Origin of the sequence: Solidesulfovibrio fructosivorans JJ], from assembly GCF_000179555.1 — a bacterium.
GTDB classification, from domain to species: domain Bacteria; phylum Desulfobacterota; class Desulfovibrionia; order Desulfovibrionales; family Desulfovibrionaceae; genus Solidesulfovibrio; species Solidesulfovibrio fructosivorans.
Window position 1 is genome coordinate 112,272 of the sequence record NZ_AECZ01000004.1, and the last position, 56,812, is coordinate 169,083.

49 protein-coding genes, 1 tRNA gene and 1 pseudogene (2 of these 51 only partly in view) are annotated in these 56,812 nt (G+C 64.7%); 33 read left to right on the forward strand and 18 right to left on the reverse strand.

Features of this window, described 5'->3' with window-relative positions; genetic code table 11:
- The 10 genes from DESFRDRAFT_RS04250 to DESFRDRAFT_RS04295 form a co-directional block, all read right to left on the reverse strand.
- A protein-coding gene (locus DESFRDRAFT_RS04250; protein WP_005991475.1) for an urease subunit beta crosses the window boundary here: on the reverse strand, positions 1-270 show its 5' portion. Its footprint begins 54 nt before the window's first position; 270 of the gene's 324 nt are visible here — the first part of the coding sequence; its start codon is at positions 268-270; its stop codon lies beyond the left edge, outside the window.
- 23 nt (positions 271-293) lie between these two features.
- On the reverse strand, positions 294-596 hold the full coding sequence (locus DESFRDRAFT_RS04255; protein WP_005991476.1) for an urease subunit gamma: 303 nt from the start codon (positions 594-596) through the stop codon (positions 294-296).
- A gap of 18 nt (positions 597-614) precedes the next feature.
- Complete coding sequence (locus tag DESFRDRAFT_RS04260; RefSeq protein ID WP_005991477.1) at positions 615-1,466, reverse strand: urease accessory protein UreD; 852 nt, start codon at positions 1,464-1,466, stop codon at positions 615-617.
- A 7-nt stretch (positions 1,467-1,473) separates the two neighbouring features.
- Positions 1,474-2,169 (reverse strand): urea ABC transporter ATP-binding subunit UrtE, encoded by a 696-nt coding sequence (gene urtE / locus DESFRDRAFT_RS04265; protein WP_005991479.1) that lies wholly within the window; start codon positions 2,167-2,169, stop codon positions 1,474-1,476.
- 1 nt (position 2,170) lies between these two features.
- Positions 2,171-2,962: an urea ABC transporter ATP-binding protein UrtD gene (gene urtD, locus DESFRDRAFT_RS04270; RefSeq protein WP_005991482.1), complete on the reverse strand. Its 792-nt coding sequence runs from the start codon at positions 2,960-2,962 to the stop codon at positions 2,171-2,173.
- The gene (urtC, locus tag DESFRDRAFT_RS04275; protein ID WP_005991483.1) at positions 2,959-4,095 is read right to left on the reverse strand and encodes an urea ABC transporter permease subunit UrtC; all 1,137 of its coding nucleotides are present in this window, start codon (positions 4,093-4,095) and stop codon (positions 2,959-2,961) included. The genes urtD and urtC overlap by 4 nt, the downstream gene beginning before the upstream one ends.
- A 16-nt stretch (positions 4,096-4,111) precedes the next feature.
- Positions 4,112-5,728 carry an urea ABC transporter permease subunit UrtB gene (gene urtB / locus DESFRDRAFT_RS04280; RefSeq protein WP_005991485.1) on the reverse strand — a complete coding sequence of 539 codons (1,617 nt, stop codon included), beginning with the start codon at positions 5,726-5,728 and terminating at the stop codon, positions 4,112-4,114.
- A 61-nt stretch (positions 5,729-5,789) separates the two neighbouring features.
- The gene (gene urtA, locus DESFRDRAFT_RS04285; RefSeq protein ID WP_005991486.1) at positions 5,790-7,091 is read right to left on the reverse strand and encodes an urea ABC transporter substrate-binding protein; all 1,302 of its coding nucleotides are present in this window, start codon (positions 7,089-7,091) and stop codon (positions 5,790-5,792) included.
- 184 nt (positions 7,092-7,275) lie between these two features.
- The gene (locus DESFRDRAFT_RS04290) at positions 7,276-7,977 is read right to left on the reverse strand and encodes a FadR/GntR family transcriptional regulator (RefSeq protein ID WP_005991488.1); all 702 of its coding nucleotides are present in this window, start codon (positions 7,975-7,977) and stop codon (positions 7,276-7,278) included.
- Positions 7,978-8,782: 805 nt separating this feature from the next.
- Entirely contained in the window at positions 8,783-10,522 is a 1,740-nt protein-coding gene (locus DESFRDRAFT_RS04295; RefSeq protein WP_005991489.1) for a peptidoglycan-binding protein, read from the reverse strand.
- A 307-nt stretch (positions 10,523-10,829) separates the two neighbouring features.
- Between DESFRDRAFT_RS04295 and clcA the strand changes: the two genes are divergently transcribed.
- From clcA to DESFRDRAFT_RS04330, 7 genes are all read left to right on the forward strand, one after another.
- Complete coding sequence (gene clcA / locus DESFRDRAFT_RS04300; protein ID WP_005991491.1) at positions 10,830-12,185, forward strand: H(+)/Cl(-) exchange transporter ClcA; 1,356 nt, start codon at positions 10,830-10,832, stop codon at positions 12,183-12,185.
- Positions 12,186-12,448: 263 nt separating this feature from the next.
- A complete protein-coding gene (locus DESFRDRAFT_RS23080) occupies positions 12,449-12,577 on the forward strand; it encodes a hypothetical protein (RefSeq protein WP_272913118.1) in 129 nt (42 codons plus the stop codon).
- Between the two features lie 171 nt (positions 12,578-12,748).
- Positions 12,749-14,599: a sensor histidine kinase gene (locus DESFRDRAFT_RS04310; protein ID WP_233489553.1), complete on the forward strand. Its 1,851-nt coding sequence runs from the start codon at positions 12,749-12,751 to the stop codon at positions 14,597-14,599.
- Positions 14,600-14,618: 19 nt separating this feature from the next.
- Entirely contained in the window at positions 14,619-15,269 is a 651-nt protein-coding gene (locus DESFRDRAFT_RS04315; RefSeq protein ID WP_005991498.1) for a response regulator, read from the forward strand.
- Positions 15,270-15,604: 335 nt separating this feature from the next.
- Positions 15,605-16,333, forward strand: a complete 729-nt coding sequence (gene dsrO, locus DESFRDRAFT_RS04320) for a sulfate reduction electron transfer complex DsrMKJOP subunit DsrO (protein WP_005991499.1) — start codon at positions 15,605-15,607, stop codon at positions 16,331-16,333.
- Entirely contained in the window at positions 16,326-17,306 is a 981-nt protein-coding gene (locus tag DESFRDRAFT_RS04325) for a polysulfide reductase NrfD family protein (RefSeq protein WP_005991501.1), read from the forward strand. Before dsrO ends, DESFRDRAFT_RS04325 begins: the two co-directional genes overlap by 8 nt.
- Positions 17,307-17,320: 14 nt before the next feature.
- Entirely contained in the window at positions 17,321-20,500 is a 3,180-nt protein-coding gene (locus DESFRDRAFT_RS04330; protein ID WP_005991503.1) for a molybdopterin dinucleotide binding domain-containing protein, read from the forward strand.
- Between the two features lie 70 nt (positions 20,501-20,570).
- Here DESFRDRAFT_RS04330 and DESFRDRAFT_RS04335 read toward each other — a convergent pair whose 3' ends face one another.
- The 4 genes from DESFRDRAFT_RS04335 to DESFRDRAFT_RS04350 form a co-directional block, all read right to left on the reverse strand.
- The gene (locus DESFRDRAFT_RS04335; RefSeq protein WP_005991505.1) at positions 20,571-21,143 is read right to left on the reverse strand and encodes a hypothetical protein; all 573 of its coding nucleotides are present in this window, start codon (positions 21,141-21,143) and stop codon (positions 20,571-20,573) included.
- 239 nt (positions 21,144-21,382) lie between these two features.
- On the reverse strand, positions 21,383-22,891 hold the full coding sequence (locus tag DESFRDRAFT_RS04340; RefSeq protein WP_005991508.1) for a catalase: 1,509 nt from the start codon (positions 22,889-22,891) through the stop codon (positions 21,383-21,385).
- 170 nt (positions 22,892-23,061) lie between these two features.
- Entirely contained in the window at positions 23,062-23,508 is a 447-nt protein-coding gene (locus DESFRDRAFT_RS04345; protein ID WP_005991510.1) for a Fur family transcriptional regulator, read from the reverse strand.
- Positions 23,509-23,517: 9 nt separating this feature from the next.
- Complete coding sequence (locus DESFRDRAFT_RS04350; protein ID WP_005991511.1) at positions 23,518-24,192, reverse strand: DUF47 domain-containing protein; 675 nt, start codon at positions 24,190-24,192, stop codon at positions 23,518-23,520.
- A gap of 234 nt (positions 24,193-24,426) precedes the next feature.
- Between DESFRDRAFT_RS04350 and trmD the strand changes: the two genes are divergently transcribed.
- From trmD to DESFRDRAFT_RS04370, 4 genes are all read left to right on the forward strand, one after another.
- Positions 24,427-25,704: a tRNA (guanosine(37)-N1)-methyltransferase TrmD gene (trmD, locus tag DESFRDRAFT_RS04355; RefSeq protein WP_005991513.1), complete on the forward strand. Its 1,278-nt coding sequence runs from the start codon at positions 24,427-24,429 to the stop codon at positions 25,702-25,704.
- 76 nt (positions 25,705-25,780) lie between these two features.
- Positions 25,781-26,134, forward strand: coding sequence for a 50S ribosomal protein L19 (rplS, locus tag DESFRDRAFT_RS04360; protein WP_005991515.1), 354 nt, complete (start codon positions 25,781-25,783; stop codon positions 26,132-26,134).
- A 97-nt stretch (positions 26,135-26,231) separates the two neighbouring features.
- A complete protein-coding gene (locus DESFRDRAFT_RS04365) occupies positions 26,232-26,852 on the forward strand; it encodes a ribonuclease HII (protein WP_005991517.1) in 621 nt (206 codons plus the stop codon).
- 257 nt (positions 26,853-27,109) lie between these two features.
- Entirely contained in the window at positions 27,110-27,523 is a 414-nt protein-coding gene (locus DESFRDRAFT_RS04370; RefSeq protein ID WP_005991519.1) for a YraN family protein, read from the forward strand.
- Positions 27,524-27,590: 67 nt separating this feature from the next.
- Here the strand turns inward: DESFRDRAFT_RS04370 and DESFRDRAFT_RS04375 are convergent, their stop codons facing one another.
- Positions 27,591-28,025, reverse strand: a complete 435-nt coding sequence (locus tag DESFRDRAFT_RS04375; protein WP_005991521.1) for a hypothetical protein — start codon at positions 28,023-28,025, stop codon at positions 27,591-27,593.
- A 147-nt stretch (positions 28,026-28,172) separates the two neighbouring features.
- Here DESFRDRAFT_RS04375 and DESFRDRAFT_RS04380 point away from each other — a divergent pair.
- The 21 genes and pseudogenes from DESFRDRAFT_RS04380 to DESFRDRAFT_RS20625 all read left to right on the forward strand — a co-directional run bounded on the left by DESFRDRAFT_RS04380 (position 28,173) and on the right by DESFRDRAFT_RS20625 (position 53,257).
- Positions 28,173-28,248: transfer RNA gene (locus tag DESFRDRAFT_RS04380), tRNA-Phe, on the forward strand.
- 208 nt (positions 28,249-28,456) lie between these two features.
- Positions 28,457-28,771 carry a hypothetical protein gene (locus DESFRDRAFT_RS04385; protein ID WP_005991523.1) on the forward strand — a complete coding sequence of 105 codons (315 nt, stop codon included), beginning with the start codon at positions 28,457-28,459 and terminating at the stop codon, positions 28,769-28,771.
- 70 nt (positions 28,772-28,841) lie between these two features.
- Positions 28,842-29,172, forward strand: a pseudogene (locus tag DESFRDRAFT_RS22845) (integrase core domain-containing protein); the annotation flags it as partial.
- A 177-nt stretch (positions 29,173-29,349) separates the two neighbouring features.
- Positions 29,350-30,330 (forward strand): AraC family transcriptional regulator, encoded by a 981-nt coding sequence (locus tag DESFRDRAFT_RS04390; RefSeq protein WP_005991525.1) that lies wholly within the window; start codon positions 29,350-29,352, stop codon positions 30,328-30,330.
- A 245-nt stretch (positions 30,331-30,575) separates the two neighbouring features.
- Positions 30,576-32,297 carry an ABC transporter ATP-binding protein gene (locus tag DESFRDRAFT_RS04395; RefSeq protein WP_005991527.1) on the forward strand — a complete coding sequence of 574 codons (1,722 nt, stop codon included), beginning with the start codon at positions 30,576-30,578 and terminating at the stop codon, positions 32,295-32,297.
- A complete protein-coding gene (locus tag DESFRDRAFT_RS04400) occupies positions 32,294-34,060 on the forward strand; it encodes an ABC transporter ATP-binding protein (protein WP_005991528.1) in 1,767 nt (588 codons plus the stop codon). Before DESFRDRAFT_RS04395 ends, DESFRDRAFT_RS04400 begins: the two co-directional genes overlap by 4 nt.
- 73 nt (positions 34,061-34,133) lie before the next feature.
- Positions 34,134-34,718 carry a TetR/AcrR family transcriptional regulator gene (locus tag DESFRDRAFT_RS04405; RefSeq protein ID WP_043793801.1) on the forward strand — a complete coding sequence of 195 codons (585 nt, stop codon included), beginning with the start codon at positions 34,134-34,136 and terminating at the stop codon, positions 34,716-34,718.
- A gap of 179 nt (positions 34,719-34,897) precedes the next feature.
- A complete protein-coding gene (locus tag DESFRDRAFT_RS04410; protein ID WP_005991533.1) occupies positions 34,898-36,988 on the forward strand; it encodes a TonB-dependent receptor in 2,091 nt (696 codons plus the stop codon).
- Between the two features lie 2 nt (positions 36,989-36,990).
- Positions 36,991-38,052 (forward strand): methyltransferase family protein, encoded by a 1,062-nt coding sequence (locus tag DESFRDRAFT_RS04415; RefSeq protein ID WP_005991536.1) that lies wholly within the window; start codon positions 36,991-36,993, stop codon positions 38,050-38,052.
- Entirely contained in the window at positions 38,049-39,023 is a 975-nt protein-coding gene (locus tag DESFRDRAFT_RS04420) for an ABC transporter substrate-binding protein (protein WP_005991538.1), read from the forward strand. The genes DESFRDRAFT_RS04415 and DESFRDRAFT_RS04420 overlap by 4 nt, the downstream gene beginning before the upstream one ends.
- Positions 39,020-39,769 (forward strand): ABC transporter permease, encoded by a 750-nt coding sequence (locus tag DESFRDRAFT_RS04425; protein WP_005991540.1) that lies wholly within the window; start codon positions 39,020-39,022, stop codon positions 39,767-39,769. Before DESFRDRAFT_RS04420 ends, DESFRDRAFT_RS04425 begins: the two co-directional genes overlap by 4 nt.
- Positions 39,766-40,428 (forward strand): ABC transporter ATP-binding protein, encoded by a 663-nt coding sequence (locus DESFRDRAFT_RS04430; RefSeq protein ID WP_005991542.1) that lies wholly within the window; start codon positions 39,766-39,768, stop codon positions 40,426-40,428. The genes DESFRDRAFT_RS04425 and DESFRDRAFT_RS04430 overlap by 4 nt, the downstream gene beginning before the upstream one ends.
- Positions 40,425-41,069, forward strand: a complete 645-nt coding sequence (locus DESFRDRAFT_RS04435) for a DUF6064 family protein (protein WP_005991544.1) — start codon at positions 40,425-40,427, stop codon at positions 41,067-41,069. The genes DESFRDRAFT_RS04430 and DESFRDRAFT_RS04435 overlap by 4 nt, the downstream gene beginning before the upstream one ends.
- A 103-nt stretch (positions 41,070-41,172) precedes the next feature.
- The gene (locus DESFRDRAFT_RS04440; RefSeq protein ID WP_144004931.1) at positions 41,173-42,069 is read left to right on the forward strand and encodes a hypothetical protein; all 897 of its coding nucleotides are present in this window, start codon (positions 41,173-41,175) and stop codon (positions 42,067-42,069) included.
- A gap of 25 nt (positions 42,070-42,094) precedes the next feature.
- Entirely contained in the window at positions 42,095-43,399 is a 1,305-nt protein-coding gene (locus DESFRDRAFT_RS04445) for an FAD-dependent oxidoreductase (protein ID WP_005991548.1), read from the forward strand.
- Positions 43,396-44,511, forward strand: a complete 1,116-nt coding sequence (locus DESFRDRAFT_RS04450; protein WP_233489554.1) for a hypothetical protein — start codon at positions 43,396-43,398, stop codon at positions 44,509-44,511. The genes DESFRDRAFT_RS04445 and DESFRDRAFT_RS04450 overlap by 4 nt, the downstream gene beginning before the upstream one ends.
- 161 nt (positions 44,512-44,672) lie before the next feature.
- Positions 44,673-45,380, forward strand: a complete 708-nt coding sequence (locus tag DESFRDRAFT_RS04455) for a MotA/TolQ/ExbB proton channel family protein (protein WP_005991551.1) — start codon at positions 44,673-44,675, stop codon at positions 45,378-45,380.
- The gene (locus DESFRDRAFT_RS04460; protein ID WP_005991553.1) at positions 45,377-45,793 is read left to right on the forward strand and encodes an ExbD/TolR family protein; all 417 of its coding nucleotides are present in this window, start codon (positions 45,377-45,379) and stop codon (positions 45,791-45,793) included. The genes DESFRDRAFT_RS04455 and DESFRDRAFT_RS04460 overlap by 4 nt, the downstream gene beginning before the upstream one ends.
- 410 nt (positions 45,794-46,203) lie before the next feature.
- Entirely contained in the window at positions 46,204-46,542 is a 339-nt protein-coding gene (locus DESFRDRAFT_RS21990; RefSeq protein WP_005991554.1) for an energy transducer TonB, read from the forward strand.
- Positions 46,543-47,293: 751 nt separating this feature from the next.
- On the forward strand, positions 47,294-48,325 hold the full coding sequence (locus DESFRDRAFT_RS04470) for a response regulator (RefSeq protein WP_005991558.1): 1,032 nt from the start codon (positions 47,294-47,296) through the stop codon (positions 48,323-48,325).
- Positions 48,326-48,394: 69 nt separating this feature from the next.
- The gene (locus tag DESFRDRAFT_RS20625; RefSeq protein WP_005991560.1) at positions 48,395-53,257 is read left to right on the forward strand and encodes a PAS domain S-box protein; all 4,863 of its coding nucleotides are present in this window, start codon (positions 48,395-48,397) and stop codon (positions 53,255-53,257) included.
- A 5-nt stretch (positions 53,258-53,262) separates the two neighbouring features.
- On the opposite strand, the gene DESFRDRAFT_RS04480 is transcribed toward DESFRDRAFT_RS20625, so the two are convergent.
- Entirely contained in the window at positions 53,263-54,252 is a 990-nt protein-coding gene (locus DESFRDRAFT_RS04480; protein WP_005991562.1) for an AAA family ATPase, read from the reverse strand.
- A 21-nt stretch (positions 54,253-54,273) separates the two neighbouring features.
- Positions 54,274-55,587 (reverse strand): PilZ domain-containing protein, encoded by a 1,314-nt coding sequence (locus DESFRDRAFT_RS04485; RefSeq protein ID WP_233489555.1) that lies wholly within the window; start codon positions 55,585-55,587, stop codon positions 54,274-54,276.
- Between DESFRDRAFT_RS04485 and DESFRDRAFT_RS22850 the strand changes: the two genes are divergently transcribed.
- Positions 55,567-56,127, forward strand: a complete 561-nt coding sequence (locus DESFRDRAFT_RS22850) for a hypothetical protein (RefSeq protein WP_233489556.1) — start codon at positions 55,567-55,569, stop codon at positions 56,125-56,127. The genes DESFRDRAFT_RS04485 and DESFRDRAFT_RS22850 overlap by 21 nt on opposite strands.
- Positions 56,128-56,176: 49 nt before the next feature.
- Here the strand turns inward: DESFRDRAFT_RS22850 and DESFRDRAFT_RS04490 are convergent, their stop codons facing one another.
- Positions 56,177-56,812, reverse strand: the 3' portion of a protein-coding gene (locus DESFRDRAFT_RS04490; RefSeq protein WP_005991565.1) for a hypothetical protein. It continues 99 nt past the right edge of the window; the window shows 636 of its 735 coding nt (coding positions 100-735); the start codon falls outside the window, past its right edge — the gene reads right to left on this strand; its stop codon occupies positions 56,177-56,179.

Genomic DNA, 56,812 nt, shown 5'->3' on the forward strand with positions numbered 1-56,812 from the left:
GACAAGACGGTCGCCGGCATAGGGCACCAGGGTCACGGTACGGCGCTGGCCGGGCTCGAAGCGCACGGCCGTGCCGGCGGCGATGTCCAGCCGACGGCCCAGGGCGGCCTCGCGGTCGAAGCGCAGTGCCTCGTTGACCTCGTAAAAATGAAAATGGGACCCGACCTGGACCGGCCGGTCGCCGGCATTTGCCACTTCCACGCGCACGGTCTCCCGCCCGACGTTGAGGGCGATGGTTCCCGCGGCCACGATCATTTCTCCGGGTATCAAGGTGAGCCTCCAGACATTCCTGCTTACAGAATGGGATTATGGACGGTGACCAGTTTGGTGCCGTCGGGAAAAGTCGCCTCCACCTGGATTTCGTGGAGCATTTCCGGGACGCCTTCCATGACGTCGTCGCGGCCGAGAATGGTGCGGCCGTATTCCATGAGCGCGGCGACGGACTGCCCGTCGCGGGCTCCTTCCAGGATGGCGGCGGTGATAAGGGCCACGGCCTCCGGGTGGTTGAGCTGAAGCCCCCTGGCCCGGCGGCGTTCGGCCACGAGGGCGGCCGTGAAAACGAGCAGTTTGTCTTTTTCGCGTGGCGTCAGGTGCATGATCCCCCTCGCCTGTGGTTAGGTGTTCCAGATGCGCGGCGGGCACGGAGTCAAACCGGCCACACGCGTACGCCAAAGCGCCCAGGCCGCGCCGAACTGACGTTTGGCCTCCCAGGCGTCCCGTCCGATGTAGCGCCCAACGAGCAGGCCGTCGCAAACGCCGAAGGCGGCCGGACCGGGGCCGACCGCATCGGCAAGCCAGGCCGCGTCTCCCTCGGGCAGCCCCGCGCCCGTCGGCGCGGTGGCCCAGAAAAGTCCGCACACCCTGTCGCCGCCAAGCCCCCAGGCGGCGTCGAGCATGTCCGCGCCGCCGTGGAAATGGCAGCGGTCGGCCAAAAGCGGCCGCCCCTCCCGGACAAGGTGCAGGCCCTGGCCGAAAAAACCCGACGCAAAGCCTTCCCCCGCCGCCGCCAGTCCCAGGCAGCAAATCTCCCAGCCGGCAAAGGACGCATCGCCGGCAAGCTCGACCAGGGTCTCCTGCCTGGCGCGGGCGGCGTCGTGCACGATGGTTTCCTGGGGCAGCCATTCGAGCGAAGCGCTGCCGGCCACGGCAAAGCGCTGGTCGATTAAGGACTCTGTCCCGGCCGAGCGGTAGATCTTGGTCGCGGCGGGCGTGGTGACCAGGGCCCGGGCCCCCGCCTCCACAGCCACCTCGAGGCGCAACCGGTCGCCGCCGACCACCCCGCCCGGCGGGTGCAGCACGTAGACATGGCAAACCTCGGGGCCTTCCGGGTAAAAGGGGCGCTGCACGCAAAGCGGCCCTTCGTGCCGCCGCCCGGCCAGGACCGTGCGGCCGTCCCGGGCGGCGAAACGCAGGTCGAGCCGGGCCCGCCAGCACGCGTCGCGCGTCTCGCCAGCATCAGCGCCCATACAATGCCTACACCTTGAGATGCTTGTTGATCAGTTCGTCGTCCAGTTCGGCCATGGCTCCCGAGGCCACGATGCGGCCCTTGTCCATGAGCTGGAAGGTCTTGCCGAGTCGTCGGGCGATGGGGAGTTTCTGCTCCACCCACAGCACGGTCAAGCCCATTTCCCGGTTGAGCCTGGAGATGACGTCGCAGATATGGCTGATGATGTTTGGCTGGATGCCTTCGGTGGGCTCGTCCAGGATCATGAGCTTGGGATCGCAGGCCAGGGCCCGGCCGATAGCCAGCTGCTGCTGCTGGCCGCCGGACAGGTCGCCGCCCTGGCGGCCGAGCATGTCCTTTAGGACCGGGAAGAGTTCGAAAATGAAGGACGGCACGGCGCGCAGGCCGTCGCGGCGGCCGACCAGCCCCACCCGCAGGTTCTCCTCCACGGTCATGCGCGGGAAGATGTCCCGGCCCTGGGGCACGTAGCCGATGCCGTTTCGGGCCCGCATGGGCGCCGCAAGCCGGGTGAGGTCCAGGCCGTCGAACAGGATTTTCCCGGAACGCAGGGGCAAAAGCCCCATCAGCGCCTTGAGCAGCGTGGTCTTGCCCACGCCGTTTCGGCCCATGAGGCACACGCAGTCGCCGGGCTCCAGGGTCAGGTCGACATCCCAGAGGATCTGGCTGCCGCCGTAGGCCTGGGACAATTTCTCGATACGCAACACGTCAGGCCCCCAGGTAGACTTCGACCACGCGCGGGTCGTGTTGGACGAAATCCATGTTGCCCTCGGCCAGCACCCGGCCCTCGTGGAGCACGGTGACGCGCTGGGCGATGGCCCGCACGAATTCCATATCGTGTTCGATGACCACCACCGTGTGCCGGCCGGCCAGGGATTTGAGCAACGCCACGGACACGTCCAGCTCGTGCGGCGTCATGCCGGCGGCCGGCTCGTCCAGAAGCAGCACCCGGGGGGCCTGCATGAGCAGCATCCCGATTTCCAACCACTGCTTCTGACCGTGGGACAGGAGCCCAGCCGGACGACGGCGCTCGGCGGCAAGGCCGATGGTCTCCAGGGTCTCGTCGGTGGCCTCGCGCAGCGCCTTGGTCTTTTTGGCGAAAAGCGTGGGGCGCACCCCCTTGTCGCAGGCGAAGGCCAGCTCCAGGTTTTCGTCGAGGGTGAGGTTTTCGAAGACCGTGGGCTTTTGAAACTTGCGCCCCACGCCCATGCGGGCGATTTCCCATTCACTTAGATCCGTGAGCACTAGATTCTGCCCCAGCACCACCCGGCCGGCCGTGGGCCTGGTCTTGCCGGTGATGATATCGAGCAGGGTGGTCTTGCCGGCCCCGTTGGGACCGATGATGCAGTGCAGGCACCCCTCGTCCACGCACAGCGACAGGTCGGTCAGGGCGTTAAAGCCGTCGAAGCTGACGCTGACGTTTTCCACGTACAAAATGACGCCCGAATCCGAAACCACCGCCTCGGGCTTGGCGTAACTGGCCGAGCTGACGCTTTTCATGCCCTGGCCTCCTCACCGGAAGCGGCGTCGCCGCCCCCGTCATCGACGGGCTTTTTACGCCCGGCCGTCAAAAGCCCCAGCAGGCCGCGCGGCAAAAAGAGCGTGGCCAAAATGAAGATGGCGCTCAGCACGAACAGCCACAAATCCGGGGCCACGGCCGTGAAAATGCTCTTGGCCCCGTTGACGGCGAACGCGCCAAGAAGCGGTCCGGCAAGGGTTCCCCGGCCGCCGAGGGCCACCCATATGGCGATTTCGATGGAGTTGGCCGGGGCCATCTCGCTGGGGTTGATGATGCCGACCTGGGGCACGTAGAGCGCCCCGGCCACGGCGCACATGAAGGCCGAGAGCGTCCAGACGAAGAGCTTGTAGCGCAGGGGATCGTAGCCGAGAAACATCACCCGGGACTCGGCGTCGCGCACGGCGGTCAGCACCCGGCCGAGCTTGGAGGCTGTCACCGCCCGGCACAGCAGGTAAAAAAGCAGCAACACCAGCCCCGAACAGAGGAAAAGCCCGGTCTTGGTGGCCGGCTCGGCCAGGGAAAAGCCGAGCAGCCGCTTGAAGTCGGTCAGGCCGTTGTTGCCGCCGAACCCGGTGTTGTTGCGGAAAAAAAGCAACATGGCCGCATAGGTGAGCGCCTGGGTGATGATCGAGAAGTACACGCCCTTGATGCGCGAACGAAAGGCGAAAAAGCCGAAGACAAACGCCAGAAGGGCCGGGACGATCAAAATGACCAGCAAGGCGAACCAGAAATGGTCAAAGCCGAGCCAGAACCAGGGCAACTCCTTCCAGTCCAAAAAGACCATGAAGTCCGGAAGCTTCGAGCGGTAGACACCCTCCCCGGCCATGGCCCGCATAAGATACATGCCCATGGCGTAGCCGCCGAGGGCGAAAAAGAGGGCATGGCCGAGGCTCAGGATGCCGGTATAGCCCCAGACGAGATCGAGGGCCAAAGCCAGGATGGCGAAACACAGGAATTTTCCCAGAAGCTGGACCATATAGTTGGGCAGGTGCAGCGCCGCGCCTTCCGGCACGGCGAGATTGAGCACCGGCGCGACCACGAAGACCAGCGCCGCCAGGACGAAAGTGACGGTCCAGGCCGTACGGGACTGCAGATTCCACAATTGGCGAAACATGAAAGGCTCCTTGGGCTCAGTCCGAAGCGCGGCCCTTGAAGGCGAAAAGCCCCTGGGGACGTTTCTGGATGAAGACGATGACAAGCGCCAGGACGATGATCTTACCGAGCACCGCGCCCATGAAGGGTTCAAGCGCCTTGTTGATGACGCCAAGGCCCAAGGCCCCGACCACGGTGCCGATGAGCTTGCCCACGCCGCCAAGGACCACCACCATGAAGGAATCCACGATGTAGCCCTGGCCGAGCTCGGGTCCGACGTTGCCGACCTGGGTAAGCGCCAGCCCGCCCAGCCCGGCGATGCCGGAGCCCAGGGCGAAGGTCCACATGTCGATCTTCCAGGTGTAGATGCCCATGGCCTTGGCCGTGTCGCGATCCTGGGTCACGGCCCGCACCTGCAGGCCGAGCGTCGTGCGGTTGAGCAAAAACCAGCACAAAAAGACCACAAAGGCCGTAAAAACGATGATGGCCAGCCGATTGTAGGTCAGGGTCAGGCCGGAAACGACCTCCAGGCCGCCGGAAAGCCAGGAGGGATTTTGCACCTCCACGTTTTGCGCTCCGAAAAGGAGGCGCACGGTCTGGATCAGGCCCAGGCTGATGCCCCAGGTGGCGAGCAGGGTTTCCAGTGGGCGCTTGTAGAGAAACCGGATGATGCAGCGTTCCAGGGCCATGCCCACCAAAAACGGCACGGCAAAGGAAAAGGGAATGGCCGCCAGCAGGTAATAATCCACTGCGCCCGGAAAATAGGCCCGAAAGGACTGCTGCACCATATAGGTGGCGTAGGCCCCGAGCATGAGCATCTCGCCGTGGGCCATGTTGATCACGCCCATCAGCCCGAAGGTGATGGCGAGTCCCAGGGACGTCAGCAGCAAGACGCTGCCGAGGCTCACCCCGAAAAAGAGGTCCCCGAGCCGGCTGACCACGACGGCCTTGCGCTGCAGAGAGCTCAGGGCGTCCTTGGCGGCTTGGCGCACCCGCGGGTCGGCCGCGCCCGGATCGTCCTTGGCGGCCAACAGCTGGCGCAGGTTGGAAATAAGCGAGGTGTCGCCGGAATCGCTGATGATGCCGATCGCCCGCAGCTTGCGGGCCGGATCGGGACTACCCAGGTTGATTTGCGCCACGATCGTGCGCAACGCCGCCTTGACCTGGGAATCCTTTTCCTTGGCCAGGGCCGCCTCGACGGAGACCAACTGCGATTCGGACGGCGACGACTGCAACTCCTGGGCGGCGGCCAGCCGGACCGCCGGATCATGGTCGGCCAGATTGATCTGGGCGACGGCCTTCTTGACGGCGAGGCGCACGCGGTTGTTGACGAGCGGCGGCTCCACCTGGTCCACGCCAGGCACGGCCAGCCCGGAAGCCAGGTCCACGGCCTGCCCGCCCTCTTCCCCGGGCAGCATGACGCAACGGCCCTCGGCGTCGGTCCCGACGCGGTAGTCGAGCAGCGCGCGCAGCACGGCCGCGTCCCGGGGCGCGCCCGATGCGCCGAGCCTATCCACGGCCGCGACAAGCTCGGTGCGGCTGCCGGCGCACAGCCCGGACAATCCCGGAGCTTTGGCCCCCTGCCCCCGCGCGGCCGGGGCGACCGCGGCCAAAAGGACAACAACCACGGTCAATTGCGAGAAAAAGCGCAACATAAGCTCATTCCGGGAGCGGCGCCCGCGTATGGACGCCGCTCCGCTTCCGGTTCATTCACGTTTAGTACTTGGGCTTTTCACAGTTGCCGCACACCCACGGATAGGTCCAATCCGCCGTCTTCTTGGCGCTGTCCGGAATGAAGCGGCTCCAGGGTTCGGCCCGGATGGGGCCCTTGGTCTTCCAGACCACCTCGAACTGGCCGTCGGGACGGATCTCGCCGATGACCACGGGCTTGTGCAGGTGATGGTTCTTCGCGTCCATGACCACGGTGTAGCCGTCGGGGGCCTTGAACTGCTGGTTCATCAGGGCCTGGCGCACGGCGTTCACGTCGGTGGTGCCGGCCTGCTTGACGGCCTGGGCCCACATGTTGATGCCGATGTAGGTGGCTTCCATGGGGTCGTTGGTCACGCGCTTGTCGCCGCCGGGCAGGTTGTTCTTCTTCACGTATTCCCGCCACTTCTTGATGAAGGCCTCGTTTTGCGGGTTCTTCATGGACATGAAGTAGTTCCAGGCGGCCAGGTGGCCGACGAGGGGCTTGGTGTCGATGCCGCGCAGCTCTTCCTCACCCACGGAGAAGGCGACGACCGGGATGTCCTCGGCCTTGACGCCCTGGTTGGCCAGTTCCTTGTAGAACGGCACGTTGGAATCGCCGTTGATGGTCGAAATGACGCAGGTTTTCTTGCCGGCCGCGGCGAACTTCTTGATGTTGGAAACGATGGTCTGGTAGTCGCTGTGGCCAAACGGCGTGTAGACTTCCATGATGTCGGCGTCGGCCACGCCCTTGGAATGGAGGAAGGCCCGCAGGATCTTGTTGGTGGTGCGGGGGTAGACGTAGTCCGTGCCGAGCAGGACGAAACGCTTGGCCTCGCCGCCGTCCTTGCTCATGAGGTATTCCACGGCGGGAATGGCCTGCTGGTTGGGGGCCGCGCCGGTGTAGAAGACGTTGTAGGAGCACTCCTCGCCTTCATACTGCACGGGGTAGAACAGCAGCCCGTTGAGCTCCTCGAAAACGGGCAGCACCGACTTGCGCGACACCGAGGTCCAGCAGCCGAACACCACGGCCACCTTGTCCTTGGTCAAAAGCTCCCGGGCCTTTTCCGCGAAAAGCGGCCAGTTGGAAGCGGGATCGACCACCACGGGCTCGATCTTCTTGCCGAGCAGCCCGCCCTTGGCGTTGAGTTCGTCGATGGTCATCAGGGCGACGTCCTTAAGCGACGTCTCGCTGATGGCCATGGTGCCGGACAGCGAATGGAGGATGCCCACCTTGATGGTGTCTTCCGCCAGTGCCGGACGCGAGGCCAGCACACCGGCCAAAACGGCCAGGCAAGACAACAAAGCCAAAATTCGGCGCCTCACACCCATACAATCTCTCCTTCTCGTTACGTGTTGCGGCGTTCCCCGGCAGGGGCAGCCTGAAACCACGGCTCCGGGCGTTTCGGACGACACTGCCGCCCGGTCGCGCCCGAGGCCATTCCCTCTCTCTCGATGCTCTCTCTGTCTTGATGCTCTCTCTGTCTTGATGCTCTCTCTGTCTCCGGCGCGCCTCCTACGCCAGATGCAGGGCGATATTGGCCCGGGCCGCCGCCGCCGCGATGTGCCGCCGCATGGCCCGGCGGGCCGCGCCCGGCGCATGGAGCGCCAGGGCCTCGACCAGGGCTTCATGCTCGGCCACCGCCTCCTCGACCGGGGAGACGCCCGGCTGCTGGTTTTCGATCAGCTGGGAAAGGGACGGGGCCAGGGACTTGGTGAAAAACGGATTGTTGGCGGCTTCGACGATCTGATGATGCAGCGTGCAATTGAGGCGGGAGAGCAAGGCCCCATCCCGCCTCTCGAGGGCCTCGCGCATGCGCGAGGCGAGATACTTGAGGTCCTCGAGCTGGGCGGCGGTGGCGTTTTGCGCCGCCAGCCCGGCCACGGCGGGCTCCACCACGTAGCGGAACTGGTACATCTGGACGAGCCGGGAGGGGCGCTGCAGCGCGTCGGCCCGCGCGATCCGGCAATCCTCCCCCAAGGATTGGTCCGTCGCCTCGCCGGCCAGGTAAATGCCCCGGCCGGGGCGGATGCGTACGCGGCCCAGGGTTTCCAGCGCGACCAGGGCCTCACGCACGGTCGGCCGGCTCACCCCCAGGCGGATGGCGAGCTGGCGCTGGGAGGGCAGTTTCTGGCCGGGCGCCCAGTTCCCGCTTCCGATCAGGGCCACGAGCGCGTCCATGGCGCTCTGATCGGGGGCCTGCGGGCTGCCGGCCATGCCGTCCTCTTGGATATTGGAGCCTGCCATATGTTGTCTCAAAATTGTCGTATCTAAAAAACAACCTGTATTTCGCTAGAATGCGACGTCAAAATTTAACGAAAACGTATTTTTGTCAATACCGGTCTTGCCGGTCTGACCAGATTCGGCGTTTTCCGGTTCCCGCGCCACGAACCGCCCCGGCGAGCGCCTTTCCCGGTTGTCACCGGAGCGAACCATGCGCTGACGTGGCTTTCCGCCAACCGGAAGCGACGACCGGCCGAAGCGAATCAAACCATATACCATACGATTTCCAAAGGATTGTAAGAATCAAACGACTACGACGCCGATAGGGCTACTGCCAAGGGCGGGAAAATTCTCGAGGCAAAAACGGCGGGGATCAAGGGAAAGGACGCGGCCCGCTGCCCGGCAGCCGCTTCGGGGAAGAACTTCAGATGGTCCGCTGGACTTCGAAACAAAGGCGGAGTCTGTACACAAAATTGTGCTTGCGATACTCCTGGCACAGCTCTTTATTGCTTTCCATTCCAAGCAAAGAGCGCTTCCAATGCGTTACATCCACAAAGAAAGACACTTCGTATTTTGCATATGACAAAATAGTCGTTTCCCTCCCATGTCCATCGCCGGACGCGCCGGCTCCCCCGCGCCACCGCGCGAGAACGAAAAGCCGGGAGGCGGACGAAAAAGAGACCCATTAGGGGCGATGCCGCCGCAGGACGGCGAAAAACGCCGGGAGCGGCCATGACGACATGGCCGAGGCGTTCCCCGAACGCCTCCGGTCGGGAAACGCCCGGCGCGCATCCGGCGGTTACACCGTGAACCCGTCCAGGAGGCCCGAAGCCTTGAGCCCGGCCACGGCCTTGGCGATGGTTACTATCCGGGTCCTGTACCGCGACAGCCCGATCCGCCGCAGCGCCTCCTTGGGATTGGCCGAGGCGAGCGCGGCGCGCATTTCCGCATACGTGCCCCGCCCCTGATGCAGGATATCCATGATCCACAGCGCCGTTTCCCAATCCGAACCGACCAGGCCGGGCACCTTCGTCTTGGCCTGTTCCAGATTCTCCTTCGCCTGCGCAAGGAAGACCGCGATCTGCAACTGCTTCGCCCGGGGATCGAGCCGCAGCCAGTTCATGAGCCGAGCCGCCACGAGAAGTTCCACCTCGTCGACCGCCGTCGGGGAAGTGTTGCAATAGGCCATCAGCTTCGCGAGTTGCGGTTCCTTGACCCCATTGGGACGGGTGACCATCACCACCTCCTCGAGATCGACCGGTCCCGTGTCCGATTGCAGATGGATCGTGATCTTGCCGTCGCTGTTGGGACGCAGCGCAAGTTCGGGGAAATGCCGGTCCGCCAGCGGCAAAGCGAGGAGCTGGCGAAAGTAGGCCACGAAATTCCGCCCTGGCGTATGCGCGGCGAGCTGCGGCGCGCCAAACGTAAAGGCGGCGCGATCGTAGGTGTTCAAGGTCGCGAAGCGGGCCTCACCCTCCGCCAACAGGGTGGGCTCGATGAAATGCGCCCATGGCCCGAAGTCGGAAACAAAATCCCGGCCACGATAGACACCGAAGCGCAGGCTGTCCTTGATGGCGGCGTTCCCCTGAAACAGGCCGGTCCGGTGCATGTCGTCGGTATAGGTCGTTATGGAACCGATGATGAACTTCTCGCCCGACGCCGTTGTCGCGGAGAAGGTCTTGCCCGACTGCGTGATGCCGGCGATCGCGTCGAACCCGTCCGGGGATGGCGGAAACGTCAGCGGACAAGGTCCCTTGGGTTTGACGACCTCGTTGAAGAGCCGCACGTCCTCGACGCCTTCCGCGAGAGGGAACGGCAGCCCGAGCGCCCGGGCGGTCGCCGGTCCGACGACGCCGTCGACCTCGATCCCCCGCATGAGCTGAAACGACAGCACCGCCGCATGGGTCATCGGCCCGAAGGCGCCATCGATCGGCCCTGGATCGAGTCCCTGGCCGAGCAGAGCCTTTTGCAGCGCGACAACGGCCGCGCCCTTTATGGGCGACGTTTTGAACCAGAGAAAAATATCCGGAAGGGACGTCGCCCTCGGCCGTGAACCGGACGTCAGCCCGGCAAGGCGCTCCGTCCCGTAATCGACCCCGGGCAGGAGGCAGCCAATGGTCCAGGGCCGCGACGCCGCGCCCGTGAAGATATTGATGCCAAACGCCGCGCCGCGCGCTTCCAGCGTTCGCTCGCCATCGCCCACGGCAAACGCGACATGGCCGGGCCTGCCCGTCGCGGGGGCCCGGATCAACGCCGCGCCGGGAATATGCAGGGCTTCCTGCCAGGAAACGACATGTCCTGATTTCTTCGCCTCCGCGTGCCAATACCCGGAATAGGGCTCGGCCTTGGCCGGCCGTGTCGCGCCCCCCGCTCCGAAAATCAACCCGTAGGCCTGATAGGCGCACCAGGACGCAAACTCGGCGCAATCCCAAGGGCCTTTCCATCCTGGATTATCGAGTGGAACCACAGCGCCGAAAACGTATTGTTGCCCAACCCGCGTCAAACCGATGTCGATGACATCCTGTCCCATCCGCGACATGTCTTCCTCCTTGCGGGAGACATTGACCTGCGAAAAGGAGACATCGAAAAATCATATTGAGGTCACCCCCGCCTTTGTTCGAGTTTACCACTCGATCCCATATCGCATAACAGATATCCCAGGTCGAGTTTTTATTCTTCCATGCCCGCTCCCTTCGGCCCGAAGCACCCCATAAAATTGCTCTCCCGGTTGACGGAAACCCGCTTTTTACGACAGGCTTTCCATAGGAAACCGTTTTGCGGCCGGCCCCGCCGGCCGGTCACGGCGCGCTGGCGGCGCGCCAAAGCCAAAGGAGGCAGCCGACCCCATGCAGGAAACCGGGCCCCATAGCCGCTGGATGCCGCGCTCCCTGCGGCAGTTCGAGGTCATGAACCGCAAGCTGGCCCCCATCTTTGTGGTGGCGGCGCTCACCGGCGCGGCCACGGGATGCATCGCGGCGGCACTTTTGCAAAGCGTCTCCCTCGTCGACGCCGGCCGGGCGGCGCTTGCCGGCGCGGCCGAAACGGCCTTTGGCGGCGGGGCCGCCGTCTCCATGCTCCTCTCGGCGGCCATGACGGTCGGCGCGGTGGCCCTGGTCCGCTTTTTCGCCCCCGAAGCGGCCGGCAGCGGCATCCAGGAGATCGAAGGCGTCCTTGAAGGCATGCGGGCGTTGCGTCCCGACCGGGTGCTACCGGTGAAGCTTGCCGGCGGCATCCTTTCCCTCGGCAGCGGCCTTTCCCTGGGCCGCGAGGGGCCGACCATCCATATGGGCGGGGCGCTCGGCCGGCTGCTCGGCCGGCTGTGCCGCCAGAGCGACCCGCAAGTGCTGCATTCGCTGGTGGCCGCGGGCGCGGCCGCCGGGCTGGCCGCCGCCTTCAACGCCCCCCTGGCCGGCATTCTTTTCGTGATGGAGGAGATGCGCCGCGAGTTCCACTTCAATTTCGTTTCGTTTCACTGCGTGGTCATCGCCGCCGTGGTCGCGGACGTGATGTTGCGGCTGCTCCTCGACGCCGGCCCGGCCATCGCCATGACGGTCTTCCCCGTGCCCCATGTCCAAAGCCTGTGGCTCTTTTTCCTGTTCGGCCTGCTGCTCGGCGGCGTGGGCGTGATGTTCAACCGCCTGCTTCTGGCCTCGCTCAGGCGGGTGGACCGGGCGGCCGCGCGCTGGCCCTGGCTCTTCGCCCTGGCCGTCGGCGCGGCCTTCGGGCTGATTGCCTGGGTCTATCCCGATCTGGCCGGCGGCGGCTACCACGTGCTCCACCACGCCCTGACCGGACAGGTGGCGGTGCCCTTGCTCGTGCTGCTTTTCGTCTGCCGTTTCGCCGGGACCCTTTTTTGCTACGCGACCAGCGCGCCGGGCGGCATTTTCGCGCCCATGCTGGCGCTTGGCACACTGCTTGGCATGGCCTTCGGCCAGCTCGCCGTGGGGCTCGGGCTGACCACCTTTCCCGGCATGTTCGCCGTGGCCGGCATGGGGGCGCTTTTCGCGGCCACGGTGCGCGCGCCCCTGACCGGCATGGTGCTCATCATGGAAATGACCCGCAATTACGCCCTGACCCTGCCCCTGCTCGTGACCTGCATCGCCTCGGTGGTCACGGCCGAAACCCTGGGCGGCCGGCCGATCTACTCGCTGCTCCTGGACCGCACCCTGCGCCGGGAACAGGACCCGGCGGCGTCCCGATAACGCCCGCCCCCCTCCCTGGCGTTCACGCTCAACCAAGGACACGCGACCATGAAACGCCTTTTCGTGATGATCACCACCAAAAACCCCGACAAGGCCACCCGGGCCGCCCAATTCGCCAAGCTGGCCGGCGAGTCCTTGGCCGGCATGATGCTGGTGGACGACGGCGTGTACCTCGCCATTCCCGAAACCCTGGACCGGACCAAGGCCGTGACCGGCGACGACTTCGTCGGGCACTTGGCCGCGTTGCCAAGGTCCCCCTGCTCGTGTGCAAACCCTGCTGCGCGGCCCGGGGCATCGCCGCCGAGGACCTACACCCGGCCTTCAGGGTCGGCACCGGCGTGGACGCCATGGCCGTCATCCTCGAGGACGACGTCACCACGCTGACCTTCTAGGCGCGGGCCACGCCCGCCCAGGCTCCGGGGCCGCGCTCCGGGCGGACGGAAGCGGTGCGGACGGCGACGCGAAAAAAAGCCCGCGCTGCCCACACACGCGACGAAGCTGCGCGGCCCCCCCCCCTGCGCCCGCCCTCCTTCCGGCTGGGCAAGCCAGGCCCGGCGCCTTGCTTGCCCGCCGCAGTGCTGGTAGCTACCGGCATGGCCACTCCTCCCTCCGATGCCGAAGTCCCCTGCGCCGCGGCGCTGCCGCCGGGACGCCTGGGCCGCCGGCTGTTTCTTTATTTTGCGGCCACGCTCCTGGCCCTGGCCGTGGGGGTGGCCATGGCCACCATCGTTCCCCTGCTCGGCCGCCTCACCCGATCCGAACAGGCCGGGCTGGCCCATGTGGCCGAAACCAAGGCCCTGGCCATCGGCGAATGGTATCGCCGGGCCGAGGACCTGGCGCGGCAGATCACCAGCCGCACCCAGATCCGCGACGTCCTGGAGGACGTCTACGCCGGGCGCGTCTCCCGGGAACATTTCGCGGCCTACGCCGGGCCGCGGCTCGCCGACGCCATGAAGCGCTCGGCCGACGTAGTCGGCATCACCCGCCTGTCCAGGGACGGCGAGCCTGTCGTCTCCTGCGGCGAGGCGATCCCGGAAAACGCCTGGCGCATTCCGCCGGAAGGCTCCGGCAAGGTGCTGGTCTCCGCGCCCGTCATGCTTTCGGGAAAGCTCTGCATCGTTGTCGGCGCGCCCGTCACCGGCCGCGACGGCAGCCGCGTGGCCACCGACCTCGTGGCCGTGGACACGGCCCAGCTCGCCGGAAAGATCCTGCAGCCGCCGGGCGAAGACCCGGCCGCCCGGCTCGCCCTGGCCCTGCGGGAAAAGGACGCGGTCCGCACCTTCCTTGTCGAACCGAAGCCCCTGCCCCAAGCCCTGGCCCCGGCCATGGACAAGGGACTGGGGCAGGCGCTTGCCGGCCGCGCCGGCATCCTGGCCGCGACCGACACCGTCATCGCCTACACGCCGGTGGCCGACACCGGCTGGGGACTGGCCCTTTCCGCCGACAGCCGCCTGCTCTACGCCCCGGTCCGGACCGAACTGGCCGCCATGCTCGCCTCCACGGCCGGCGTCTACGCGCTGTGCCTGCTCGGCTTCGGCGTCCTGCTGCGGCCGCTGACCGGACGCATCCTGCTCGAGGCCAGGGAGCTTTCCGCCATGGTCGCGGACCGGACCCGCCGGCTGACCGGGGAACTTGCGGCCCGCAAAGAGGCGGAAAAGGCCTTGCAGGAGGCCCGCGACGGCCTGGAGCGCCGCGTGGCCGAACGCACCCGCCGGCTGGCCGAGGCCAATGCGGAACTGCTTGCCCTGCACGAGCGCCTGGAAGGCGAGGTCGAGGAGCGAAAGGCCCTGTCCAGGGAACTCATCAACCTGCTCGAAGGGGTGCGCCTGGACATCTCGCGCGACCTGCACGACCACACCGGGCAGCTCCTCACCACCCTGCGCCTGACCCTCAACGCCGCCGCGCGCGACCTGCCCGGGGACGCCGAGGCCTGTCGCGACCAGCTCGTCGCGGCCGGGCAAAAGGTGGACCAGGTGCAGACCGAGATCAAAGCCCTGGCCCGGGGGCTGCGGCCCGATACCCTGGACTATTTCGGCCTTGTCCCCTCACTCGCCGCCCTCATCGACGAACAGCAGGCCGCAAGTGAGCTGGCCTTCCATTTTTTCCACAACGAGATCCCGGCCGATTTCGACCGGGACAAGGCCCTGGCCCTCTACCGCATCGCCCAGGAAGCCCTGTCCAACACCATCCGCCACGCGAAAGCCGCCAACGTGCACCTAAGCCTCGTGCGGCGCGAGGACCGCATCACCCTGTCCGTGGAGGACGACGGCGCGGGCTTCGATCCGGCGGCGCGGCCTGCCACGAGCCTGGGGCTTACGCTCATGCGCGAGCGCATGGTCCAGCTCGGCGGCACGCTGCTGGTGGAATCGGCCCCGGGCGAGGGCACGCACATCGTCGCGGAAGTCGCGCTCTGACAACCGCCGGGGAAACGCCATGCACAGCCATCGACTCCTGCTCGTGGACGACCATCAGGTGGTCATCGAAGGCATCAAGGGACTTTTCGCCGACCACGCCGACATCGTGATCGCCGGCGAAGCCACTTCCGGCGAACAGGCCGTGGAGCTGGCAAGCAAACTCCACCCGGACGTGGTCATCATGGACATCTCCATGCCGGGCCTAAACGGCGTGGAAGCCACCATCGCCATCCGGCAGGCCGAACCCACGGCGGACATCATCATCTACACCATGCACTCCGACCAGCGCTTCATTCTGGAGCTCTTTAAGGCCGGCATCTCCGGCCACGTGCTCAAGGCCGACGACCCGGCGCTGCTGGTGCGGGCCGTGGAAACGGTCTGCGCCGGAGGCACCTTCTTCACCACGGTCACGCCCCAGCAGCTCTCCCGCCAGTTCCAGGGCGAGACGGCCGGGGACGACGAGGCGCGCCTCGCCCTTCTCAGCCGCCGCGAAATGGAGGTCTTCCGCCTGCTCGCCGACGGCCTGGCCCTCAAGCGCATCGCCGCCACGCTGTGCATCAGCCCCAAGACCGTGGAGACCCACAAGTACAACATCATGGAAAAGCTTGCCGCCGAGACCCCGGCCGACCTGACCAAGATCGCCCTGCGCCATGGGCTGATAAAGCCCTAGGGACTATTTTGATGAGGGAGCAAGACGCCGGGGGGAAACTTTTCTGAAGAAAAGTTTCCCCCCGGGCCCCCCATCAAAAGACTTTCAAAGGGCACCAACGGGAAAGGGGATAGCAGGCGCCGGAGCCTCGTTGAGCGGCTCCCTATCGCGTGGATCTTAGGTTCCGCGCGTAAGGATTTTCCCGAGCCAGTCGCCGTCGTTGCGTGGGCGGCCGGCATCTTTCGAGCGTGATCCCCCGCCATGAGGGACAATCACGGAAATAGGGAAATCAGGAACGTCCCGATGGACCCGACCGCGTCCGGGCGGCATCCTTTGGCCAGAGCAAGGGAGATGCCATGGACAGGAGATCGTTTCTCAAACTGCTGGGGCTTGGCGGCGCGAGCGTCGGGATCGTGGCCCCGGGCGAAGCCTTCGCCGCCGGGAGCGGCAAGGGACCGCGCTACGCCATGGTCGTGGATCTGCGGCGTTGCGTGGGCTGCCAGTCGTGCACCGTGAGCTGCGGCCTGGAAAACCGCACCCCGGTCGGGGATTTCCGCACCACCGTGGGCGAGTACGTGCTGCGCGACGCCGAGACGAAGCGGTCGTTCGTCGCCTCGCTGCCGCGCCTGTGCAACCACTGCGAAAAGCCGGCCTGCATCCCGGTCTGCCCGGTGAAGGCCACCTACCAGCGTCCGGACGGCATCGTGGTCATCGACGGGACCAAGTGCCTGGGCTGCGGCTTTTGCGTCCAGGCCTGCCCCTACGGGGCGCGCTTTCTCAACCACGAGACCAAGACCGCCGACAAGTGCACCTTCTGCGCCCACCGCCTGGCCGCCGGGCTGCTGCCGGCCTGCGTGGAAAACTGCGTGGGCGGGGCGCGCCATTTCGGCGACGTCAACAATCCCGAAAGCCTCGTCGGCCGCCTGCTGCGCGAACACGACGGCGCGCTGGCCGTGCTCTATCCCGAGAAGAAAACCGAGCCTTCCGTCTATTACCTAGGCCTCGATCCCTTTTTCGTCAGCGCCGCCGATGTGGCCGCGCCCATGCCCTACCGCGATCTGCGCCAGGGAGGAAGCCATGCCTGATGTCATGGAACTTGTCGGCGTCGTGCCCGCTCCGGATTGGGGCGCCCTTGAACCGCTGGCCCTTGGCATGCTGACCGCCGGCGCGGCGGCCCTGATCCTGGCCGCCTTGACCCTGCTGTGGGGCCGGGGCGAACGGCTGGCCCGGCCGTTTTCCCTGGCGGCGCTCACCGCCGGCCTGTGCGGCCAGTCGGCCCTTTTCGTTTCGCTGGAACAACCGCTTCGGGCCTACGAATTCTTCCTCCACCCGTCCACGACCTCCTGGACCGCCGCCGGGGCCTACATCGTCCCGGTATTCCTGCTCACCGCGTTGGGCCTCGTTTGGCGCACGCGCCGGCCGCGCCCGGCCAACCGGACCCTGGCCGCCCTGGCGCTTTTGCCCGGCATCGCGGTCTTTACCTACGCCACCAACGAAATCATGGCCTGCGTCGGCCGGGCCTTGTGGACAAGCCCGGTGCTGCCGCCGCTTTTCGTCATCGCCGGGCTGGCCGGCGGCCTCGGCCTGACTGCCTGTCTGGCCGGCGGCAGGGACGCCGATCCCGGGGTCACCCGTGCCCTGGCCGGCTCTGCCGCCCTGGGAGCGGGCGCTTGCGCGGCCTTGGCCATTTTCCTGCCCGCGCCCGCCGGATTCGCCGGGGCCGTGAGCCTCTGGTGGCATGCCCCGGACCTGCTCTGTCTGCTGGCCCTGGTTGCGGCGGTCCTCGGCTGGAAAAGCGCCGGCCGCGGCCTGTACGTGGCCGGCGTGGCCGGGCTGGCCGCCGACTTCCTGCTCTTCTGGAAGCTCATCCAGCTCGGCCAGGCCTTCCCCCGCAACGCCGCCACCGTGGCCGACAAGGCCGCCTTCCTCGACCTGCTGTCCGGGCCGTCGCTCCTGGCCCTGGCCGGAACCGCCGGACTGCTTTTGGCCCTGGGGCTGCTCGTGCCCGCGCTTTTGCCCGAAAAAACGCCGCCCGCCCCCCACGGCGTCCGCTCATAAGGAAAGGCACCGCTATGATGGACCAATCTTCCCTGCCGCAAAACGGCACGCCCCCGGATCAGGGCAAACGCGACCTGCTCAAAAAAGGCGCGGTGGTCGCCGGGCTCGGACTTTTCGCCGCCGCCTCGGCCGGCGCGGCCGTCAAAGTCGTCAGCGGCCTTGTGACCGGCTCCGCCGGCGAGGCCCTGGCCGACCCCGTCAACAAGAACTCCCTGCCCCCGGAATATCGTGTCGACGCCGCCGGACAGGTACACGAAACCAAAGGCCAGCGCGTGGCCTTCAACCAGTGCTGGGGCTGCACCACCTTTTGCGGCGTGCGGCTGCATATCGACGAGGCGACGGACGCCGTGACCCGGGTGGCCGGCAATCCCTACAACCCGCTGGCCCACGAGCATCATTTCGCCATGGACACCCCGGTGGAGGAAACCCTGCGCCGGCTCTCGGCCGACAAGGGGCAAGGCCACGACAAGCGCTCCACCACCTGCGGCCGGGGCGCGGCCATGCTCGACGCCTCGAAAAACCCCTTCCGCATCACCCGCTGCCTTAAACGCGCGGGCAAACGCGGCGAAGGCAAATGGAAAACCATTCCCTTCGAACAGCTCGTGGCCGAGGTGGTGGACGGCGGCGACCTCTTCGGCGAGGGGCACGTGGACGGCCTGCGGGCCATCCGCGAGGCCAAGGGCCCGGCCAACCCGGCCATGCCGGAATTCGGCCCCCAGTCCAACCGCCTGCTTTTGACCTATGCCGTGGACGACGGCCGGGAGACGTTTTTCTACAAGCGCTTCGGCATGCAGGCCTTTGGCACGAAAAACTTCGGCAAGCACGGGGCCTACTGCGGCCTGTCCTTTCGCATCGGCTCCGGGCTTTTCATGGACGACCTCAAGAAGAACACCCACATCAAGCCGGATTTCGAAAACTGCGAATTCGCCATTTTCTGGGGCACGGCCCCGTCCCAGGCCGGCAATCCGTTCAACCGCTCGGGCCGGATGCTGGCCGCCGGGCGCAGCGACGGCAAGCTGCACTACGCCGTGGTGGACCCGGTGCTGCGTATGCCCATGGCCAGCGCGTCGCGTGACCGGTGCCAGTGGGTGCCCATCCTGCCAGGCATGGACTCGGCCCTGGCCATGGGCATGATGCGCTGGATTTTCGACAACGAACGCTTCGACAAGGGCTTTTTGTCCCGGCCCACCCTGGCTGCCGCCAAGGCCGCCGGCGAAGCCGGCTTTTGCAACGCCACGCATCTGGTCCGGCTTTCCGGCCCGGGCGCGGGCCATATCCTCATGGCCTCGGACATGGGCCTGGCCGCCCCTGCCCCGGCCGTTAAGGACGCCGGCAAGCCCGCCGCCGAGGCCGCCAAACCCGGGGACGCGCCCATGGTCATGGGCAGCGGCGGCAAGCCGGTCCCGGCCGGCGGCTGCCCCGAGGCGGCGCTTTTCTACCGGGGCGAGGTCAGGCTGCCGGACGGCTCGACCGCCACCGTGGCCACGGCGCTGACGCTTTTGCGCGAGGAAGCGATGGGGCGCAGCCTGGAAGAGTACGCCACATACTGCGGCGTGCCGGTGGAGACCATGACGCAGCTGGCCCGGGAACTGACCGCCCACGGCAAGCGGGCCGCCGTGGACGTGCACGGCGGCATGATGAGCACCTCCGGCGGCAACGCCACGTTCACCGTGCTCACCCTCAATACGTTGATCGGCAACATCAATGCCAAGGGCGGCATCGCCACCACGGCCGGCTCGTTTCATGCCGGCCCGGCCCTCAAAGGCCCGCGCTACGACCTGGAGAACTTCCCCGGCGAAATCCAGGCCAAAGGCTTCCCGGCCATCCGCTGCCGGGCTCCGTACCAGAAATCGACGGAATTCAAGCAGAAATCCGCCGCCGGCAAGAATCCCTATCCGTCGGAGCAGCCCTGGTATCCGCTGACCCCGCCCAACATGCCCGGCGAACATCTGCTCTCCCACGCCAACGGCTCGCCGTTTACCTACAAATGCTGGATCAACTGGACCGGCAACGTCATCTACGGCCACGGCGGGCTCAAACACGCCGTGGACAAGCATCTGCGCGATCCGGCCGACCTGCCGCTCATCATCGGCATCGACACCTTTCACAACGAGACCAACGCCTACGCCGATTATCTCGTGCCCGACCCGTGCATGTACGAAGTCTGGGGCGGCTTCTCCGGGGCCTGGGCCGGGGTGTTAACCAAGATGTCAACAGCCCGTTGGCCGGCCATCGAACCGCGCCAGGAAAAAAGCGCCGCCGGCGAGCCGGTGTGCATGGAGCTTTTCCTCATCGAGGTGGCCAAGCGCCTGGGCCTGCCGGGTTTCGGCGACAAAGCCATTCCCGGCCGGGACGGCACCCTCCACCCCCTCAACACGCCCCAGGACTACTACCTGCGCCTGACGGCCAATGTGGCCTGGTTCAAAGGAGACGTGCTGCCGAGCCCCAGCGACCGGGACGTGGCGCTTTCGGGCATCGCCCGCATCCTGCCGGACATTGCCAGGGTGCTGCCGCCCGAGGAGCGCGGCCCGGTGGCCTACGTCTACAGCCGGGGCGGCCGGTTCGCCCCCTACGGCGCGAGCTACGCCGGGGACGCGGTCAAGGCGAAGTGGGAAAAGGCGCTCCAAATCTATAACGAGGAAGCGGCCCTGGCGATCAACTCCCAGACCGGCAGGCACTATAGCGGCACGCCCCGCTTCCTGCCGCCGCGTCTCACCGACGGCCGGGAACTGCGCGCGGTCTGGACCGAGAAGGACTACCCGCTGCTCATGACGTCCTTCAAATCGAGCCTCATCAACTCCTACGCCGTCATCTCCGACCGGCTGCTGGCCGTCAAACCCATCAACATGGTCATGGTCCACACCGAAGACGCCAAGCGCCTGGGCGTTTCCCGGGGCGACCTGGTGCGCATGGTGAGTCCGGCCGGCAGCGCCGCAGCACGGGTGGTGGTCGGGGACGTGGTCATGCCGGGCGTCGTCGCCGTGGAACACGGCTTCGGCCATACGGCGCTCGGGGCCGCCGACGTGGAAGTGGACGGCAAGCTGATCCGGGCCGACCGCCGCGCCGCCGCCGGCTTCTCCCTCAACGACCTGACGCCGCCGGACCCCACCCGCAAGGGCGCGTCCACCCTGCTCGAGCATGAATACGGCTGTTCCGCCCGGCAAGGCATCCCCATACGGTTGGAAAAGGTCTGAGGCGTCGTCCCGTAAAAAGTACCAAAGTGCTTTTTACGGGAAAGGCCGGCCGGCAAGACCGCGCGCACGTCTAGGGATTCGGGGGGGTCGGGCCGGAGAGGGCGGCGGCAGCGACCTCCCCGGGGCCTTCCCGGCCCGGCCACTCGAAGAGTTTTTTGAGCCGCGCCCAGAATTCCCCGCCGAGCAGGAGCAGTCCCGCCCAGAAAAGCCCCTCCCCGGCGAGCAGCAAAAAGAGCAGTCCCCGCAGGCCGGACGGTTTCGGCGGACTGAAGATGAAGAGCCCGAGCACGATGTAGTAGGGCACGAAGCTGGCCATAAGCATGGCGATGCCGGTGTAGTGGCGGGCCTTGCCGATGTGGCGCGGCGGGGCGGTCTCGCGGCCGCAAAGAAAAAAGCCCTTGATGCGCCGCTTGACGCCTTCGATGAACGGCTTGCCCAAAAGCGCCACCGCCGCCAGACAGGCAAGCTCCCCGGAGCCGATGTACACGGCCCCGAAGGTTACGGCCTGCCCGGCGCTTAGCGGCAGAAAAGCCACAAACTCGATGGTGCAGAGCGGAACGAAGCTGTAGACGAGAAGGCTCAGGCCCAGCCGCCGCTTCCAGCCGTTCGTCTCCCGGCCGCCATTCCCTTTTTTCTCCTCCATCCCCCCTCCTCACGTATCGCCCGCAGCATCCGACGCGCCTCTTCCCGGCGGCCTTACCGGATATCCTTTCCGATAGCCGCCGCGCCCAGCGATGGCAATGCGCCCCCCGCCTCTCTTCCCGCCTCCGTCCCCTCCCCCTCGCCGCCCCCCTCCCCATCGCCAAAAGTCTTGGGAAAGGGGGTCTGGGGGGAAACCTTTCTTCAGAAAGGTTTCCCCCCAGCTCTTCCTCCCCTCCCCTCTTACACCGCCGTGGCGGCGGCGCGTTCTTCCTTGGTCATGTCCGCGAGCTTTTGCACTTCGGCCAGATCGAGCCCCAGCCCCGTGGCCACGCGCCCGCCCCACTCGGCGTCCGCCTTGTAGAAAAGGGCGCACTGGCGCTTCTGGATGCGCGGGACGGCGTTTTTGAGATGCTCCACGATGTTGCCGACGAGGTGCTCCCGGTCCATGTCGTTCATGGCCTTGCGGTAAAGCTCCCCGGGCTGGCTGTGGTCGTCGTTGGGATGGGCGTAGGCGTGCCGGCCGGCCTCGCCGTGCACGGGATAGTCCGGTTCCAGGGCGGCCGCATCCGGGGCCGGGCCGCCGAAGCTGTTGGGCCAGTAGTTGGGGCCGGAACCGCCGCCGTCGTCGACGCGCATGAAGCCGTCGCGCTGGTAGTTTTGCGCCTTGGCGGCCTTGGGCGCGTTGACCGGGATGAGCTGGTAATTGGGGCCAAGCCGGTGCAGGTGGGTGTCGTGGTAGGAGAAAAGCCGGCCTTGCAACATCTTGTCCGGCGAGGCGGCGATGCCGGGCACCAGGTTGCTCGGGTTGAATGCCGCCTGCTCCACCTCGGCGAAGTAGTTGACCGGATTTCTGTCCAGCACCAACTTGCCGATCTTGATCGGCGGCACGTCGCCATGGGGCCAGACCTTGGTCACGTCGAAGATGTCGAAGCGGTAGTCCTCGGCCTGCTCCGGGGTCATGATCTGCATCTCCAGAGTCCAGGAGGGCGGATTGCCCGAGGCGATGGCATTGAAAAGGTCCTCGGTGGCGTGGTCGGGACTGGCGCCGGCAAGGTGTTCGGACTCCTGGCGGGTCAGGTTCCTGATGCCCTGGTCGGTCTTGAAGTGGTACTTCACCCAGAAATAGTCCCCGGCCGCGTTGTACCATTTATAGGTATGGCTGCTGTAGCCGTTCATGTTGCGGTAGGTGGCCGGGGTGCCCCGGTCGGAGAAAAGGACCGTCACCTGGTGCAGAGATTCCGGGGTGAGCGACAGGAAATCCCAGAACATGTCGGCGTCTTTCAGATTGGTCCGGGGATTGCGCTTCTGGGTGTGGATGAAATCCGGGAATTTGAGCGGATCGCGGATGAAAAAGACCGGCGTGTTGTTGCCGACCATGTCGTAATTGCCTTCCTCGGTGTAGAACTTGAGCGCGAATCCCCGGGGATCGCGGGCCGAATCGGCCGAGCCGCGCTCGCCGCCCACAGTGGAGAACCGGGCGAAGACCTCGGTGCGCTTGCCCACCTGGGAGAGAAAAGCCGCCTTGGTGTAGCGGGTCACGTCGGCCGTGACCTCGAAATAGCCGTAGGCCCCGGCCCCCTTGGCGTGGACCACCCGCTCGGGAATGCGCTCCCGGTCGAAGTGGGCCATTTTTTCCAACAGATGCACGTCCTGCATGAGCGCCGGACCGCGCGTGCCGGCGGTGGCGGTATTCTGGTCGTCGCCGATGGGAGCTCCAAATCCGGTGGTCATGATCTTTTTGTCGGGCATGGCGCGCCTCCTGGCCAATGGCCGTTTTTCCCGCCGGGGCGGGATGGTTTTTTTATGGATAATGATTCTCTACAAGATACGAGAAGGCGTGACAACGAAAAAGGGGAAAAAAGCGGGACCTCGACCGGAATTTCCGGCCGAGATCGGCAAAAATACAATGAAGAGAGGGATTAGATGCCGCGTTTTTTACGGCAGCGCGGGCACAGGCCAAAAAAATCCAGGCGGTGGGAACTGATGGCGTAGCCGCTGGATGCGACCAGGGAAGCGACGAAGCGCTCCATGTCCGGGGCGGGCGGATCGGTCACGGCCCCGCACTCCAGGCAGATGCAATGCGGGTGTGGCGTGGGGCGGATGGCGTCGTAACGGTTGTCCCGGTCGCTGAATTGCAGCTCCAAAATCTCGCCGCACTGCTTGAGGGCGGCAATGGTCTTGTAGACCGTGGCCAGGCTCATGGCCGGAAACCTCGCAAGCAACCGGCGGTGCAGGGCCTCGGCCGAGGGATGGTCGGGGCTGCCGGCCAGCTCGCGCAGGATTTCCAGACGTTGCGGGGAGATGCGGTGACCCTGGCAGCGCAGGCGCTCCACCATGGCGTCGAGGCGGGTATTGTCGACGGTCATGGGAAAGCCTTAGCGGGCGAGCATGGCGCGCAGGATGTCGGCGCAGTTTTCGGCCTTGCGGCTGGCCCGGTAGACGTATTCCACAAAACGCACCACCTGGTAGACGCGGCCGAACTCCATGTCCGTGCCGTAGGCCGCGGCGACAAGCGCGCGCTTGGCCCGGATCACGCGCCGATGCTGGTCGCGCACGGCCTGCATGGCCTTCTTGAGCGCGTCGCGCTCCCCCCCGCCGCAAAGGATATAGTCCACCGTGCCGGCAAGGGCGGGCTCCAGCAGCTCCACGCCGCGCGCCGCCTCGGCCACGCAATCCTCCAGGGCCGGGCGAAGGGGCGGGGGCACCACGAAATCGTCGCGGTCGAGCCAGACGGCGGCGTCCAGGACCGCGTCCAGGATATCGTCCTGCCGCTTGGTGTAGTCGAGAAAAAGCGTCTTATCGACCACCATGAGCCCGGCCGCCGGCAGGTGGTTGCGGATGCGCCGCTTGATCTTGTCGGCGGCGCCCTCCAGGATGTCGATCTCCCCGACCAAGGCGGCAAAGGCGTCGTCCGGGCTGGCGTCGAGGCAATGGCGCAGGGCCTCGGCCAAAAGCGCCATGCCCCTGGCCACGGGCCGGTAATGGTCGCACAGCCCCGGCAGGTAATCCTTGCGGCGCGGACCGAGAAAGCGCAGGGCGCGGGGCAGCATGGCGGGCTCCTTGGCGTCTGAATGAGGGAGTGGGCCGGCCCTCAGCCATGCGGCAAAGCCCGTGCGCCTGTCAACCGCCGATGGTTCGCTGTCCAGGCCACTCCCCGGGCAACCCGGCCATGCCGGCGTCCGCCCCCGCAACGCAATCGCCCTTGTCAGGTCCGGCCCAGCCGGCGTAGAGTACTTTTTTCCCTCAAGACCGGCCCTGGGCCGACAACGCGCGGGCGGGACTCCTTGCATTTCACCATCGTCAGCATCTTTCCGGAATTTTTCGATTCCTTCCTGTCCTGCGGGCTCATGGCCAAGGCCGTCGAGGCCGGCGTGGTGGCCGTGGACCGGATAAATCCCCGGGATTTCGCCACGGACAAGCACCACACCGTGGACGACCGACCCTACGGCGGCGGTCCGGGCATGGTCATGGGCCTGCCCACGCTGGTCACCACCCTGCGCTCCCTGCCCAAACCCGGCCGCCTGCTCATGCTGTCCCCGGCCGGGCGGCCGCTGACGCAGGAGATCGCCGCCGAACTGGCCACGGAGGAGGCGCTCACTCTTGTCTGCGGCCGCTACGAGGGCATCGACGCCCGGATTTTCGACCTCTTCGACATCACCCCGGTCTCGGTGGGGGATTTCGTGTTGTCCGGGGGCGAATCCGCCGCCGCCTGCCTGATGGAGTCCGTTTCCCGGCTGGTGCCGGGATTCATGGGCAAGGAGGCCTCGGCCGACGAGGAAAGCTTCGCCTCCGGGCTCCTGGAATACCCCCACTACACCCGGCCGGAGATGTTCGAGGGCCTGCCCGTGCCGCCGGATCTTTTGACCGGCCACCACGCGGCCATCGCCGCCTGGCGGCGCAGGCGCTCGCTGGAAACGACCCTTCACCGGCGGCCGGATCTTTTCGACGCCACGATCCTCTCGGACGAGGACCTGGATTTTTTGCGCGCCGTCCCCCGCGCCCGTCCCGGACGCAACATGCACATAGCCCTCGTGCACGGCCCGGTGCTGCTCAAGGATGGAAAAGTCGGCACGGTGTCTTTGACAAACCTCGACGTCCACGATATAGCGCGCGTTTCCCGCACCTACGGTCTGGGAGGCTTCGAAGTGGTGTCCCCGCTTCGGGACCAACTGACCCTGGCCGGCCGCATCGTCGGCCACTGGCGGGAAGGTCCGGGGCTGGCCGCCAATCCGGACCGCGCCGAGGCGTTGTCGCTGGTGCGCCTGCACGAGGACCTGGACGCGGCGCTTGTCGCCGTGGGCAAGGACCACGGGCAGCCGCCGGCCCTGATCGCCACCAGCGCCCGGGGGCCGGCCACCATGTCCTTCGCCGCCGCCCGGGAGCTCATCGGCAAACGCCCGGTGCTGGTCGTGCTCGGCACGGGACACGGGCTGGCGGACGCTGTGCTGGACCGGGCCGACGGCATACTGCCGCCGCTTCGGCCCTTTTCGGACTACAATCATTTATCGGTGCGGGCCGCGGCCGGCATCCTCACCGACAGACTGCTCGGCGACATTTTATAAGGCTCGCCGACAGCGAACGAGACATTCCAAGGCCTAAGCGGCACGCGCCGGACGGCCTTACCGAGGAGAAAGCGTCATGAACGTGATCAAGCAGATTGAGCGGGAGCAGATGCGCCTGGACATGCCGGCGTTTCGCCCCGGCGACACCGTCAAGGTGCACCTGCGCATCATCGAGGGCGAGAAAGAGCGCATCCAGGTGTTCCAGGGCGCGGTGCTGCGCCTGCGCAAGGGCGGAGTCAACTCCACCTTCACCGTGCGCAAGGTGTCCGACGGCGTGGGCGTGGAGCGCGTGTTCCCCATGCACTCCCCGTTTATCGAGCGCGTGGAAGTGGTGACCCAGGGCAAAGTGCGCCGCAGCCGGCTGTACTACCTGCGCGCCCTTCGCGGCAAGGCCGCCCGCATCAAGACCCGCACCACCTGGGAATCCTAGTCCCGGCAAACGCCGTGGACCGGACCCGAATCCTTTTTGCGGCCGTCGCCTGCCTGGCGGGAATTTTCCCGTCAGGTTGGCGCGGCCGTCTTTTGTCATGCCCGCGCGCATTCTCATAGCCGGCGTGGACGAGGCCGGCCGGGGCTGCCTGGCCGGGCCGGTGGTGGCCGGGGCGGTGATTTTGCCCGAGGCCTACGACCTGCCTTTTCTCACCGATTCCAAAAAGCTTTCCGCCGCCAGACGCGAGGGGCTCGCTCCGGCCATCAAGGCGCAAGCCATCGCCTGGGCCGTGGGCATGGCCTGGCCGGTCGAGATCGACCGGATCAACATCCTGCAAGCCACCTTCGCGGCCATGTCCCGGGCCGTGCGGGCGCTTCGGGTCAGGCCCGAGGCGCTCAAGATCGACGGCAACAAGCGCATCCCGGCCGCCCATCTGGCCAACATCGCCGCGCCCCCGCCCCAGGAGGCCATCATCGGCGGCGACCTGAGCGTGCCGGCCATCTCCGCCGCCTCGATCCTGGCCAAGACCAGTCGCGACAAGCTGATGACGATTTTCGACCGGCAATTTCCCGGTTACGGCTTCGCCTCGCACAAGGGCTACGGGGCCAAGGCCCATCTGGCCGCCCTGCGGGAGCTTGGCCCCTGCCGCCTGCACCGCCTGACGTTTCGGGGGGTCCTGCCCGAAGCGGCCCGCCAGATGCCCCTGCCGGGCTGTTAAGCGCCCTGCCCGCGCCGGCCGGACCAGGACACGCGTCCCATGCCCGAAAGCGGTTCAAGCCCCCGCGTGTGCTTTTTTCCTGGAGCCATTTTCACCCCGACCACGAGTCAACATCTTGCCCTTAGGGAAAGAAAAGCGTTTCCTTGCTTCCGAAAATAAAAACCGCTCCCCTCTCCACCCCCTGTGAAAGTTTTTGAAAGGGGTCCAGAGGGAAACTTTTTTCAAAAAGTTTCCCCCTGGCCGCCGGAGGCATCCCCATGACCCCACCACCACCATCGCCGCCGCACCTGCGCCTGGGCCGGGCCGGCGAGGACGCGGCAACGGCGCTTCTTGGCGGCAAGGGATATGCGGTGCTGGAGCGCAATTACCGCGCGAAGGGCGGCGAGGTGGACATCATCTGTCGGGACGGGGACACGCTCGTGTTCGTGGAGGTCAAGACGCGCGGCCCGGGGAGCCTTGGCCGGCCGGACCAGGCGGTGACGCCGGCCAAGCGGCGACGGATCGCGCTGGCCGCGGCCGCCTACCTGTCCGAGCGGAATTTATGGGAGATGCCGTGCCGTTTCGACGTGGTGGCCATTGTCGCGCGCGACGGGGGCCATACGGCCACCCATATGCCTGACGCCTTCGGCGTGGAGGACGCCCTGGACACGAGACGCTTCTACCAGCCGTGAAGGGAGGGCGCGAGAGGGAGCCCCTTTTCCAAAAGGGTTTCGCCTCTCGCGCATTCCAGCCAATCTGTTAGTCGTTGACGTCGACTTCGGCGCAGGTGTCGTCTTCGGACAGGGAAAAGGCGGCGGCGGCCTCGAAGATGCGGGCTTCCACATAGCTGACGACATTGTCCTCGTCGGAATCCACGTCGAAGCAGTAGCCGTCCTTGGAGAGCAGACCGCCGGGGATGAGGTCGCCGCGCTCCTCGGGGTCGGTGATGGTATCGGCGTAAAAGCACACCGAAAGAAATTTTTCGCCGTCGAGGGAGGCCACGTCGACCATGGTGATCACGGGGCGGCCGCGCGGGGGTTCGGCGCGTAGGCTATAGCTCGCGGGCGGCCGGGGCACGAAAGAAACGCTGACTTCGCATAAGCCCTCGAGCACGGATTTGAAGCGCAGGAAGGCCTTTTTGACGCCGTTGGAGTCGTCGGTCCAATGGTCGATGAAAGCTTCGAGTTCGGTCACTTAGGGGCCTCCTAGAGGTAGAACAAAATGAGCAGGTAGGTGGATAACCCGATTACGGAGAAAATGAAATCGCTTCGCGACATGGGATTTCCTCAAAAAAAAGGTTGCCAAGCCCAAAGGCGTGGTATAAATACCGTCTCTCGTTGCGCCGAGGTAGCTCAGTCGGTAGAGCAGGGGACTGAAAATCCCCGTGTCGGCAGTTCGATTCTGTCCCTCGGCACCATAGAAATCAAAGGCTTACGGTTGAAAGACTGTAGGCCTTTTTTCTTTTGGTCCATCTGCTCCCGCCTTGATCTCGCTGTAAAAGGTTATAGAAAGTGAAACGCGATGAAAATAGCCCAGGCCCGTAGGGATGGGAAGCGGCTGCAACCCCGCGTTAGGCGGCCGCGCTAGGCGGCGGGGAAATTTGTTCGAAATATCAAGGAACGACCATGGCAACGATCAAACACGAATCCCGTATTTTCATCGGCAAGATCAGGCGACTTTTCGCGGTGCATTTCCGCAAGGGCTACGTGGCCCGGCAACTCCGTATCCGCCAGGGGGAATGCCACCAGTGCGGGACATGCTGCCACTTCACCATCGCTTGCCCGATGCTGACCCGGGACCATTTGTGCCACGTGTACGGCAAATGCCGGCCAAAGGCCTGCCGTCTGTTTCCCCTCGACCAGAAGGACATCGACGACGTGGCCAGGTGCGGCGGGGTTTGCGGCTACGGCTTCGACACTCCACCAGCAAGGCCACATTAAAAAACCTCCCTTCCCCTGTCGCGCCCACCGCTCGACACAAAACCGTGTCCAGTCCCGCCGCTCTCGCAGCGCACCGCGCCACCTGCGTTCGGACAACGGCCCGGGGTTCGTCTCCAAGGCGCTTTGCGCTGGGTGGCGAATCAAGGACTCGAAGTTGCCCTGATCGATCCCGGCGAGCCCTGGCAAAACGGGATGGTTGAAAGCTGCAACGGCGAATTCCGGGACGAATGTCTCTCCATGGAGTGCTTTCGCTCCCGGATGGAGGCCAACGTGGTCATCGAGGACTGGCGCAGCTCTACAACGAGGTGCGTCCGCACTCGAGTCTCGGCAAAATGACGCTGGGAGCGTACGCTCGAATGCTTAACAACACTTCACCACAGGGAGCCTCCCTCAAGAATTGACTGGTCCGAAGCATGCCGGCGGGTCACTTGGAACAATTTGCAAGATTTTCATTTCATATTGTAATAAAAAGAAATTCCGGGATGCGATTGGCGCAGGGCAGATATTTACGCATCAACTGTTATTGATATTGACAATCACAATCTATAAAGAAGAAGAAACCTTTTTTGAGGATGCCCATGAAATACCAGTTTGATGTCGTAAACGGGGCGGAAGGTCGGGCGCATCACGTCGATTACCGGGTCGAGGCCGGACAGGGGGTGATGTCCACCGCAAGCCGGGTCATTGCCCTGCGACCGGATCTTCTCCTCAATATATCGGCCGTTCGCCCCGGCATTGAGGCCAAGTTCAAATTTGAAATCGGCAAGGCCCCTGTGCAATTCGGATTCGTCGTGTCGGGCTCCAATCGCTGCACGTACTACGATGGCGCTTTAAAAAACCAGACGCATCTCCTCAAACAGGGCTGCAACGGCATTTATTATTTCCCTGAGACATCAGGCGCCCTTGAAAGTGACCATGATTCCGGGGTATTTGTTGTAAGCATTTTGACAACGCCCTTATTCTTGGATTCGTATTTCAAAGATGACAAAAGAAAGCTCTCTTGCGCATTCAAAAAAATAATGGCCGAACAGAAGGAACAATTTTATTGGCGAGGAGCGGAAAATCCCGCCAAGATGTCACTCCTTCTGCAGATAATACAAAATAAGTACAGTGACGGCGTTCAAAAAATGTTCTTGGAAAGCCGGGTGCTGGAACTCTTGGCTTGGCAGTTGAATGAATGTCTTGGTGCTGATCCCGATGAAAATCGAAACAAACAATCCTTGCGAACAAAAGATGTGGAACGCATCCAAGCCGCCAAGGAACTGCTTGTCAAAGATTTCGAAAATCCACCGAGTGTGGCCATGCTGGCCAAGCTGGTCGGCATCAATGAAAAAAAACTGAAAATCGGATTCAAGCAAGTCTTCGGGCGGCCTGTTTTTGAATACTTCCGCGAGTATCGCTTGGAGCGCGCCCGGGAACTGCTTGTTTCCGGCGATGTGACCGTAAGCGAAGCCGCATATCAAATCGGGTATCAGAGCCTGAGCCATTTCAGTCGGGCCTTTCGGGAGCGCTACGGCCTTAATCCCAAGGATTACGGCCGCGTCCGGGGTGGATTTTAAAAACAGTCACGGCTGCTGGCGGTGATGGCGGCCATGCCGCCGGGCATGTGAAGGCCCGTGCCGCCCCCCTCCTCCGTTTTCAAACGCGCCTCCGAATCTCAGGCGTCGGTTGGTCGAAATTCCCTTCGCGGATCAAGAATCGTCCCGCCGCGGGTTAGCGCGGGTCGGCGCCCCCCTGTATGGATGGCATGACTGACTGTCAGTCATGGTGCTGCGGTCAAAAGATCCAACAGGGAGCCGCGTTGATGTACGGATCTATCGTAAAGCTTGTTGGCCCCATTGCCGACAAATTCGCCGTGAGCGTCTTGCTCGGTTTGCTGATCACGGCCTGCTATGCGGCGCAGGGTATTTTTCTGGCCTTGGCCCTGGCGCGCCTCATCCTGGGGGCGGGGAGCGGCGAGGCGACGCCATGGATCGCCGCCTTTGCCGTTGCCGCCTTGCTGCGGGCCGGTTTGATCTGGGCTTCGGAGATCGCCTCCACCGCCACGGCCCAGGCCGTCAAAACCCATTTACGCGATAAATTGTTGTCGCATGTGCTCACCCTTGGGCCGGGCATCACCCTCAAGCAGCAGACCGGCGATCTGCAAACCACGCTCGTCGCCGGGGTCGAGGCGCTGGAAACCTATTTCAGCCGCTACTTGCCGGCGATCGTCATTGCCATTTTCGGCTGCGGCGGAGTGTTGGCCGCGCTTTTTTATGTGGATTGGCGCTCGGCCCTGCTGCTTGGACTTTTCGTCATCGCCTATCCCGCCGCCGACTGGTTCTGGTTGCGCTGGCGGATGCCCAAACACACCGGCATGTTCGAAGCCATGGGCGCCTTTGGCGCGTATCTGCTCGACAGCATCCAGGGCATCGTCACCTTGAAGGCCTTTGCCGCCACGCGGGAGCGCCGCCAGGCGCTGGCGACCCGGGCGGAAGCGCTTCGACGCCAATGCATGGCGACGCTTGGCGTCACGCTCGTGCGCCACGGCCTCACCGGCCTTTTGACCCTTTCCGGCATTGCCGTGGTGCTCGCCTACGACAGTTGGCGCATCGCGGCCGGCGAGCTCGCGCCCTTGCCGCTTTTCATGACGCTCTTTCTCGCCCGGGAGGCCTTCCGCCCCCTCGAACGGCTGGAAAAGGAATTCCACACGGCCTGGTCCGCCGGGGGAGCCGTGGAGCCGATGCTGACGCTTCTGGCCGAGCGGCCGCCGGTCGGCGAACCGGACCATCCCGCGCCGGCGCCCCGGCGCTATGACATCACGTTCGACCAGGTCACCTTCGCCTATGAGACCGGCACGACGGCGGCCTTGTCGCATCTGTCGTTCGCCGTGGCCGAAAACGAATTCGTCGCCTTGGTCGGTCCTTCGGGAGCCGGGAAATCGACACTGGTCTCGCTGCTTATGCGGTTTTTCGATCCCCAGGAGGGAACGATCCGGATCGGCGGCACGGACATCCGGCAATTGCCGCTTCACCGCCTGCGGGAACTCTTCGGCGTCGTCTCCCAGGACACGGTGCTCTTTCACGGTTCGATCGAGGACAATTTGCGGATCGCCAAGCCGGACGCCAGCTCCGACGAAATCCGCGCTGCGGCCAAGGCCGCCCACATCCATGGCTTCATTGCCAGCCTGCCCGACGGCTATGCGAGTCAAATCGGCGAGCGCGGCGCGAAGCTCTCCGGCGGCCAGCGCCAGCGGCTTTCCATTGCCCGGGCGCTGCTCAAAAATGCGCCCATCCTCATTCTCGACGAAGCCACCTCCAGCGTCGACAGCCTCACCGAACGGGCCATCCGCGAAGCCATCGAAGCGCCGGCCGCGCGCCGCACGACGCTTGTCATCGCCCATCGCCTGTCCACCGTGGCCAAGGCCGACCGCATTCTCGTCCTTGAGGCGGGAAATGTGGTCGAGGAAGGCGCGCACGAACAGCTTGCCCACACCCACGGCGTCTACGCGAAACTCATGGCCGCCCAGGAAGGAGCCGCCGCATGACCACCATCGCATCCACACTGTCCGCTGCCGACGGGAACGAAAGCCGGGCCGGGCTGCTCGGCCTTATTCCCCTTGTGAAAAGCCGCTGGGGACTGCTCGCCTGGACCATCCTTTCCGGCATCCTCAGCCAGGGGGGGGCTCTTGCCACCTTCGCCGTCGGCGCCTGGCTGGTCGGCCGGGCGGCAACCGGAACGCCGCCGGCGGCGCTAGTGCCCGGATTCTGGATTCTCGGCATCGCCGTGGCCATCGCCGTCGGCGCGCGCCAGTGGCAGGCCTACGTGTCCCATGAACTGGCCTTTTCCCTCATCGAAACCCTGCAGGTCGGGATTTACGACGGCCTGGAACGCTCGGCCCCGCGCTATGTGCTGGGCCGGCGCACCGGCGAGTTGGCCTCGGTGGCCACGGCGGACGCGGAGCTGATGGAGCATTTTTATGCCCATACGCTCGCCGATTACGTCGGCGCCATCATCGTCCCGCTGGGCGCGCTTGTCGTCCTCGCCTTTTTGCATCCCCTGGCCGCGCTGACGCTGCTGCCGTTCATGCTCCTCGTTGCCTCGGTGCCGTATTGGCTGGCCAGCCGGGCCGGGGCCCAGGGCCGCGTCGTCATGGAACACCTGGGCCGGCTCAACGCCGATACCGTGGAAACCATCCAATCCCTGCGCGAACTGGCCATTTTCGGCCGGGAAAAGGACTTTCTCGACCGCCTTCGCGAAGGATCGCAAAGGCTTGCCGCGACGCAACGCCGCTACGGCATCCGCGCCGGGCTCGAACACGCGGCCATCGATCTGTCCGTGGCCGGCGCGACGCTGGCCGCGGCGATCGTCGGGCTTTGGCTGCTGCGCGCCGGAGACCTGCCGCTGGCCTCTTATCCGCTCATGCTGGTGCTGTCCGGCGCGGCGCTCATTCCCATCGTCGAGGTGACCCAAACCGCCCGCAAACTCGGCGAATTGCGGGCCGGCGCCCGGCGCATCCTGACCATCTTCACCCAGAAGAGCTGCGTCCGGGATGACGGCCAGGCCCCGATCCCAAACGACACGACCTTGTCCTTTGAAACCGTGGGGTTCCGTTATGACACCGCGGGGGGGAAGCCGGTTCTCGACGGGATCAGCCTGACGCTACCTCCCGGGGAAATGGTGGCGCTGGTCGGCGCCTCGGGAGCGGGAAAAAGCACCTGCGCCGCGCTGGCCCTGCGGTTTTGGGATGTGACGGGCGGGTCCATCCGGCTTGGGGGGCGGGACATTCGCGAGCTTCCCCTGACGGCCTTGCGCCGGGAAATCGCCTGGGTCCCCCAGGAGGTGCACCTTTTCAACGAGAGTGTTGCCGACAATATCCGGCTCGGGAAGCCCGAGGCCTCGTTGGAGGATGTGGAACGCGCGGCGCGTCTGGCCCAGGCCCATACGTTCATCACGGCGCTTCCGGAAGGCTACGACACGCGCTGCGGCGAACAAGGGGCGCGGCTTTCCGGCGGGCAGCGGCAGCGCATCGCCATTGCCCGGGCGCTGCTCGTCCAAGCGCCCATCCTTCTCCTTGACGAGGCCTCATCCAACCTTGACAGCGAAAACGAAGCCGCGTTCCAGGCCGCCCTGGCCTCCATTCGCGGCAAGCGGGCCATGTTGGTGATCGCCCATCGGCTTTCCACCATCAAACACGCCGATCGGATTCTGGTTATGGAGCGCGGACGCATCGTCGAACAGGGAACCCATGCCCAACTCCTCGCCAAAGGCGGAGCCTACGCCGCCCTGGCCGAAGCATCGGAAGACTGAGCCGGGAGCCTGCTCCGGCTTGCGCGTGGGCCCCGCCCAGGGAGCTCACGCGCAAGCCAATCCGTGTTTCCCCATGCCTGACCTTCCTCGCACAAAACCGGCCGCTCTCCGGCGCGATGCATTGCTCGACGCGGCGGAGCGTCTCTTTCGGGAGCGCGGCTTCGCCGCCACCAGCGTCGATGCGATCGTTGCGGCGGCAGGTGTGGCGAAAGGCACTTTTTACTTATATTTTAAAAGCAAGACAGCCTCGCTCGTTGCCTTGCAAGACCGGTTTGTCTTCCAGTTCCGTGATGCCATCGAGCAGGCGGTTGGCGCGCACGTCGACTGGTCCGACCGTCTCGACGCCTGGATCACGGCGGCGCTTAACGGCTATCTCGACCAGACAGCGGTGCATGATGTGGTCTTTCACGAGGTGCGCCCCTGCGCACGACGGATCAAATCCAATCATCTGGTCATCCAATCCCTTGCCCTGTTGATTGAGGGAGGGGCGGCAACCGGCGCGTGGCGGACGGAGGATGCCCGTCTGACAGCGGTCATGCTCTTCAGCGCGCTTCATGGCGCCGCGGATGCCGCCATCGCGGGATTGACGCCGCTTGATCGCTCCGCCTGCCTTGCCGCGGTGCTCCGCTTTTGCCGCCGCGTGCTTGGCCTTGCCTGAAAAAATTCCCCGCTTGGATCAAAAATTGACCCGCCTCGGGCTAGCGCGAACCCATGGTCCGATATATTGATCCTGAAAATCAATTTCGTCTAGATTCCGTGCCACACTCCCAAGAAAGTACGATCCCGTTCGTGGCACAGGTTTTCGGGCGAAGCGTAAGCACAGGGGGGCCTTCGTTCATGCTGGTGTTGCGATTTCTCATCGTCTTCATGTTGCTGCTGTTGCCTGCCACCGCCTTCGCCGAAGACAACGCGAAAAAGGGAGCGGGCGCGTCCGAGAAACTTAAAACCCTCGTCCTTGAGCCGGTGACCGTCACCGCCACCAAGCGCGAGGAAAGCTTGGAAAAAGTACCTGCCAGCATTTCCACGGTGTCCGATACGCAGATCGAGGAAATGGGCGCCTGGAAACTTGGCGAGGTGCTGGACACGCTGCCGAACGTCTGGATGAAAAACGCGACGTCCGGGGATGGCATCGTGATTCGCGGCCTGTCGTCTTTCGACACATCCATCTATTCGCCGGTGGGGCTTTATGTGGACGACGTGCCCTATCCGGTGACCTACATGCAAAACCTGCTTTTTCTCGACGTGGAACGCATCGAAGTGCTGCGCGGCCCCCAGGGGACGCTGTACGGCCGCAACAGCGAGGCCGGCGTGGTCAATGTGGTGCTCAAAAAGCCGGACAACCAGGTTCGGGCCAGCGTGTTCTCGGATTACGGCAGCTACAATACCCTGCGCGCCGGCGCCAATGTCAGTACCCCCCTGATCAAGGACAAGCTCTTTCTGGCCGGCAATTTCGTTCGCTACCAGACAGACGGCTACATGCACAACGAGTACAAGGATGACGACAGGGCCGCCAAGGACGAATCCATGCGGGGCAGGGGCGTATTGCGCTGGACGCCGACCGATGCCTTCGATCTGCGTCTGACCATGGACGCCAGCCACACCGACAAGGGGATCGGCAGGCTGCGCTATGAAACGGGCTCGAATGCGACAAAACGCTTCAACGTCATATCGGACGCCTCGGATGACGCCGAGGAAAATGTCATCAATCCATCCTTCACCGCCAAGTATTCCGGGCCGGCGGTTGAGGTGACCTCCATCACCAGCTACATGGATTACCGCTACCAGTTCCTGTCCGACCGCGACCGCACTTCCACATTCAAGAGCTATTCCGACCAGGACCTCAAGCAGCAGGGCATCACGCAGGAGTTGCGGTTCGCCTCGCCGGGCAAACAGCGACTCAACTGGCTTTTCGGTCTGTTCGGCAGCTCCACGCGTTCCGATATCCAAATGAACGCCATCTCTTCCGTTTCCAAAGCTTCCACGTATGCCGACACGGACGCCACGGAGTCGAGCTGGGCCGCCTTCGGCCAGGCGACCTATTCCATTTTGGACAACCTGCGCCTCACGGCCGGACTGCGCGGGGAATACGCCCTTGCCCATGGCGGTCAGACCCACCGCGTCGGCACGACGAGCCTGGTCGGCTACAGCAAGGAGCTCGATTCCTTCGAGGTCCTGCCCATGGCTTCTCTGGCCTACGACGTGACGCCCAATGTCACGGCCTATGCCACGTGGTCCAACGGTTTTCTGGCCGGCGGGTTCAATTATTACGCGGCCGACAGCCTTTCGACGTTCTATTACCAGCCCGAACACACCACGAACTACGAAGTGGGGCTCAAGACCAACTGGTTTAACCAGAAGCTTATAGCCAATGTTTCCGTTTTTTATACCGACATCCGCGACAAGCAGGTACGCGAGGAAGACCCTGCCGGCGGTATTGGCGTGTGGAAGTTCACCAACGCCGGCCGGGCCCATTCCCAGGGCGTGGAAGTCGAGCTGACGGGAAAGCCGCTTGCCGGCCTCGAACTCCAGGGAGGACTCGGCTACACCTACTCGGTTGTCGACGACTGGACCGTCAACCAGAACGGCGTGCCGTACAGCTACAAGGGCAAGCGCCTGCCCTGGGCCCCGGATCTCACCTACCACCTCGGCGCGGGGTATGCCCATCCCTGCGGCCTCTTCGCCCGGGCCGACCTCTACGGCGCGGGCACCCAGTATTTCGACGCCGAAAACAGCCTCAGCCAGGAAGGCTTCGCCCTGGTCAACGCCCGTGTCGGCTATGCCTTCAAGCAGTGGGAACTCGCCCTGTGGGGCAAGAACATCTTCGATGTCGACCATGCCACCAAAAAGGTTCGCGACCGTTCGCGCAACGTGCTTGTCGAGGACGGCGCACCGCAAACATTCGGCGCTTCGCTCACCTGGAGGTTTTAGGCATGCGGGGGGAAACGGTTTTGGACTTGGGTCAGGAAGACCGCCCGTCTATTGCGCCATTCTTCGATTGGCTGCTCGGACCGGTGCGCATGGCCCTCCTGGATGCGGCGATCACCCTTGGCATCGCCGACATCCTGGCCGAGGCGGGTGATCCCGACGAAATCGCCGCGCGTTTGAAGACGCATCCCGGCAATACGCGGCATTTCCTCGACGCCCTGGCGGCTTTGGGCCTGGCCGCAAAAAGGCGGGGCCGCTACGCCAACACGCCGCTTGCCAGCCGGTATCTGCGTCGGGAGAGCCCGACGTACATGGGTGGTCTCGTCGAAAATCTCAAAAGAATACAGCACCGCAATCTGCCGCGCCTGATGGAACTGCTCGAATCCGGGCCGCCGCCCGTGGCCCGGGAAGACCGCCTGGACGGCGATGCGCAATGGAAGCGTTCCGCCAGGGACCTCGCCTGCTACCAAAGGGCCGGCATGGCCGAGTTGGCCGCCGACATCGTCGCTTCCCTGCCCGAAAGCCCCAAGCTGCGCCGCATGCTCGATTTCGGGGGGGGGCCGGGCATCATCGGGCTGGGCATTTTGACGCGGTTTCCGGTCATGCGGGGCGCGCTCGCCGATTTGCCGGCGGTCATCGAGGTGGCGCGGGAGGAAATCGAGACGGCCGGCATGGCCGGGCGGGTGGAGCTTTATCCCGGCGACTACAACACCGCTTCCTTCGGTTCGGGCTACGACCTCGTCTGGGCCAGCCACAACCTGTACTACGCCAAGGATCTTGAGGGACTTTTGGCCCGTATTCTGGATGCCCTGCACCCTGGCGGCGTCTTTATCAGTTTCCATGAGGGACTGACCGGGGAACACACCAAGCCCCCCTTCTATGTTCTTTCCCGGGTATCGCTGGCCCTTGAGGGGCAGGATGTATCCTTCGAGGCGGGAGAGATCGCCAGTGCCGCCTTGGCCGCCGGGTTCCTCTCCATCGAAACGAGGATCCGCGACACCCCCATGGGCGAGGTCCGTGTGGATATTTTGCGCAAGGCCGGCAGCCTCGGGGAGACCGCGGCATGACGCGTCGCCAATTCCTGCAGACACTGGCGGCCCTGTCTCTGGCGGCGCCGGCTTTCGCCGCGAAGTCCCCCTCGGTTCGGGTATCCGGTCCGGCCGTGGCCGAAACCTTGCCTTTGCTGGCGATGGGGCGGGCGGGCCCGTTGCCGGGGATTGCCCGCACGGTGGTCTTTACCCCGTGGAATTCACCGGACCAGTTGCGCGCCATGATCGCCACCGACGACGTGGATGCGGCCCTCATGACCACGGCCTCGGCCTGCACCCTGGCCAACAAGGGCGTGCCCGCGACTGTCGTGGCCCTCACGTCGAGCCCGGTGTGGCTGGTGTCCTCGGATGCCGCGCTATCACGCCTGTCCGGTCTCGACGGCCGGGAAGTCCTGCTGCCGTTCGGCCCGGGCGAAATGCCGGATTTGCTTTTGCGGGCCTTGGCCGGGCGGGCGGGCGTCTCGTTTGTCCCCCGGCATGCGGGCAACGCCCTGGAAGCCGTCAACCTCCTTTTGCTCGGGCAGGGACATTGCGCGCTTTTAAGCGAGCCGGCGGCGAGCCTGGCCGTGTCGCGGGCGAACGCCCGGCCCCGTCCCGGCGTTCCGGTCCTGGCCAAGCGGTTGGATGTCCGGGATGCCTGGCGGAAGGTCTTCCCCGAACATCCGCAACTGGCCCAAAGCGCGTTGGCCGTGATCGGCCCCCTGGCCCGGGATGCGGCGACCTGCAAGGTGCTGCAGACGGCGTATGTCCAGGCGACCGGCTGGCTGGCCGCCCATCCCCAGGAAACCACGACCCTTGCGGGGAAGGACTTTCCCGCCCTTGCCTCCCAGGCCGTGAACGGCGTCTTGCCGGGCCAGGACATCCGGCTCGTCATGGGACGGCAGGGGGCGCAAGACGCCCGTTTTTTCCTGAGCCTGCTCCACGGGATGTCGCCGGCAAGTATTGGCGGCCAACTCCCCGAGAGTTCCTTTTTCGAGGTCGACGCATGAAATGGGATGGGCTTGCCGGGCGGGCCTGCGGTCTGGCCGCGCTTATGGGCGCTTGGGAAGTGGCGGCCGGGCGAGGCCACGGCATCGCCGTGGCCTCGCCCGGGGAAACGTTTGCGGCCTTGGCCGGGCTTTTGGGGCAGTCGTCCTTCTGGCTGGGCGATCTGGCCGTGAGCGCGCGGCGTGTGGGGTGCGGGTTTTCTCTCGGCTTTGCCGTCGGGGGCGCTCTGGGGCTGCTGGCCGGCCGCTTCCCGGCGGCACGGACGTTCCTCGCGCCGTCGCGCTGGATGCTGACCAGCGTTCCCGGGGTGGTGGCCGTCATGCTCGGCATGCTCTGGTTCGGCCTGGGCGCGGGCATGGTGGTGGCCATCGTGGCGCTTATGGTCGCGCCGGCCATCCATGTGGCCGTGATCGAGGGACTGTCCACCGTGGACGCGACGCTTGCGGAGATGGCCAGGGCCTACCGGTTCACGCCGCTCATGCGATTTTGGCACATCTACGCGCCGGCCATGGCCGCGCCGCTTTTTTCCGGCGGCGTGGTGGCGCTCGGCGGGGCCATGCGGGTGGCGGTGTTGGCCGAGGCCCTGGGCGCCAATACGGGCATCGGCCATGCCCTCTCCGTGGCCAGGACCAATCTGGACACGCCGCAACTCTACGCCCTGGCCCTTTGCAGCATGCTCCTCGTCGGTGTGGCCGAAATGGCGCTTTTGGGGCTGGCCCGACGCACCGTCAGCCGGAGGCGGCCATGATTCCGGTGCTCGTTTTTTCGGAAGTCGGCAAGCACTACCGGGGCCGGGAGGTGCTTTCCGGCCTCGATTTGACCCTGGAACCAGGGGAAATCCTGGCCATTTTGGGCCCGAGCGGCATCGGCAAGTCCACCCTGCTCCGGCTGGCAGCAGGGTTGGACCGCCCGAACCGGGGCACGGTGACCCTGGCCGCGCGGCGCCTCGGGTTCGTGTTCCAGGAACCGCGCCTTTTGCCCTGGCGCACAGCTCTGGAAAATGTGGCCTTGCCGCTTTTGGCCCAGGGCATCCCGCCACGATCGGCCCGGGAGAGAGCCGCCGCCATGCTCGCCCGCCTGGAGCTGGCCGCTTTCGCGGGGGCCTATCCGGACATGCTCTCCGGCGGCATGCGCCAGCGCGTCTCCCTGGCCCGGGCCTTTGTGGTCGAGCCCGAACTCCTGCTGCTCGACGAACCCTTTACCGGACTCGATCCCGAACTGCGCCGCGCCATACGCCGCACCCTGGAGACCTTGCTTGCCGCCTCCGGGGCGGCGGCCCTCCATGTCACCCACGACATCGAGGACATTCCGGCCGCCACCCGCCGCATTTTGCGTCTGACGGCAGCCGGGCCGTGTTTCGAGTTCCCGCAAGCCCGGGACATACCCGCCTGGAAAGGGGCCGTATGAATCCGACGGACGCCTTTTGGCAGACCATGCGCCAGTTCCGGGACGATACCCTGGCCGTGCAACTGGTGTTGCTTTTGGGCTATTGCCTCGCGATTTACCGGATCGCCCGGAAACCGGGGCGCGCAACGGACGCCTGGGTCAAGGGTATTTTGGCGGTCGCGTTTTTCTGGAACGGCATCGCCTGTTTTCTGCACTACTTCTGGGCAAGCCTCATTGCCCGGGTCCTGGCCGGGCCGCTTTTTCTCGTCATCGGCTTTTTGCTGCTCGTCGACATGCTCGCCGGCCAAAAAATCCATTTCACCTTTGCCCTTTCGCCGGCCCGGCGCGCGGCGTCCTTCTTTTTTATCCTGCTTGCCTTTCTTTTCCCCGTGCTGGGGCTGTTGACCGGCCACGGCATGATCGCCCTGCCCACAGCGCCCTGTCCCCTGGCCGGGTTCACCCTGGCGCTTTTGGCGGCCGCCGTGCCGCGCGTGGACGGGACGATTTATGCCCTCGTCCTCGTCTGGGCCTTTGTCAATATTCCCAAGGTGTTTGGATTCATGGATTGCTATGAGGAAGTCACCCTGGTCCTGACGGGCTTTTATGCCCTGATGACCTTCAAAACCATCCGGCCGCACGGCGTCGCCGTCGTCCGGACTTGAGGTGACCATGGAAGCTTCGGTAGCGCATCTGTACGCTCGTCTGAAGGCCTTGCGGCCGCAGCCGTCGCAACCGCGGACCGACGCGGTCCCCCTGGTGCAATGTGTGGACGCCGGAAGTCCGTATTGTCCGTGCTATCTGGCCGACCTCGGCGAATGCCTGGAATGCTCGGTGCTCCGGGGCGAAACGACCTGCCGTTGCCGGTGGCCCGGAGTCTGCGTGCTGGCCCATCACGGCTGGCAGCGGGGACACGGCACCCGTCGCCAAAGTGTCCGGGTGCCGGTGGTCTCGCGCAAGGCCTACGGAACGCTCGAACTCATCCGTGTCCAGGTGGCGCCGCAATTGGCCGCCGCGCTGGGCCAACCCGGAAGCTTCGTGTTCGTCCGGGGCGGCGCGACGCCCTTTTTCGACGCCCCCGTGGCCGTGGTCCAGGCGGACCCGCAAGCGGCGACCGTCCTGCTGGCCTACGCCGTGCTCGGCCCCAAGACCAAGCAACTGGCCCAATGCGGCGAAACCGTATGGTTGCGCGCTCCCTATTGGAACGGGCTTGTCGGACACCGGGCTCTGGCCGCGACGCGGGGCGCTTCATGCCTGGTCGTGGCCGGCGGCACGGCCCAATCCCTGGCCCCCCATGTGGCGCGGGCCCTTTTGCGGCAGGGCAATGCCGTGACCGTCGTGCTCGGCCGACCCGGCCCGCTGTTTTCCCGGTCATTCTTCCCCGAAGGCTCGGCCGCCCTGTCGCTGGTGGAAATGCGGTTTCCCCAGGATGCCGCGGCATTCGGGCGGCTCCTGCGCCGGCTGTCGCCCCGCCTCGTCTTTTGCGCCGGCGGCGAACGCCTGCGCGGGATGGCGCTCGCGCAGGTCGCGACGCTGGCCGAGCCGCCGCGCCTGGCTTGGTCCATCGACCACCGCATGTGTTGCGGGGAAGGCGTTTGCGGCGCCTGCCTCTCGAATGTCCAGGGACAGCCGGTGCGGCGGTGCAAGGTGGTGCAGGATGCCTAACAGCGCAAAGAGGGCGGAGCGCTCGGTGCCAGGGACCGTCGTGGTCATCGGCGGCGGCTGGGCCGGCTGCGCGGCCGCCGTGGCGGCCCGTCAGGCCAGGGCGGAGACGGTGATTGTTCTGGAGCGCACGGATCTGTTGTTGGGATGCGGCCTGGCTGGCGGGATCATGCGCAACAACGGGCGACAGACGGCGGCGGAAGAACTCATCGCCCTGGGTGGCGGCGCCCTGATCCAGGTCGCGGACAGCGTGTGCACCCACCGTGGCGTCGATTTCCCCGGACATCGCCATGCCAGCCTCTATTCGACCAGCAAAATCGAACCGGCTGTCCGGAACTACCTTGCGCAACAGGGGGTGACGTTGCGTCCGCGCTCGCGCGTTACGGACGTCGAAACCTCCGAGGGCGCGCTCGACGCCGTCGTGCTTCAGGATGGGACTCGCGTCGCCGGTGACGTCTTTATCGAGGCGACGGGCTCGGCCGGTCCCATGGGCAATTGCGTCCGTTTTGGCAACGGCTGCGCCATGTGCGTCCTGCGCTGCGCCTCCTATGGCCCCCGGGTGAGCCTGACCGAACGGTTGGGGCTGAACGATTACGTGGGCATGCGGGCGGACGGCGGCATCGGTTCTCTTTCCGGGTCCTGCGAGCTGCGCAAGGATTCCCTGGATGCGGCCCTTGGCCGGGAACTCGAACGGCGTGGCGTCCTGGTCGTCCCGTTGCCGCCGGGCATGTCCCATGAGGAACTTTTATCTCAGAAATCGTGCCGCCAATATGCCTTGCCGCAATACGCCGGCAACCTCGTCCTGCTCGATACCGGAGCCATGGCCAAGCTCATGACGCCGTTTTTCCCCATCGACGAGTTGCGCCGCGTGCCCGGCTTTGAAGCGGTCGTTTTCGGGCAGGGCTGCGGCCATGCCAATTCGGTGCGTTTCCTGTCCCGGGCGCCGCGTAACGCCGCCTTGCAGGTCGAGTCCGTGCGCAATCTGTTTTGCGCCGGAGAAAAGGCCGGTTTTTTCGTCGGCCATACGGAAGCCATGGTCACCGGAAGCCTGGCCGGCCACAACGCCGTGCGCCGGCTCCGGGGCCTGCCCCCCCTGATATTGCCCCAGACCCTGGCCTGCGGGGACATCCTCGCCGCCGAACAGGAAGGGCTCGGCACCCAGGGGTGCCTGGCCAAACGCTACACCTTCTCGGGAGGAGACTATTTTGAACGCATGCAAGCCCGTTCACTGTACGTAGAGGACCCGGGGCATGTCGCCAAACGGGTCCGCCATGACGGGCTGGAAGGACTTTTCGCCTCCGGCTCCACACCATCCGTGACAAGGAGATCATGATGCAAAACGCCACGCCCCACGTTACCCGGTGTTTTTTCGGCTGCAATTCAGCGGACGGCTTCAAGACGTTTTTCGATTTCCTGCCGAGCCTGGATAACGCCCGGATCATCATCGTCAAAGGCGGACCCGGGACCGGCAAATCCACCTTTATCGGCTCCATAGGCAACGCCTTCGCGGACCTGGGCTATGACCTGGAGTACCAGCATTGCTCGCTCGATCCCGAGTCGTACGACGCGGTCGTCATTCCGGAGATTCGGGCCGTCGTGGTGGCCGCCACAGGGCATCACGTGTTCGATCCCCGTAATCCCGGGGCCGTGGATGAAATCCTCAACCTCGGGGAGTATTGGGACGCGGATGCCATTCGCCCGCATCGCCAGGCGATCATGGCCGTAAACGAAGCCTCCGACCGGAAGTTCCGCAAGGTGTACCGGGTGCTCAAGGCGGCCCGGCTGCTGCTTGGCAACGTCGAAGAGGTCCATGCCGCCCGGCGCGATCCCCAAAAACTGGATGCCATCGTCAAGGACGTCGCCGGCATTTTGCCGGCGGCTGGCAATCCCGAACGGTACGGCGCGGCACGCCATGCGTTTGCCTCGTCGATCACGCCGACCGGCGAGGTCCATACCATCGATACGGTGCGCCATCCGGACACGCGCGTCGTGGCCATCCAAGGGGAACCGGGCTCCGGCCGTTCCCTCCTCCTGGAAAAAATCGGTGAGGAAGCCAGACTGCGGGGACTCGACGTGGAGTTTTTCCATCGTCCCTTGGACCCCTCCCTGCTTGAGCATCTTTATCTCCCGCTTCCGGATGTCCTGGTGACGACGCAGCAGGACGCCTTGCCCGACGTACGGCCGCTCACCGTCTTCACGGTGGGAGGGGAGGACTCCGGGGAAGGCGGCCTTTCCGGCATGGACCTCGCCGAGGACAAAGCGCGGTATGCCGACATGCTCCAGGAGGCTGTGTCGATCCTGGCCGACACGAAAACAACCCACCAGCAATTGGAGCAGTATTACATTCCGAACATGGATTTTGACGGTGTTGAAAAAAGGCTGCGCCAGACGGTCGATGTGCTCTTGCAACATGCGAAGGACGCTGGATTCGCCGCGCATGCCTGATGCCGCGGCCTGACGCTGCCGCCTGGTTTGATATTGTTTGTTTGGGTTGACCATACAATGCCGTTCCGTTTGCGATTCGGTCGTACGATGCCGCGACGTGTGGCCGGATCGCAAGCACGGACGGGACTTTTTTGTCTTTAGCGAGAAAAGGAACAAACGGTATGGATAGTACTCTGCTGCAGGCTCTTTCCCAAGCCACAGGGGTGGCCAAGGCCGTGCTGGCGCTGCTGGTTGTGATGTCGGTCGTCAGTTGGACCGTCATCTACTGGAAGTGGCGAAGCCTCACCGTGGCCAAACGGGGCGTATCGCGTCTGACCGGACAGATCCTTGAGGCGGATTCCCTGGCCGAGGCGGCGGCGGCCATCGACGCCCTAGCCGGGCCCTCGATCAGAAGCATGGCTTCGTTGGGATTTAAGGAGTTTACAAAGCTTTCCCTGTCCGGGGACGCCGAAAAGCTCGTCTCCGACAATGTCCGCCGCATCCTGCACCACGGCATTGCCGAGGAGATGCGCGGATTATCCCGGGCCCTGCCCTTGTTGGCCATCGCGGCCAACGCGGCGCCCTTCATCGGCCTGTTCGGCACGGTCTGGGGCATCATGCATTCCTTCCACGCCATCGGGCAGATGCAGTCCGCCTCTCTGGCCACGGTCGCGCCGGGAATCTCCGAGGCGCTCATCGCCACTGCCGTGGGTCTCGCCGTGGCCATCCCGGCCAGCGTCGCCTACAATATGTTTTTGGGCATGATCGAATCGCTGGAAAGCCAGTACATCAGTTTTGCCGGCCTGCTGCTCAACCGGCTGCGCCACGACGCCTGCACGTACCCGCAGGGCATGGAACTCGCCGCTCCTCGCACGCAGGTGTGTTCATGAGCGCCGGCGGCAGGGGGAGACGCTACTCTTCCGACATCAATGTCACGCCGTTCGTCGATGTCATGCTGGTCCTGCTCATCATCTTCATGGTCACGGCCCCGATGATGACCGAGGGACTGGATGTCGACCTGCCGCGGACCAAGACCGTGGAGGCCTTGCCCGCCGATGATGATCACCTCGTTGTCGGGGTCGACCCGAAGGGTGCGATTTTTCTCGACGAGCAGAGCGTCTCCCTGGAGGATTTAACGGACAGGCTGCGCAATTGGGCCGCCTTGGGGCAAAAGGCCGTTTTTTTGCGCGCCGACAGGGGGGTATCCTATGGGCGTATCGTCGACATCATGGGCCGCATCCGCGAAGCCGGCATCGACCATTTCGGCGTGGTGGCCGAACGGCCGGAAGAAGGGGCGCGGTAACCGTGCGAAGCGCCGACATCCTCATTTCCGTAAGTGCCCATGCACTGTGCCTTGCCCTTCTGTTCCTGTGGCCGGCGGCGCAACCGGCTCCCGTCTCGAAGACATTCACGGTGGGGATGGTGGAGCTTGTCAGGCCGAGGGCCATCGAACCACCCGCCAGCGCTCCGGCCGCGGCCGAACCGATCGCGCAGCCCCCGGTTCCCGTAGCGCCCCCCCCTCCGACGCCGGCGCCGCTCCCCAAACCGGTCGTGGCGGCCAAGCCCGCGCCTGTTGCGGTCAAGAAGATCAGCCCGAAAAAAAGGCCGACGCCTTCCACGGCGAAACCATCTCCGTCTCCCGCGCGGCAACCGGCGGCTTTGCAGCCGCAACAAGCGGCCGGGGCCCAGGAGCCCTCCGGCGCGGGAGGAAGCATGGGCAAGACCGCCGGGCCTTCCCATATGATTGGAGGAATGGGGGTCTACGACGCCGCGGTCGTGGATATCCCGCCCAAAATCATCAATCGGGAATTGCCGCAATATCCTCCGAGCGCTAGGCGATTGCGCTTGGAAGGGACCGTCCTCGTGAGCATGATCATCGACAGCCAGGGGAAACCGACCCATTGCACTATCCGGAAAGCGGAGCCGAAAGGTGTTTTCGAGGAGTCGGCCCTCGCCGCTGCGCACAGCTACCGGTTCGTTCCGGGCAAGGTCGGCGGTCAAAGTGTCGCCACTCTTGTTCTTGTGCCTTTTCATTTCAAGATGGCAAATTGAATTTTGTCGGAGTGTTCTTTTGTTTCTATTCGGCAGTAAACAAATGCCGAACAGCGCTTGGGACAAAAGGAGCCCCCCTTCGGACTGGTAACGCAGGGCACGGACTCCCTATTTCGATATGCTGTTACAATTGAATCAGGCATGTCGAGATATGTTTACAAGAGTCATTTCGCCCGACTGAAAACCCCGGTGTCGGCAGTCGATTCTGTCCCTCGCCCCCCGCCCTTCCCCGCCGCGCACCTTGTCTCCGCGCCCTCAGACATGCCCGCCCCACGCCAAGCACCCGAAGCGGGAAAAGGCGTGGGCAAAATAACCGCGAACGTGGCCCTGCGCTTTGAGGCCGCCCGGCCTTTGGCTCCGGAGGCCAACGCGCGCACGACACACTGCGCCCGCCGCGTCGGCGGGCTTCGCTTGAAAGGCGGATCAATACACATCACAACATGTTACGATGCGATGTTGTTTACTTGATGAAAAAGAACCGTTGCCGGCGAAAACAATCCGAACCTTCCCCCAGGTCGGTTGTGCGAAGGTTCTCCAAGAGTTGCCTGCCCAGGGAGAATCACTCCGGATTTCCGGCACAAATTATGCATAACAATTATTTATTTCAAACTGTTATGGAGTACTTACTTTGTGCCGGCCTCTTATGGTAGTCTTTTGAGCCCGGCCAGTTGGCCGGTTCCGGTTCACAAAACGGGCTCTTGTAAAAATATCGCCGCCCCAGACAGTTGATGAGCGATTTACCGAAGGTCCCATGCAAAACAATAACGGCAGACAGACTGTCCTTGTTGTCGACGATTCGCCGGATAACATAGATGTTCTGGCGGGGATACTGGCAAGCGCCTACAACGTCAAAGCGACCAAGAGCGGCGCCAAGGCCATCGACCTTGCCATCCGCTTCAAGCCGGACATCATCCTTCTCGACATCATGATGCCGGATATGGACGGTTACGAAGTCTGTGCGCGGCTCAAAGAGGATTTTCGGGCGCGCGGCATTCCCGTCATCTTCATCACGGCCATGGAAAACGAGAACGACGAAGCCCGGGGACTCGCCCTCGGCGCCGTGGATTACATCAGGAAACCGGTCAGTCCCTCCATCGTCCTGGCCAGGGTGAAAACCCATCTCGCGTTGTACGACCAGAACAGGGCGCTTGAACTCATGGTGCGGGAGCGCACGGCCGAGCTGCAAGACAGCCGGCTCGAAATCATACGGATGCTCGGCAGGGCCGCCGAGTTCAGGGACAGCTGCACAGCCAGACACGTCATCCGCATGAGCTATTATTGCGAGGTCCTCGCGCGGGCCGCCGGCCTCAGCGACGTGGAGGCGAACCTCATCCTGCAAGCCACGCCCATGCACGACGTGGGCAAGATCGGCATCCCCGACACCATTTTGCTCAAACCGGCCAGGCTCACACCCGAGGAACGCGAATGCATGAAGAAACATGCCGCCTTCGGCGCGAAGATCCTCGGGCGGCATGACACCCCACTGCTGCGCCTGGCCCGCGAAGTGGCCTTATCCCACCACGAGAAATGGGACGGATCGGGCTATCCGAGGGGGCTTGCCGGTGAGGACATCCCCCTGGCCGGACGCATCGTCGCCATCGCCGACGTTTTCGACGCTCTGACCAGCCGGCGTCCCTACAAGGCCCCGTGGCCCGAGCAGGAGGCGGTGGCGTATCTCCGCGAGCAGTCGGGAAAACATTTCGATCCCGCGCTCGTTGCCGCCTTCCTGGACCATCTGGACGAAATTCTGGCGTTCATGAGGATGTACACCGACACCAACTGACACTCCCCTTCTTGCGGCCACCACGCCCTCGGGCGCCTCCGCGAGGGCCCACGCTTCCAGGGAGCGCGTATGAAACTGAAAAAAATAACCTTGCTCAGCATCGCCATGGTGGTCTTCCTGCTTGCGGTCAGCCAGACGCTCGTCTCCCTTTTCATCATCAAGGACGGCTTCAGGGACCTTGAAGACGGGGAAGCCATCGAGTCGGCCCTTCAGGCGGAAAAACAAATCAGCCTCAGGCTCAACCAGCTTGACGCCACGTTGCGGGACTGGGCCATATGGGACGATGCCTACGCCTTTGTCCAAAACGGCTCTCCCGGGTTCGTCGCGTCGAACCTGACCCCGGAAGCGTTCACGAACCTGTCCCTGTCGGCCCTGGCGATCTGGGACGAACACGGCCGGATCATCTTCGAACGCGGCTACGACGTCGACGGAAACGAAGATCAGGCCATGGTCGAGCGGCTCGTGCGCAAGATGGAACAGGCGGCCCCGCCACCAAACCCGCAAGACGGCATAAAAGGGCTGGCGCTCCTGGATAATGGCCTGCTGGCCCTGGTAGTGAAGCGGCCGGTGCTCAAAAGCGACGCCAGCGGCCCCCCCATAGGCGCCATGCTTATGGCCAAACTGGTGACGCCCCGCATGCTGGAGGAGCTTTCCGAGTCCCTGGGATTTTCCGTCCACCTGGAATCCATTGAAAAAAAGCCTGCCGCCTTTTCCGGAAAGTTGAAGGGAGGCTTCTTCATCGAGCGCCCGAATAAAGACGCCATAAGCGCCACATCCAGCCTCGAGGGTGTGCGCCGCGAGCCCGTGGCGGTCCTCACGGTCGTCACCAACCGGGACATCGGCAAGCGCGGCGAACGGATCACGGATGTCTATTACGCGGTCATCGGGCTGACGATCCTGGCCACCTGCTGGCTGATCTACTTCCTGTTCTACAAGAAGGTCGTCAGCCGCATCGAGGCACTGAGCGGCCAGGTGTCGCGTCTTGGCGGGAAAGGCGATCTCAGGCGGGTGCATGTCGAAGGGAACGACGAGATCCATGACCTCGGCGCCGGCATAAACGAGATGCTCGCATCCATCGAGCAGGCCAGGGACGGGCTCATCAAGGCCTCGGAGGAGGCGGCGCAAAACGAGCGGTTCCTGGACCAACTCATCAATTCCATCGCCGCGGGCATTCTCATCGTCGATCCAGCGGACAGGACCATCGTGGACGTCAACGACTTCGCCCTCAAACTCGCCGGACGAGATCGCAACGAGGTCGTGGGCAAGGTCTGCCACAGGCTGACCTGCCCGGTCGAAAAGGACAACTGCCCCATCCTGGACCTCGCTCAGCCGCGCAACATGTCCAAACGCACGCTCCTGACCAAGGAAGGCCGGGAGATTCCCATCCTCAAAACCGTGTCCCACATCGTGCGCGACGGCCGCGAGCTCTTGCTCGAAACCTTCGTGGACATCACGGACGAGGAGCGCTCCAGGGAGGAACTCGAAAAAACCAAGAAGGAGCTCGAGGACAAGGTCACCGAGCGCACGGCCCATCTGCGCGGGATTATCGATACGGCCAACAACGGCATCATCGTCATCGACTCCAAGGGGAGGATCACGGAGTTCAGCCCGGCGGCCAGCGAAATCTTCGGCTACTCCCGCGAGGAGATCATGGGCCGCGACATAAGCCTGCTCATGCCCGAGCCGCACAAGAGCAAGCATGCCCAATACATCAGGAACTACCTGAACGGCGGCGCGCCGAAGGTCATCGGCCGCCAGATCGTGCTCGACGCCCAAAAAAAGGACGGAAGCATCTTTCCCATGGAGATCGCGCTCAACACCGCCGTCGTGAACGACGACATGATCTTCGTGGCCGTCCTGCGCGACGTGACCGTGCGCAAGAGGATGGAGGAAGAGCTGGAAAACGAGCAGCACCGCCTGCAGAAAATCCTGGAGACCAGCCCCGTGGGCGTTGTGGTCACGGTGAACGACGTGGCGCGGTTCGCCAACAAGAGCATGGCCGCGATGGGCCTCTCGGTCGGAACGCAGGCGCGCCGGGCCTATGCCGATCCCGTGGACCGGGAAAGGATGCTGGCCCTGCTCGCGGAAAACGGCCGGGTGGAACATTTCGAAACCAAATTCAGGGCCAGGGACGGCGAAATCCTTGACGTCATCCTTTTTTGCTATGATTTCGACTACCATGGGGAGCGGGCCATTCTCGGCTGGGTCATCGACATCACCGAGCGCAAGGCGGCCGAGGAGGCCCTGGCCAAGGCCAAGGAGCAGGCCGAGGAAGCCACCAAGGCCAAATCCGATTTTCTGGCCAACATGTCCCATGAAATCCGTACGCCCATGAACGCCATCATGGGGCTTTCCCATCTGGCCCTGCAGACGGAGCTTACGGACAAGCAACGCAAGTATATCGAGAAGGTGTACCGTTCCGCCGAGAACCTCCTCGGCATCCTCAACGACATCCTGGATTTCTCCAAGATCGAGGCGGGCAAGCTCGATATGGAGCATGTCGCGTTCCATCTCGAGGACGTCTTTGAAAACATGGCCAGCATGGTGGGGTTGAAGGCGGAGGAAGCCGGCCTCGAGCTGCTGTTCGACCTGCCCGGAAATATGCCGACGCTTGTGGGCGACCCGCTGCGGCTCGGGCAGATCCTGATCAATCTCGGCAACAACGCCGTGAAATTCACCCCGCGTGGAGAGGTCGTGGTCAGCGCCCGCGTGATCGAGGAAACCGGGACCGGGGCCAAGCTGCACTTTTCCGTCAAGGATACGGGAATCGGCCTCAGCGAGGAGCAGCGAAAAAAGCTTTTCCAGCATTTCAGCCAGGCGGATGCCTCGACCACCAGGAAATACGGCGGGGCGGGGCTGGGGCTGGCCATATGCAAAAAGCTCACCGAGCTTATGGGCGGCGACATCTGGCTTGAAAGCGAGCCGGGCATGGGCAGCGTGTTTCATTTCACCGCCCGGTTCGGCAAACAGGCCGCGCCGGCCGCGCCGGACCGTTCCCGCGACTGGGCTGGCGAACTCCATGTTCTGGTCGTGGACGACAACTCCGCCGCCCGCGACATCTTTCTCGGCATGCTGACGCGGTTCGGGTTCCAGGCGGAGGCGGCCGCATCCGGCAAGGAGGCGTTGGCCCTGCTGGAGGAAAAGGGGCAAGAGCGGCCCTATGACATGGCCATCATCGACTGGGTCCTGCCGGACATGAGCGGGCGCGAGTTGTGCCAGGCCCTTCGCGACGCCCCAAAGATCGATCCCAAGCCCAAGATCATCCTGGCCGCAACCCATGGCCGCCCCACGCTCAAGGCCCTGACCGAGGAGCTGGATACGGAAAACACGGTGTTGCACAAGCCGTTCATGCCGTCCTCGCTTTTCAACGCCATCATGGACGCCATGGGACGCCTTCCCGAGCGAGGCAGCGGGCATGCCAAGGCCAAACGCAAGGAGATCGCCGCCACGGTCTCCAAGCTGCGCGGGGCCAAGGTCCTCCTGGTGGAGGACAACGCCATCAACCAGGAGGTGGCCAGGGAGCTCCTCGCCCGCAACGGCGTCCGGACCAAAGTGGCGGACAACGGCCGGACGGCCATGGAAATGCTCCAAAAGGAACGCTTCGACGGCGTGCTCATGGATTGCCAGATGCCGGTCATGGACGGTTACGAGGCCACCAGGAAAATCCGGGCCATGGGCGGATTCGAAGACCTCCCCATCATCGCCATGACGGCAAACGTCATGGCCGGGGACAAGGAAAAATGCCTGGCCTGCGGGATGAACGCCCATATCGGCAAGCCCATCAACTTCAAGGAGCTGTCGCAAACGCTCGGCCGGTGGATCACGCCGGCCCACCCCGAAGGGCCGGAGATGCCCGAGGAGGCGCCCGGCCCCGGTGAGGACGCCGTTTCCTGGGAGGCGCCCGGGCTGGATACGCGGCGCGGGCTGGCCAGGGTGCAGGGCAACGTGGCGTTGTATCGCCGTTTGCTCGAGCGGTTCGTGACGGACTACGGGGATTTCAGCGCGATGTTTCGCCGGGCCCTCGCGGCTGGCGAGGCCGCCGCCCCCGCCCGCCTGGCGCATACGCTCAAAAGCGTGGCCGGCAACATCGGCGCGCGGCGTGTCCAACAGGCGGCCAAGGCGCTGGAGGCCGCCTGCCTGAAAGGAGGCCCCGAGGTCATCGAGGCGCCGCTCGAGGAGGTGTTGCTGGCCCTGCATCAGGTGCTTTCCGGGCTTTCCGGCAAGCGTCGCCGGGGGAAGGCCGCCGGCAAAGAAGACGCTTCCGCCGCGGGCCCCCGAGCGGAGGAAGAATCCGGGCCAAGCGAACAAGCCCTCCCGCGCCTCATGGACCGGCTCGAACGCTATCTGGAGGAGTCGAACACGGCGGCCCTGGGCGCGCTCGAAAGGCTCCAAGGCATTCCCGCTCTCGCGCCCTACCCGGACGCCCTTGAAAAGCTCGCCAAGGCCATCCATGGCTACGAATTCGAGGAAGCCCTGGAAGCCCTTTCCGAGCTGCGGCGGCTGGGGGATCTCCAGGACCGGGCGAGCCCGCCGGCGCAGACCCGGGCTCCTTCAGAGGCGCGGGGCGGCAACACCCGTTCGGAGCCCGAGGAAAACGAGAACGAAAGCGCCTTGCGCTGGGAGGAGGCTCTCCCGCTCATCGGCAACGACATGCCCTTCTACCGGGAACTGTGCGACAGCTTTTTCGAGAGCTACAACGAGAAGGCGTTCGCGGCCTTTTCTCCGGCCGACAGGGACGTCGAGGCCTTTACGCGCTTCCTGCATACGCTCACGAGCCTGTCCTCCCAGTTGGGAGCCTGGCGGGTGAGCGCGGTTTCGCGAAGCATGGAGCGCGAGCTGAAGGATGCGCCCGAGGCGGACATGTCCGCTTCGTTTGCCGCCCTGCAAAAGGAACTCGTCGCGGCAAGGGCCGCCTATGAAGCCCTGCCCTAGCCTGTTTACGGCACCGGAACGTTCTCCAGGAGCGTGCGCACGACGGCGTCGGGGGTGAGCCCCTCGGCCTGGGCTTCGTAGGTGAGCAGGATACGGTGGCGCAGGACGTCCGGGGCCAGCGCCTTGATGTCTCCGGGCGTGGCGTAGTCCCGTCCGTCAAGAAGGGCCATGCCCCGGGCCGTGCGGGCCAGGGCGATGGAGGCGCGCGGCGACGCGCCGTAGGCGATCTTGCCGTCCAGGCCGGCCAGGCCCGAGATTCCCGCCCCACCGGGGTCGCGCGTGGCCCCGACCAGGGCCACGATGTAATCCAGAAGCCGCGCATCGAGCCGTACCCCGGCCACGAGCGCCCCGAGTTCCAGCACCCGCTCCCCGGAGATGACCGGCTCGACCGTCGCCGGCTCGCCGCTTCCCCCCCGGCGCACGATCTCCTTTTCCTCCTCGGCCGAGGGGTAGCCCAGCACGAGCTGGAAAAGAAACCGGTCCACCTGGGCCTCGGGCAAGGGATACGTGCCCTCCTGCTCGATGGGATTCTGGGTGGCCAGGACGAAAAACGGCTCGGGCAGGGAAAACGTCTCCCCGCCGATGGTCACGCGCCGCTCGGCCATGGCCTCGAGCAAGGCCGCCTGGACCTTGGACGGCGCGCGGTTGATTTCGTCGGCAAGCAAAATGTTGGCGAAAACCGGCCCCTTGCGTACGGAAAACGTTCCCGTGGCCGGCTGGTACACCTCCATGCCGCAGATGTCGGCCGGAAGCAGGTCCGGCGTGAACTGCACCCGGCGGAACTCGCCGTGCACGGTCCGGGCCAGGGTCTTGACCGCCAACGTCTTGGCCAGCCCCGGCACGCCTTCGATCAACACATGTCCCCGGCATAAAAGCGCGATGACAAGCCTGTCCACGAACCCGGCCCGGCCGACGAGCACCTTGGCCATCTGGGCGCGCAACGCCAAGGCGGCCTCGCCGACGCCGGCCAGACGCGCCGGATCGATCATGGTCATGGGAAATCTCCGAAAAGCGGCTCAACGTCCGATAGTGTTGCGGAAAATCCAGTCGTTGATGAGGAAGATGCCGTCCTTGCCCACGGTTGTAAACCGCACGAGCTTGTCCCGGCGCACCTCGCCGGCTTCGGTGAACTGGAAGCCGACGTATTTTTTGTGCAGCGGCGGAAAATCGCGAATGCTCTTGATCTCCAGGCGCAGCCCGAGCTTGAGATCCGGCAGGTTGACCTGCCCAGTCAGGTGCAGAAAAGCGAGAAGGGGGTAATCCTTGTTGCCCTCGACGAAATAGGTGTAGGCCGGGGCTTCCTCGTGCATTTCGAGCATCAGCCCGCCGGCGGAAAGATCCCGGATGTGGCACTGGGACGCGCCGTCGGGAATGATGCAAAACGGGGCCGGCCAATGCTCCAGGGTGGAAAAGGCGTTCCAGTCCGCGCTGAGGTTGGGGGCGGAGAGTTCGAAGGAGGCCAGATGGCTGGGGTTGAGCGGCAGCCGCTTGTGGGTGCGCCGGGTCAACGCGAAGACGGCCGGCAAGGCCAGCTCCACCAGGGCGTAATCGGCGTCCACGGCCCGCACCTCGATGACGTTTGTCCGAAAATCGCAGTACGTGCTTTTCTGCTTGCGGTCGGTGATGGCGAAATAGCCGTGGACCTCATGACCGCTTCCGGCCTCGTTGAGCCTGTTGCCCCTTGGCGACTGGAGAATCATGGACTCGTTCCTGATCGCTTTGATATAGCAGGGATTTATGGCCGTATCCTCGGAAGCGTCCGCCAGGCGGAAGTAAAGAAGGCTTTTCTGCTTGAAGGCGTTTTCCAGGACCGTGCGTTCCTCGACCAGGAGCCCGCGTGAGGGGGCGGCCTTTTTTTGCTGGATGGCCTTGGCCGCGTCCAGGGTCTTGCGCAGCCAGTACATGGCCGCGATCCGGTTGACGAAGCTTTGCGGCGGTTCCACGCCCATGCGGAACCGGGCCTCGCAACAGCCCTCGGGGCAATAACCGTCGAAGCGCCCCATGAGGTTTCGAAAAAGCTCCAGTACGCCGATATCGCGGGAAAACGCCCCGGGTTCGAGCATAAGGGTCGCGTTGCGATACTCCTCCAGGCCGAAGGCTTTGGGGATATCGCCGATCACCAAAACGCCGAACCGCCCGATCGCCGGTCCGTGGACGGCCTTGTCGAAAATATTCCTGAACAACTTCAAAATGAGCGGCGTCTTGTATTTCGCCTCCACCAGCTTGGCGGTGAAGTCGAAAACCGGACGGCTGGCGAATTCCAGCAAGGTGGCCGTGCCCAGAGAGCGAAAATACCAGTCCCGAACCGCATGATCGTTACGCGTATTCACGACGAAATTGCTTTCGAATTTCAACACATAATCATTGTCATTGAGATTTATACAGTATTTGTTTTCGCGGGCGTTGCCGACAAAATGGACCTCCCAGTGTTTTTTCGCGTCTTCATTTATCCATGTCCAGCAATGATACAAAAGCTCGCTGCTCAAATAATCAAAGAAGCGTCTCCTGTTGAAGTCGCTTTCCAAAATATCCATCACAGCGTGTTCCAACTTCGCCCGGTTATTCTGGCAGGCAACCAAGCCCTTGTTGACCAACCAGACGGGCAAGGCCGCGTTTCGATCGAATATGTAGCGCTGCACGCTGGCGTCGATGGCGTCAGCCGTGGATCTGTTCAAGAGATTGTTGGAAATATGGCGCACGAGGCGCGAGGCTGCGCCGACAAGCGTCGGATATGCGGCGGGTTCCGGCGCCAGCTTGGCAAGCCGGCCGAAGTGCATGTCCAGGCTGGTATTGACCACGGGGGCCAGGGCATCTTTCATGAAGCTAGGTCCTATCCTTACGGCCTTCGAAGAAAGACTGTCGATCGATAGCACAATGCCTTTTTTTCGCAAGCGCCCGGGGCTCGCGCAACAGTGTACCTTAACGCGGCAATGCGGCAACTGTGTTCCGATCGACCCACCCCGCCCGGATCGCCCCCCCTTTTTCCGTGACCACACGGACAAAGCCGTTTCGGGACGGCCCGGGAACGACGACCGTGCCGGGGGCCAGGGAAAAAAGCGTCGCGGCCCCCGGTTCCGGGGCGCTGGCGGCTTCGACGGCGCGCAACGCCACCGCGCGCGGGAAAAGGACCGGCCCCACCGACGTCCAGCCGGCCGCCAGCCACAGCGCGGCCACGAGCGCGGCGGCGACAACGATACACCGGCGCGGCGCCCGCGCCCGGAAAAACCGCAGCCCGGCCAGGCCGAACCAGAAAAGCGCATTGGCCGTCAACACGAGCGTCCACAAGAGGCGCGGCGCGACAAGCCCGGCCAGGGGGGCATCGACGGCCGTGACCTCAAGCCCGGCGGCGGCCAGGGCGGCGGCGACCGCCCCATCGGCCGGGTCCAGGCGGCGCGCCCGGTACAGCCACCAGGCTGCCCGGCCGGGTTCGCCGCCCAAGCGGCTGGCCGTGGCCGCGTCCAGGCACAGGGCCGTTCCGACCAGACCGGGATCGGCCTTGGTAGCGGCGTCAAAGGACGCGGCGGCGGCGGCGTAGCGGCCGGCCGCGTAGTCCCG

Bases quoted from the DNA above. Each gene is read 5' to 3' on its own strand.
- DESFRDRAFT_RS21990 (WP_005991554.1), top strand. From the start codon at position 46,204: ATGGGCAAGACCGCCGGGCCTTCCCATATGATTGGAGGAATGGGGGTC.
- DESFRDRAFT_RS04260 (WP_005991477.1), bottom strand. From the start codon at position 1,466: ATGGGCGCTGATGCTGGCGAGACGCGCGACGCGTGCTGGCGGGCCCGG.
- DESFRDRAFT_RS04365 (WP_005991517.1), top strand. From the start codon at position 26,232: ATGCCCGCGCGCATTCTCATAGCCGGCGTGGACGAGGCCGGCCGGGGC.
- urtA (WP_005991486.1), bottom strand. From the start codon at position 7,091: ATGGGTGTGAGGCGCCGAATTTTGGCTTTGTTGTCTTGCCTGGCCGTT.
- DESFRDRAFT_RS22850 (WP_233489556.1), top strand. From the start codon at position 55,567: ATGATCGTTACGCGTATTCACGACGAAATTGCTTTCGAATTTCAACAC.
- DESFRDRAFT_RS20625 (WP_005991560.1), top strand. From the start codon at position 48,395: ATGAAACTGAAAAAAATAACCTTGCTCAGCATCGCCATGGTGGTCTTC.
- DESFRDRAFT_RS04295 (WP_005991489.1), bottom strand. From the start codon at position 10,522: ATGTCGCGGATGGGACAGGATGTCATCGACATCGGTTTGACGCGGGTT.
- DESFRDRAFT_RS04480 (WP_005991562.1), bottom strand. From the start codon at position 54,252: ATGACCATGATCGATCCGGCGCGTCTGGCCGGCGTCGGCGAGGCCGCC.
- urtD (WP_005991482.1), bottom strand. From the start codon at position 2,962: ATGAAAAGCGTCAGCTCGGCCAGTTACGCCAAGCCCGAGGCGGTGGTT.
- DESFRDRAFT_RS04290 (WP_005991488.1), bottom strand. From the start codon at position 7,977: ATGGCCGGCAGCCCGCAGGCCCCCGATCAGAGCGCCATGGACGCGCTC.
- DESFRDRAFT_RS04370 (WP_005991519.1), top strand. From the start codon at position 27,110: ATGACCCCACCACCACCATCGCCGCCGCACCTGCGCCTGGGCCGGGCC.
- DESFRDRAFT_RS04410 (WP_005991533.1), top strand. From the start codon at position 34,898: ATGCTGGTGTTGCGATTTCTCATCGTCTTCATGTTGCTGCTGTTGCCT.
- DESFRDRAFT_RS04330 (WP_005991503.1), top strand. From the start codon at position 17,321: ATGATGGACCAATCTTCCCTGCCGCAAAACGGCACGCCCCCGGATCAG.
- DESFRDRAFT_RS04350 (WP_005991511.1), bottom strand. From the start codon at position 24,192: ATGCTGCCCCGCGCCCTGCGCTTTCTCGGTCCGCGCCGCAAGGATTAC.
- DESFRDRAFT_RS04385 (WP_005991523.1), top strand. From the start codon at position 28,457: ATGGCAACGATCAAACACGAATCCCGTATTTTCATCGGCAAGATCAGG.
- urtC (WP_005991483.1), bottom strand. From the start codon at position 4,095: ATGTTTCGCCAATTGTGGAATCTGCAGTCCCGTACGGCCTGGACCGTC.
- DESFRDRAFT_RS04345 (WP_005991510.1), bottom strand. From the start codon at position 23,508: ATGACCGTCGACAATACCCGCCTCGACGCCATGGTGGAGCGCCTGCGC.
- DESFRDRAFT_RS04405 (WP_043793801.1), top strand. From the start codon at position 34,134: ATGCCTGACCTTCCTCGCACAAAACCGGCCGCTCTCCGGCGCGATGCA.
- DESFRDRAFT_RS04390 (WP_005991525.1), top strand. From the start codon at position 29,350: ATGAAATACCAGTTTGATGTCGTAAACGGGGCGGAAGGTCGGGCGCAT.
- urtB (WP_005991485.1), bottom strand. From the start codon at position 5,728: ATGTTGCGCTTTTTCTCGCAATTGACCGTGGTTGTTGTCCTTTTGGCC.
- DESFRDRAFT_RS04425 (WP_005991540.1), top strand. From the start codon at position 39,020: ATGAAATGGGATGGGCTTGCCGGGCGGGCCTGCGGTCTGGCCGCGCTT.
- rplS (WP_005991515.1), top strand. From the start codon at position 25,781: ATGAACGTGATCAAGCAGATTGAGCGGGAGCAGATGCGCCTGGACATG.
- DESFRDRAFT_RS04460 (WP_005991553.1), top strand. From the start codon at position 45,377: ATGAGCGCCGGCGGCAGGGGGAGACGCTACTCTTCCGACATCAATGTC.
- DESFRDRAFT_RS04430 (WP_005991542.1), top strand. From the start codon at position 39,766: ATGATTCCGGTGCTCGTTTTTTCGGAAGTCGGCAAGCACTACCGGGGC.
- DESFRDRAFT_RS04450 (WP_233489554.1), top strand. From the start codon at position 43,396: ATGATGCAAAACGCCACGCCCCACGTTACCCGGTGTTTTTTCGGCTGC.
- DESFRDRAFT_RS04325 (WP_005991501.1), top strand. From the start codon at position 16,326: ATGCCTGATGTCATGGAACTTGTCGGCGTCGTGCCCGCTCCGGATTGG.
- DESFRDRAFT_RS04315 (WP_005991498.1), top strand. From the start codon at position 14,619: ATGCACAGCCATCGACTCCTGCTCGTGGACGACCATCAGGTGGTCATC.
- clcA (WP_005991491.1), top strand. From the start codon at position 10,830: ATGCAGGAAACCGGGCCCCATAGCCGCTGGATGCCGCGCTCCCTGCGG.
- DESFRDRAFT_RS04435 (WP_005991544.1), top strand. From the start codon at position 40,425: ATGAATCCGACGGACGCCTTTTGGCAGACCATGCGCCAGTTCCGGGAC.
- DESFRDRAFT_RS04395 (WP_005991527.1), top strand. From the start codon at position 30,576: ATGTACGGATCTATCGTAAAGCTTGTTGGCCCCATTGCCGACAAATTC.
- dsrO (WP_005991499.1), top strand. From the start codon at position 15,605: ATGGACAGGAGATCGTTTCTCAAACTGCTGGGGCTTGGCGGCGCGAGC.
- DESFRDRAFT_RS04415 (WP_005991536.1), top strand. From the start codon at position 36,991: ATGCGGGGGGAAACGGTTTTGGACTTGGGTCAGGAAGACCGCCCGTCT.
- DESFRDRAFT_RS04470 (WP_005991558.1), top strand. From the start codon at position 47,294: ATGCAAAACAATAACGGCAGACAGACTGTCCTTGTTGTCGACGATTCG.
- DESFRDRAFT_RS04420 (WP_005991538.1), top strand. From the start codon at position 38,049: ATGACGCGTCGCCAATTCCTGCAGACACTGGCGGCCCTGTCTCTGGCG.
- DESFRDRAFT_RS04255 (WP_005991476.1), bottom strand. From the start codon at position 596: ATGCACCTGACGCCACGCGAAAAAGACAAACTGCTCGTTTTCACGGCC.
- DESFRDRAFT_RS04455 (WP_005991551.1), top strand. From the start codon at position 44,673: ATGGATAGTACTCTGCTGCAGGCTCTTTCCCAAGCCACAGGGGTGGCC.
- DESFRDRAFT_RS04340 (WP_005991508.1), bottom strand. From the start codon at position 22,891: ATGCCCGACAAAAAGATCATGACCACCGGATTTGGAGCTCCCATCGGC.
- DESFRDRAFT_RS04335 (WP_005991505.1), bottom strand. From the start codon at position 21,143: ATGGAGGAGAAAAAAGGGAATGGCGGCCGGGAGACGAACGGCTGGAAG.
- DESFRDRAFT_RS04400 (WP_005991528.1), top strand. From the start codon at position 32,294: ATGACCACCATCGCATCCACACTGTCCGCTGCCGACGGGAACGAAAGC.